General features: G+C 72.2%; 50 protein-coding genes and 1 pseudogene. 23 read left to right on the top strand and 28 right to left on the bottom strand.

The features are described 5' to 3' along the window. Positions 1 to 84: 84 nt before the first annotated feature. The 4 genes from AB0J40_RS17645 to AB0J40_RS17630 all read right to left on the bottom strand — a co-directional run bounded on the left by AB0J40_RS17645 (position 85) and on the right by AB0J40_RS17630 (position 3,658). Entirely contained in the window at positions 85 to 369 is a 285-nt protein-coding gene (locus AB0J40_RS17645; RefSeq protein WP_364453838.1) for a hypothetical protein, read from the bottom strand. Between the two features lie 101 nt (positions 370 to 470). Next, positions 471 to 656: a hypothetical protein gene (locus AB0J40_RS17640; RefSeq protein WP_364453835.1), complete on the bottom strand. Its 186-nt coding sequence runs from the start codon at positions 654 to 656 to the stop codon at positions 471 to 473. After that, positions 653 to 2,785 carry a DUF6351 family protein gene (locus AB0J40_RS17635; protein ID WP_364453833.1) on the bottom strand — a complete coding sequence of 711 codons (2,133 nt, stop codon included), beginning with the start codon at positions 2,783 to 2,785 and terminating at the stop codon, positions 653 to 655. Before AB0J40_RS17635 ends, AB0J40_RS17640 begins: the two co-directional genes overlap by 4 nt. Positions 2,786 to 2,788: 3 nt before the next feature. Continuing rightward, positions 2,789 to 3,658, bottom strand: coding sequence for an aldo/keto reductase (locus tag AB0J40_RS17630; protein ID WP_364453831.1), 870 nt, complete (start codon positions 3,656 to 3,658; stop codon positions 2,789 to 2,791). A 67-nt stretch (positions 3,659 to 3,725) separates the two neighbouring features. Here AB0J40_RS17630 and AB0J40_RS17625 point away from each other — a divergent pair, with 67 nt between their 5' ends. Next, a complete protein-coding gene (locus AB0J40_RS17625; protein WP_364453828.1) occupies positions 3,726 to 4,307 on the top strand; it encodes a helix-turn-helix domain-containing protein in 582 nt (193 codons plus the stop codon). Positions 4,308 to 4,316: 9 nt separating this feature from the next. Here the strand turns inward: AB0J40_RS17625 and AB0J40_RS17620 are convergent, their stop codons facing one another. Next, positions 4,317 to 4,910: a TetR/AcrR family transcriptional regulator gene (locus AB0J40_RS17620; RefSeq protein ID WP_364453826.1), complete on the bottom strand. Its 594-nt coding sequence runs from the start codon at positions 4,908 to 4,910 to the stop codon at positions 4,317 to 4,319. A 100-nt stretch (positions 4,911 to 5,010) separates the two neighbouring features. On the opposite strand from AB0J40_RS17620, the gene AB0J40_RS17615 reads away from it, so the two are divergent. Beyond that, a complete protein-coding gene (locus tag AB0J40_RS17615) occupies positions 5,011 to 5,850 on the top strand; it encodes an alpha/beta hydrolase (RefSeq protein ID WP_364453823.1) in 840 nt (279 codons plus the stop codon). Positions 5,851 to 5,864: 14 nt separating this feature from the next. Here the strand turns inward: AB0J40_RS17615 and AB0J40_RS17610 are convergent, their stop codons facing one another. Continuing rightward, positions 5,865 to 6,215 carry a CocE/NonD family hydrolase gene (locus AB0J40_RS17610; RefSeq protein WP_364453820.1) on the bottom strand — a complete coding sequence of 117 codons (351 nt, stop codon included), beginning with the start codon at positions 6,213 to 6,215 and terminating at the stop codon, positions 5,865 to 5,867. A gap of 37 nt (positions 6,216 to 6,252) precedes the next feature. Between AB0J40_RS17610 and AB0J40_RS17605 the strand changes: the two genes are divergently transcribed. Beyond that, positions 6,253 to 6,915, top strand: coding sequence for an AraC family transcriptional regulator (locus AB0J40_RS17605; protein ID WP_364453817.1), 663 nt, complete (start codon positions 6,253 to 6,255; stop codon positions 6,913 to 6,915). Here AB0J40_RS17605 and AB0J40_RS17600 read toward each other — a convergent pair. The 8 genes from AB0J40_RS17600 to AB0J40_RS17565 all read right to left on the bottom strand — a co-directional run bounded on the left by AB0J40_RS17600 (position 6,892) and on the right by AB0J40_RS17565 (position 14,436). Then, the gene (locus AB0J40_RS17600; RefSeq protein WP_364453815.1) at positions 6,892 to 7,824 is read right to left on the bottom strand and encodes an alpha/beta fold hydrolase; all 933 of its coding nucleotides are present in this window, start codon (positions 7,822 to 7,824) and stop codon (positions 6,892 to 6,894) included. The genes AB0J40_RS17605 and AB0J40_RS17600 overlap by 24 nt on opposite strands. Beyond that, complete coding sequence (locus AB0J40_RS17595) at positions 7,824 to 8,468, bottom strand: dienelactone hydrolase family protein (RefSeq protein ID WP_364453813.1); 645 nt, start codon at positions 8,466 to 8,468, stop codon at positions 7,824 to 7,826. Before AB0J40_RS17595 ends, AB0J40_RS17600 begins: the two co-directional genes overlap by 1 nt. 14 nt (positions 8,469 to 8,482) lie before the next feature. Next, a complete protein-coding gene (locus tag AB0J40_RS17590; RefSeq protein WP_364453810.1) occupies positions 8,483 to 9,340 on the bottom strand; it encodes an NAD-dependent epimerase/dehydratase family protein in 858 nt (285 codons plus the stop codon). A 111-nt stretch (positions 9,341 to 9,451) separates the two neighbouring features. Beyond that, entirely contained in the window at positions 9,452 to 10,000 is a 549-nt protein-coding gene (locus AB0J40_RS17585) for a TetR/AcrR family transcriptional regulator (protein WP_364453808.1), read from the bottom strand. Further along, complete coding sequence (locus AB0J40_RS17580; protein ID WP_364453805.1) at positions 10,000 to 11,277, bottom strand: amidohydrolase family protein; 1,278 nt, start codon at positions 11,275 to 11,277, stop codon at positions 10,000 to 10,002. The genes AB0J40_RS17585 and AB0J40_RS17580 overlap by 1 nt, the downstream gene beginning before the upstream one ends. Further along, positions 11,274 to 12,758 (bottom strand): FAD-dependent oxidoreductase, encoded by a 1,485-nt coding sequence (locus tag AB0J40_RS17575; protein ID WP_364453803.1) that lies wholly within the window; start codon positions 12,756 to 12,758, stop codon positions 11,274 to 11,276. Before AB0J40_RS17575 ends, AB0J40_RS17580 begins: the two co-directional genes overlap by 4 nt. Then, on the bottom strand, positions 12,755 to 13,651 hold the full coding sequence (locus AB0J40_RS17570) for an alpha/beta fold hydrolase (RefSeq protein ID WP_364453800.1): 897 nt from the start codon (positions 13,649 to 13,651) through the stop codon (positions 12,755 to 12,757). Before AB0J40_RS17570 ends, AB0J40_RS17575 begins: the two co-directional genes overlap by 4 nt. Next, a complete protein-coding gene (locus tag AB0J40_RS17565; protein ID WP_364453798.1) occupies positions 13,648 to 14,436 on the bottom strand; it encodes an alpha/beta hydrolase in 789 nt (262 codons plus the stop codon). Before AB0J40_RS17565 ends, AB0J40_RS17570 begins: the two co-directional genes overlap by 4 nt. 57 nt (positions 14,437 to 14,493) lie before the next feature. Here AB0J40_RS17565 and AB0J40_RS17560 point away from each other — a divergent pair, with 57 nt between their 5' ends. Further along, positions 14,494 to 15,162, top strand: coding sequence for a TetR/AcrR family transcriptional regulator (locus AB0J40_RS17560; RefSeq protein WP_364453796.1), 669 nt, complete (start codon positions 14,494 to 14,496; stop codon positions 15,160 to 15,162). Here the strand turns inward: AB0J40_RS17560 and AB0J40_RS17555 are convergent. Both AB0J40_RS17555 and AB0J40_RS17550 read right to left on the bottom strand, forming a co-directional pair. Continuing rightward, entirely contained in the window at positions 15,128 to 16,702 is a 1,575-nt protein-coding gene (locus AB0J40_RS17555; RefSeq protein WP_364453793.1) for a glycoside hydrolase family 44 protein, read from the bottom strand. The genes AB0J40_RS17560 and AB0J40_RS17555 overlap by 35 nt on opposite strands. Before the next feature lie 209 nt (positions 16,703 to 16,911). Then, positions 16,912 to 17,568: a TetR/AcrR family transcriptional regulator gene (locus tag AB0J40_RS17550; RefSeq protein ID WP_364453791.1), complete on the bottom strand. Its 657-nt coding sequence runs from the start codon at positions 17,566 to 17,568 to the stop codon at positions 16,912 to 16,914. 132 nt (positions 17,569 to 17,700) lie between these two features. On the opposite strand from AB0J40_RS17550, the gene AB0J40_RS17545 reads away from it, so the two are divergent. The 8 genes from AB0J40_RS17545 to AB0J40_RS17510 are packed head-to-tail and all read left to right on the top strand — an operon-like array spanning position 17,701 to position 25,303. Then, on the top strand, positions 17,701 to 18,825 hold the full coding sequence (locus AB0J40_RS17545) for a VOC family protein (RefSeq protein WP_364453788.1): 1,125 nt from the start codon (positions 17,701 to 17,703) through the stop codon (positions 18,823 to 18,825). After that, the gene (locus tag AB0J40_RS17540) at positions 18,822 to 19,751 is read left to right on the top strand and encodes a fumarylacetoacetate hydrolase family protein (RefSeq protein WP_364453786.1); all 930 of its coding nucleotides are present in this window, start codon (positions 18,822 to 18,824) and stop codon (positions 19,749 to 19,751) included. Before AB0J40_RS17545 ends, AB0J40_RS17540 begins: the two co-directional genes overlap by 4 nt. After that, positions 19,748 to 21,625, top strand: a complete 1,878-nt coding sequence (locus AB0J40_RS17535; RefSeq protein ID WP_364453784.1) for an acyl-CoA synthetase — start codon at positions 19,748 to 19,750, stop codon at positions 21,623 to 21,625. The genes AB0J40_RS17540 and AB0J40_RS17535 overlap by 4 nt, the downstream gene beginning before the upstream one ends. After that, positions 21,622 to 21,963, top strand: a complete 342-nt coding sequence (locus AB0J40_RS17530) for a DoxX family protein (protein ID WP_364453781.1) — start codon at positions 21,622 to 21,624, stop codon at positions 21,961 to 21,963. The genes AB0J40_RS17535 and AB0J40_RS17530 overlap by 4 nt, the downstream gene beginning before the upstream one ends. Beyond that, on the top strand, positions 21,960 to 23,408 hold the full coding sequence (locus AB0J40_RS17525; RefSeq protein ID WP_364453779.1) for a bifunctional 3-(3-hydroxy-phenyl)propionate/3-hydroxycinnamic acid hydroxylase: 1,449 nt from the start codon (positions 21,960 to 21,962) through the stop codon (positions 23,406 to 23,408). Before AB0J40_RS17530 ends, AB0J40_RS17525 begins: the two co-directional genes overlap by 4 nt. Positions 23,409 to 23,420: 12 nt before the next feature. Then, complete coding sequence (locus AB0J40_RS17520; RefSeq protein WP_364453776.1) at positions 23,421 to 24,605, top strand: cytochrome P450; 1,185 nt, start codon at positions 23,421 to 23,423, stop codon at positions 24,603 to 24,605. Positions 24,606 to 24,618: 13 nt separating this feature from the next. After that, positions 24,619 to 24,816, top strand: coding sequence for a ferredoxin (locus tag AB0J40_RS17515; RefSeq protein ID WP_364453773.1), 198 nt, complete (start codon positions 24,619 to 24,621; stop codon positions 24,814 to 24,816). Between the two features lie 58 nt (positions 24,817 to 24,874). Beyond that, the gene (locus AB0J40_RS17510; RefSeq protein ID WP_364453770.1) at positions 24,875 to 25,303 is read left to right on the top strand and encodes an FAD-dependent oxidoreductase; all 429 of its coding nucleotides are present in this window, start codon (positions 24,875 to 24,877) and stop codon (positions 25,301 to 25,303) included. A gap of 97 nt (positions 25,304 to 25,400) precedes the next feature. On the opposite strand, the gene AB0J40_RS17505 is transcribed toward AB0J40_RS17510, so the two are convergent. Beyond that, on the bottom strand, positions 25,401 to 26,336 hold the full coding sequence (locus AB0J40_RS17505) for an RluA family pseudouridine synthase (protein ID WP_364453768.1): 936 nt from the start codon (positions 26,334 to 26,336) through the stop codon (positions 25,401 to 25,403). Positions 26,337 to 26,352: 16 nt separating this feature from the next. Further along, entirely contained in the window at positions 26,353 to 26,730 is a 378-nt protein-coding gene (locus AB0J40_RS17500; protein WP_364454733.1) for a DUF5313 domain-containing protein, read from the bottom strand. 79 nt (positions 26,731 to 26,809) lie between these two features. On the opposite strand from AB0J40_RS17500, the gene AB0J40_RS17495 reads away from it, so the two are divergent. Continuing rightward, a complete protein-coding gene (locus AB0J40_RS17495) occupies positions 26,810 to 27,247 on the top strand; it encodes a MarR family transcriptional regulator (RefSeq protein WP_364453765.1) in 438 nt (145 codons plus the stop codon). Positions 27,248 to 27,282: 35 nt separating this feature from the next. Next, positions 27,283 to 28,164: a TIGR03854 family LLM class F420-dependent oxidoreductase gene (locus tag AB0J40_RS17490; protein WP_364453762.1), complete on the top strand. Its 882-nt coding sequence runs from the start codon at positions 27,283 to 27,285 to the stop codon at positions 28,162 to 28,164. Positions 28,165 to 28,190: 26 nt separating this feature from the next. Here the strand turns inward: AB0J40_RS17490 and AB0J40_RS17485 are convergent, their stop codons facing one another. Further along, the gene (locus tag AB0J40_RS17485) at positions 28,191 to 29,705 is read right to left on the bottom strand and encodes an MDR family MFS transporter (RefSeq protein ID WP_364453759.1); all 1,515 of its coding nucleotides are present in this window, start codon (positions 29,703 to 29,705) and stop codon (positions 28,191 to 28,193) included. A 125-nt stretch (positions 29,706 to 29,830) separates the two neighbouring features. On the opposite strand from AB0J40_RS17485, the gene AB0J40_RS17480 reads away from it, so the two are divergent. Further along, positions 29,831 to 30,991 (top strand): DUF1015 family protein, encoded by a 1,161-nt coding sequence (locus AB0J40_RS17480; protein WP_364453756.1) that lies wholly within the window; start codon positions 29,831 to 29,833, stop codon positions 30,989 to 30,991. Here AB0J40_RS17480 and AB0J40_RS17475 read toward each other — a convergent pair. Then, positions 30,988 to 31,911: a squalene cyclase gene (locus tag AB0J40_RS17475; RefSeq protein WP_364453753.1), complete on the bottom strand. Its 924-nt coding sequence runs from the start codon at positions 31,909 to 31,911 to the stop codon at positions 30,988 to 30,990. The genes AB0J40_RS17480 and AB0J40_RS17475 overlap by 4 nt on opposite strands. Further along, a complete protein-coding gene (locus AB0J40_RS17470; RefSeq protein ID WP_364453751.1) occupies positions 31,911 to 32,417 on the bottom strand; it encodes a DinB family protein in 507 nt (168 codons plus the stop codon). Before AB0J40_RS17470 ends, AB0J40_RS17475 begins: the two co-directional genes overlap by 1 nt. A gap of 54 nt (positions 32,418 to 32,471) precedes the next feature. Here AB0J40_RS17470 and AB0J40_RS17465 point away from each other — a divergent pair, with 54 nt between their 5' ends. The 3 genes from AB0J40_RS17465 to AB0J40_RS17455 are packed head-to-tail and all read left to right on the top strand — an operon-like array spanning position 32,472 to position 35,000. Beyond that, a complete protein-coding gene (locus AB0J40_RS17465) occupies positions 32,472 to 33,551 on the top strand; it encodes an ATP-dependent DNA ligase (protein ID WP_364453748.1) in 1,080 nt (359 codons plus the stop codon). Then, on the top strand, positions 33,548 to 34,552 hold the full coding sequence (gene ligD / locus AB0J40_RS17460; protein ID WP_364453745.1) for a non-homologous end-joining DNA ligase: 1,005 nt from the start codon (positions 33,548 to 33,550) through the stop codon (positions 34,550 to 34,552). Before AB0J40_RS17465 ends, ligD begins: the two co-directional genes overlap by 4 nt. Position 34,553: 1 nt before the next feature. Further along, a complete protein-coding gene (locus AB0J40_RS17455) occupies positions 34,554 to 35,000 on the top strand; it encodes a GNAT family N-acetyltransferase (protein ID WP_364453743.1) in 447 nt (148 codons plus the stop codon). 21 nt (positions 35,001 to 35,021) lie between these two features. On the opposite strand, the gene AB0J40_RS17450 is transcribed toward AB0J40_RS17455, so the two are convergent. Together AB0J40_RS17450 and AB0J40_RS17445 are read right to left on the bottom strand one after the other, a co-directional pair. Continuing rightward, positions 35,022 to 35,915 (bottom strand): IS982 family transposase, encoded by an 894-nt coding sequence (locus tag AB0J40_RS17450; protein WP_364453740.1) that lies wholly within the window; start codon positions 35,913 to 35,915, stop codon positions 35,022 to 35,024. 274 nt (positions 35,916 to 36,189) lie between these two features. Then, positions 36,190 to 37,344 carry an MFS transporter gene (locus AB0J40_RS17445; protein WP_364453738.1) on the bottom strand — a complete coding sequence of 385 codons (1,155 nt, stop codon included), beginning with the start codon at positions 37,342 to 37,344 and terminating at the stop codon, positions 36,190 to 36,192. Between the two features lie 91 nt (positions 37,345 to 37,435). Here AB0J40_RS17445 and AB0J40_RS17440 point away from each other — a divergent pair, with 91 nt between their 5' ends. Then, positions 37,436 to 37,996: a TetR family transcriptional regulator gene (locus AB0J40_RS17440; protein WP_364453736.1), complete on the top strand. Its 561-nt coding sequence runs from the start codon at positions 37,436 to 37,438 to the stop codon at positions 37,994 to 37,996. Here the strand turns inward: AB0J40_RS17440 and AB0J40_RS17435 are convergent. Both AB0J40_RS17435 and AB0J40_RS17430 read right to left on the bottom strand, forming a co-directional pair. Then, positions 37,993 to 38,274: a hypothetical protein gene (locus AB0J40_RS17435; protein WP_364453734.1), complete on the bottom strand. Its 282-nt coding sequence runs from the start codon at positions 38,272 to 38,274 to the stop codon at positions 37,993 to 37,995. The two genes, AB0J40_RS17440 and AB0J40_RS17435, sit on opposite strands and share 4 nt — an antisense overlap. A 67-nt stretch (positions 38,275 to 38,341) precedes the next feature. Next, on the bottom strand, positions 38,342 to 39,346 hold the full coding sequence (locus tag AB0J40_RS17430; protein ID WP_364453731.1) for a GTP-binding protein: 1,005 nt from the start codon (positions 39,344 to 39,346) through the stop codon (positions 38,342 to 38,344). Between the two features lie 417 nt (positions 39,347 to 39,763). Here AB0J40_RS17430 and AB0J40_RS17425 point away from each other — a divergent pair, with 417 nt between their 5' ends. The 3 genes from AB0J40_RS17425 (at position 39,764) to AB0J40_RS17415 (ending at position 42,904) form a co-directional block, all read left to right on the top strand. Continuing rightward, a complete protein-coding gene (locus tag AB0J40_RS17425) occupies positions 39,764 to 40,915 on the top strand; it encodes a nitric oxide synthase oxygenase (RefSeq protein ID WP_364453728.1) in 1,152 nt (383 codons plus the stop codon). Positions 40,916 to 41,025: 110 nt separating this feature from the next. Next, positions 41,026 to 41,532 carry a flavodoxin domain-containing protein gene (locus AB0J40_RS17420; RefSeq protein WP_364453725.1) on the top strand — a complete coding sequence of 169 codons (507 nt, stop codon included), beginning with the start codon at positions 41,026 to 41,028 and terminating at the stop codon, positions 41,530 to 41,532. Between the two features lie 76 nt (positions 41,533 to 41,608). Further along, a complete protein-coding gene (locus tag AB0J40_RS17415; protein ID WP_364453722.1) occupies positions 41,609 to 42,904 on the top strand; it encodes an MFS transporter in 1,296 nt (431 codons plus the stop codon). Between the two features lie 49 nt (positions 42,905 to 42,953). Here the strand turns inward: AB0J40_RS17415 and AB0J40_RS17410 are convergent, their stop codons facing one another. Genes AB0J40_RS17410 through AB0J40_RS17400 form a run of 3 tightly spaced genes read right to left on the bottom strand, consistent with a single transcriptional unit; the run spans position 42,954 to position 45,382 of the window. Then, a complete protein-coding gene (locus tag AB0J40_RS17410) occupies positions 42,954 to 43,475 on the bottom strand; it encodes an STAS domain-containing protein (protein WP_364453719.1) in 522 nt (173 codons plus the stop codon). A gap of 38 nt (positions 43,476 to 43,513) precedes the next feature. After that, a complete protein-coding gene (locus AB0J40_RS17405; protein ID WP_364453716.1) occupies positions 43,514 to 44,173 on the bottom strand; it encodes a response regulator transcription factor in 660 nt (219 codons plus the stop codon). A gap of 9 nt (positions 44,174 to 44,182) precedes the next feature. Beyond that, positions 44,183 to 45,382, bottom strand: coding sequence for a histidine kinase (locus AB0J40_RS17400; RefSeq protein WP_364453714.1), 1,200 nt, complete (start codon positions 45,380 to 45,382; stop codon positions 44,183 to 44,185). A 157-nt stretch (positions 45,383 to 45,539) separates the two neighbouring features. On the opposite strand from AB0J40_RS17400, the pseudogene AB0J40_RS17395 reads away from it, so the two are divergent. Further along, positions 45,540 to 45,887, top strand: a pseudogene (locus AB0J40_RS17395) (DUF4190 domain-containing protein); the annotation flags it as partial.

The following is a 45,887-nucleotide window of genomic DNA, read 5'->3' as shown; positions in this document are numbered from 1 at the left end:
GGTGAGAAGGGTGTTCAGGTCTGTCGTCACAAACGGATCTTGAACACCCTTCGCCCATCTCTGATCACCACCCAGACTTACGCATCACTCGTCTAGGTGTCGAACGGCGTCCAGGCGGGGACGCTGTGCCCGGAACACAGCGTCGAGCCGGGTCGACACGATCGCTTCCACGATCGTGTCCGTGGTCGGGAACAACCGCTCGAGTTCGGCGCGGCTCACCCGGGCGCCGGCTTGGATGCGCGCCGGGCTGAGCGCGCTGACGCCGTGGCCCACCAGGAGGGCCGTCGCCGTGGCCACGACGCGGGCGCGGGAATCCGGCTCCGAGGTGTCGAGACGCGGGCCGGGCCCGTCGTTCCAGTCGGGCGTCATGGCTTGCACAGTAGTCGTTCCGGACCCGGCCGGGTGCATCCGCCCCCGGCCAAAAGTGGACTATATAGTCCTTAATTGAGAGGGCTCCGGCACCGACGGGGTCACCGCCTCGGTCGGGTGGATCCGGTCGCGCCCTCGATGAGCGCCTTCGCCAGCCCTTCGGCGTCTTCGAGCGGTCCCAGGTCGTTGAGCGAGGTGGCCGGCGCCCGGGCGCCCTCGAACAGCACGGCGAGCTGCCGGCCCAGGACTTCGGGCTGAGGCGCCCTGCGGCTTCTCCCTCCGCTCACCTCTCGCCGGGCGGGCTGTCGTACCGGAGCCAGGTGCCTGCCGTTGCGTGTTGTCCGATGCCCGGCTTGCGGTAGTCGCACACGCCGTCCGGGAAGGCAGCCCGCAGTCGGGCGCGTTCGGCGGGGGTGAACGACACCGGGTAGTCGCGGAAGTCGAGGGGTTTGCGGGCGCAGGCCAGGACGTCTTCGGTGAGCGGCCCGCCCGCTTGGAGCCGGGGGTCGGACCCGGTCGGGTAGGCGGTGCCGCACCGGCCGGTGGCCGGGTAGGTCAGGGGTTGCTCCAGGCGTTCGGTCGCGGAGAGGTAGCAGCCGTCGGTCAGGCCGGCCGGCTTGTTCGCGATCACCTTGGCCTGGCGGCTGCGCGGTGAGCGGTCCGCCTCGATGGCGGTCAGCCACCGGTCCATCGCCGCCAGTTCGTCGGCGCCGGCCGCCGCGAGCTGGTCGGGCGTGTACTGGTTCTCGACGATCACCTGGTTGGCCGCGGTGCCGTTGGCCTTCTGCAGCCGCGCGCGCAGGACGAACGACCACTCGCTCGTGTGGATGTCCAGCAGCGGCCCGGCCGTGTCGATGTGGACGCGCTGGTCGATGATCGGGGTCGTGCGCAGGCCGTTGCCGCCGCTGGGCAGGATGTCGTCGCGGTAGGCCGCGTGGACCGCCCGGGGGTCGGCTTCGCCGCGCTCGGCGACCGGGTTGCCGGCCGCGTCGTACCCGCCGATGCCCGCGTTGAGCGCGGTGAACTGCGCGGGGCTGATCCGGCCCTGCTCCAGGGCGGTCAGTCCGTATTGGACACCGGTGTTGTCGGCGAGGCCGGGGACGAAACCGGTTTCCGGGTCCCGGCCGAACTGGTTGGCGTACTGTTCGGCGACGCTGCACTTGACGCCGGTGGGGTTGGTGACGGGGTCGTAGATCGCCGATGCCGGGATCGCGGTGTTGTCGTCGGTGGCGATCCCGTGGTTGCAGCTGCCGGCCGCGGTGAGCCGGCTCGCGTAGCTGTCGTCCCAGGAGGTGCAGCTGTCGTAGTCGAGGAACCCGGCCACCGCCTGCCGTTCGGCGGCGGTGAACGTGATGCCGGGCTTCGCGAAGTACCGGTCGAGCAACCGGCAGTCCCCGGCGACGTCGAGCACCGTGAAGGGGTCGGGGAAGGAGAAGCCGGGGATGATGCCGTCCAGGATGCCGGGGTAGGCGTCGGCGATGTCGTACTGCTGGATCGATCCGCCGGATCCACCCCAGCCGATCGTGTGCGCCACCGGTCCGTAGGTGGTGACGAAGTGTTCCTTGACCATCATCGCCGCCTCGGCCGAGATGATCGTGGAGCAGTTGTTCTCCAGGACGTTGAGGCTGGACGAAGCGACCGCGTACCCCTGCGACAGGAACAGGTCGTCGAGGACGGTCCCGGTGCTGCTGCCCTGGTGGTGCCCGCCGTTGCAGCCGCCGCCGAAGGAGTAGACCAGCCTGCGGTTCCAGCTCGTGTCCGGCCGCAGCGGGGACGGCTCGTGCCCGTCGTGGAGCGCGGCCGTCTGGTAGACGGCGCGGTCGATCGTGCCGGTCTCGACCCGCACGACGTAGGGCACGGCGCGGCCGCCGACCGTGGCGGTCGCGAGGTCGGCGGGGCGGGCGTTCGGGTCGGTCAAGGGCCGGAAGGTGCCGCCGGTCGTCCGATACCGGTAGCTGACCACGGTCGGTGCGGAACACGCCGGGCCGTCGGCCGGGGCGAGGCCGAAGGCGGTGGTCTCGCAGTAGAAGGGTTGCTGCTGGGGGCCCGAGAACACCGGGCCCGAGGCGGCGTGGTCGACCACCGTCACCGCGGCCCGATGACGACCGGATTCCGCGACGAGGTCGTGCGTTCCGGGGCGGAGCCCGCGCACGAGCCCGAGGAAGCTCCCGTCCGCCTGGCGCGTCAGGTCCGCCACCGGGTGGCCGTCGGCCCGCAGGGCAACCGGGCCGGGGGCGGTCACCTGGACCAGCACCTCCGGGCCGCTGACCAGGTCGGGCCGCGGGTTGGACACGGTGGCGATGGTGACGCCTGGCTCGTCGTGCGCGGAAGCGGTCGCCGGTACCGAGGCGGCCAGCAGCGCAACGCCCGCCAGTCCGGCCGCGGCGGACCAGGCTCTCCGGTGTGCGAGTCGCATGGCTCACGCCTCCGTGGCGAGGCCGGTGATCGCCGCGACGTCCTCGCCGGACAGCTCGATTTCCGCTGCCGCCAGGTTTTCCTTCAGATGCGCGACGCTGGTCGTACCGGGGATCGGCAGCATCACCGGCGAACGGTGCAGCAACCACGCCAGCGCGATCTGCCGGGCCGTCACCCCGTGCCGGGCGGCGATCGGTCCGAGCACGGCCATGACCCGGTCCGGGTCCGGGGCTTCGGTGAGCGTGACCGGGTGCCATGGCGAGAAGACCACGCCGCTTTCCTCGGCTGCCCGAAGCAGGTCCGCGCCGGTGCGCGCACCGGCGTTGAAGTGCGCCGTGACCGCCGCGATCTCCACGATCTCCTGCGCGGCCCGGAATTGTTCGAGCGTCACATTGGACAGTCCGATGTGCCGGATCAGCCCTTCCTGGCGCAGCGCGGCCAGGGTGGCGACCTGGTCCTCGAACGGAGCGTCCGTGGCACGGCCGCTGTGCAGGTAGTACAGGTCGATCGTGGCCACCCCCAGCCGGCGCGCGCTCAGGTGGGCGCTTTGCCGCAGGTAACGGGGGTTGCCGACGGCGCCGAGCGTGGCGTAGTCGAATCCGCCGCGCACGAATCCGCCCTTGGTCGCGATGACCAGATCGTCGGGGTAGGGGTGCAGTGCGTCGCGGATGAGGACCTCGTTGGTGTGCGGGCCGTAGACGTCGGCGGTGTCGAGGAACGTGACACCGGCGTCGACGGCCGCGCGCAGGACGGCGATGCCGCCGTCGCGATCGGGGTACTCGCCCCAGACCTGCTTGCCCGTCAGCTGCATGGCACCGAAACCGATCCGGCCGACCCGCAGGTCACCGCCGATGGTGAGGACGCTCGAAGTCATCCGGACCTCCTGCTAGAGTGATAGACGGCTTCTCACTTTAACGGAGTCCGGTTATCACTTTCAAGAGGTGGAGGTATCCCGGTTGACGCTCGCCGAGCTGCTCGCCGAACGCCGCCCGCACCGCGCCGACGCCCGGCGCAACTTCGACGCCCTGGTCGCCGCCGCCACCGAGGCGTACACGGAACTCGGCGCGGACGTGGCCATGGAGGAGATCGCCCGGCGCGCCGGGGTCGGCATCGCCACGCTGTACCGCAACTTCCCGACGCGGACGGACCTGATGGAGTACGTCTACCTGACCTCGGTCGACGAGCTCGTCCGGTACGGGCGGCAACTCGACCGGGCGGACCCGTGGGCGGCGTTGTCGGGCTGGCTGAGCCGGTTCGTCACGCACCTGGCCACCAAGCACGTGCTCACGACGGTCCTCACCCGGGAATCCGCGGCGTACCTGCCGAGCCGGGAAGCGATCTACGGCGTCGCCGACCCGCTGTTCGAACTGGCCCGGCGGGCGGGGGCGGTGCGTGCCGACCTCACCGCCGACGACGTCATGCGCCTGGTGTTCGCGGTGACCGCCGGGATCTACGTCGACGACGCGCAGCGCGAGCGCGCCATCGGGATCGTGCTCGACGGGATCCGCTCCCCGGCGAGGTGACGCGGGCGGTCAGCCGGCGGTGGGGTCACCGTCGGCGAGGGCGGCCGTGACGTGGTGCAGCGTGGCCGCGCGGATCGCCCGGCTGTGCTCACCCGAGGGGAGTGCGCGGGCGATCGTCACGGCGCCCACGACCGAGGCCACCAGTGCCCACGCGCGCTCCGCCTGCTCCGTCGGCGAGCCGGGCAACGCCGGAACGAGCCGCTCGATCAGGGCCGTGATCCGGCGCTCGTAGGCTTCCCGGACCGCGTCGCTCGCGCGGGAGACGTCCGCGCTGAGCGCCGGCATCAGGCAGCCGTCCGCCACGGACGCGCAGTGCTCGTCGCTCAGGTAGACGTGCAGGAACTCGGCGAGCCGGCGACGCCGTTCGTCCGGGTCCAGGTGGTCGATCACGGCGAACTCGGCCCCGAGCTGCTCGTTCACGACCTGTTCGAGGAACGCCTCCTTGCTGCCGAAGTTCGAGTAGATGGCTCCGGACGTCACGTCCGCGGCCGACGCGAGACCGTCGACGCCGACGCCGCCGAAGCCCTTCTCCTTCAGCGGGCGAGCCGCCGCGGCCAGGATCGCGGCGCGTGCCGTCTCCTTGTGGTCCTTCGGGTACCGCACGCCGGTCCTCGCCTTCCGCCCTTGCCTTCACGCTGCCGCCACCATACGATAGCGATCGTTATATAGCGATCGTTATTCTATGAGAGAAACGAGAACCGCCATGTCCACGAGCCACAACGAAGCCCCCACTCGCACGGTGGACGTCGGCGGCACCGCCTTCGCCTACCGGGAAATCGGCACCGGCTCCGGTGTTCCGCTCGTCCTGCTGCACCACTTCACGGCCGTTCTCGACGACTGGGACCCCGCCGTGGTCGACGGCTTGGCCGCGCAGCGCCGGGTGATCCTGGTCGACCTGCGCGGCGTCGGCGCCACCGGCGGCAGCACGCCCGACAGCGTCGAAGCGATGGCCGCCGACGCCGTCGCCTTCGTCCGCGCCCTCGGCCTGGAGACCGTCGACCTGCTGGGCTTCTCCCTCGGGGGCATGGTCGCGCAGGCGGTCGTCCAGCAGGAGCCCGACCTCGTCCGCCGCCTGATCCTGGCCGGTACCGCACCCGCGGGCGACGCCGGACCCGCCAACGTCCTCGCCGTGCTGCAGGACGCGATCGAGAAGGCGACCGCCGCGGGCAAGCACCCCAAGCACTTCCTGTTCTTCTCCCCGACGGAAACCAGCCAGGTGGCCGCCGACGCGTTCCTCGCCCGCCTGGAGGAGCGCACCACCGACCGCGATCCCGCGGCCACCGACGAAACCATCGGAGCCCAGGTCACCGCGCTGGCCAAGTGGGAGCGCAGCAGCACACCGGCCGGCCTAGCGAACGTTTCGCAGCCCGTCCTGGTGGTCAACGGCGACAACGACGTCATGGTCCCGACGATCAGTTCGTTCACCCTCGCCCGGGCGCTGCCGAACGCCCGCCTGAGCATCTACCCGGACTCCGGCCACGGCGGGCTCTTCCAGCACCACGAGCTGTTCGTCCGGCAAGCGCTGGACTTCCTCCGCGACTGACCCCCCCCCGCCCGCTACCGCGGCACGGGCAGCGCGATGTTCGACGGGTGAGCCGCGTTGTGGTGCACGGTGTGCGTCACCGGGTTGAGCGTCGTCCCGGCGGCATCGCCGGTGCCGGGGTTGCGGGCGAATCGCGGGAACGCGCCGCCCGAGATCTGCAGCCGGATGCGGTGCCCGGCGTCGAACCGGTGTGCCGTGGGGTCGAGCGTGATCTCGACCCTGCGGACGTCGCCGGGCGTCGCGTCCGGCCCGGCGAACCGGATGATCCGGTCGGTGACGTTGCTCGAGCGGCCGGCCGGGTCGACGTCGCAGAGGCGGGCGAAGAGGTCGGCGTGGGCGTTGTCGGACGCCAGGTGCAGCTCCACGACCGCTGTTCACCGCCGCCCACGTCACCGAACCGATGTGCTCGGTGAACGGTCGGCGCTCGGCGACCGCGTCTTCGAGCACCATCCCGGCCAGGCCGCCGTCTTCACCGTCGACCTGCCGCTGATCTCCCAGATCATCGATGCCAGTCCGCGCAAGCCGTTCCTCACGCTCGGTCTGCGCCTGCGGCCCGCGACGATCGCGCAGCTGCTGGTCGACGGCGGACCGGTCCCGGCGGGCCCGTACGACGGATCGGGCATGGCGATCAGCGACGCCGACGACGAGCTGCTGGACTCGCTGGTCCGGCTGCTGAACGGTCCGCACGCCGCCCTGATGCGGCAGGCGGGTATGGCCGACAGCCGGCTCACGCTCGTCGCACGCGCGATCGAATGGGTTCGGGCGCGCTACGACCGCGTGATCCACATCGAGGAGCTCGCCTCCGACATCGGTACCAGCACCTCGTCCCTCAACCGGCACTTCCGCGCCGTCACCGCGATGAGCCCCCTCCAGTACCAGAAACAGATCCGGCTGCAGAAGGCCCGGATGGAACTCATCGCGGCACCGCACGACGTCGCGGCGATCGGCCACGCGGTCGGCTACGACAGCTCGTCGCAGTTCAGCCGCGAGTACCGGCGGATGTTCGGCGCCCCACCCGGTCAGGACGCGCTCCGCCTCCAGTCAGCCGTCATCGTCCGCGAATAGCGGAGTCAGCAGGTGCCGCACGAACCAGTCGCGCGCCGCCCGCGAAGCCACGGCGAAGCCCTGGCCGGTGTAGGCGTCGAAATGACCACCCGGCAGGAAGACGATGTCCTTCGGTTCCGCCGCACTGGAATAGGCCACGGCCGCGAGGTTGCCGCCGGTCAGGCCGTCTTCGCTGCCGACGATCATCAACAGCGGTGTCGGCGTCACTTCCGGCAGGTACTTCGCCGGCTCGTAGCAGTAGTAGTTGTCCAAGCTCCGCAGCGTGACTTCGTTGGGCCAGCTGGGATCGAGCTCTTCCCGCGCCCGGCTGAACCACTCGTGGGAGTCGCGTGTCGGCAGCCCGACCAGCCGGCCGGGGTCGGTGCCGACAACGGGGATGGTCTCGGCGGCCGCACCCCGTGCCCGGGCCCGGCGGTCCGCCGTGAAGACGTCCGGGCCGACGACCTGGTTGTCGACCCGGGCCAGGTTCGCGTAGGTCGCGCGGCCGCTGATGAACGGCGCCTGCGTGACCACGGCCTTCACCCGCCGGTCCATCGCCGCGACGACGTAGGCGTGCGCGCCCGAGAAACTGGTTCCCCACACGCCGATGCGGCCGGGGTCCACTTCGGACCGGTTCTGGGCGCAGGTGATGGCGTGCCGGTAGTCGCCGACCTGGACCCACGGGTCGATCTCGTGCCGCGGCTGCCCCGGCGCCGGCTCGGAATCGCCCCAGCCGCGGTTGTCGTACACCAGCACGGCCAGCCCGGCCGCGGCGAACACCTCCGCGAACCGGTCGAGGTACATCCGCCGCGTCGAGCTCCAGCCGTGGGCCATCACGACACACGGCGCCGGCCCGCCGGCCCCTTCGGCCTCGTAGAACCAGCCTCGCAGCAACGCTCCTTCGGCATCGAATTCGATGTCGTGACGCATCATTCCTCCTCGGAAACCCGCCGGCGGACCTGCTTGCCGACGAAGCCGGCGACGTCGTCGATCTCCCGGCCGCGGACGTCGTGACCCAGCCCGGGATGGACGCGCACCTCGGCGGTGGCGTGGCGAGCCAGCCACCGCTCGGTCCGCACGAGCGCGCCGGCCGGGATGACCCGATCCTCCCGCCCCCGTCCCCAGTGGACGGGCGGCCGCGTGACGCTCAGCGTCTCGTCGCCGGGCTGCTCGTCCCGCACGACGAACCCCGCCAGGTTCACGCAGTAGGCGAACCGGTGCGGCGCCAGCCGCATGAGCTGGTGCGCCATCGCCGCGCCCTGCGAAAAGCCGAGCAGCCCGATCGACGGTGCCTCGACGGTCTCCAGCCACGAAAGCACGTCCAGCGCCGCGGCGTTCGCCACCGCCGGCCGAGGATCACCGATCGGGTTGCCCGCGCTGGGGAACCACGCATACCCGCCGGCTTCGGGAATCCGCGCCCGCACCGAGGCGACCACGACCTCCTCCGGCAGGCGCGGCGTGATCAGCCGGTACAGGTGCGTCTCGTCGTAGCTCCAGCCGTGCAGCAGCACCAGCAGCGGCCGCGACTGGCGGGCACGCTCCTCTTCGGACCACAGCACCGCGTCGCGGTCCATTCCCGGTTCCCGGTTCATCCCGCGGCGAACTCGTTCAGCGGGTCGGTGTGCCCGGGCGTCCACCCCAGCTCGCGCTGCGCCTTGGCCGAGGTCAGCCGCTGGTCGAGGGCGAACGCGTCGGCGATCGGGCCCATCTGCTCGCGGGCCTGCTCGAGGCTGAGGGAGACGGTCTTCCCGTCGAGCCCGGCGGCGTGGGCACAGGCCTCCGCGACCTCCTTAGCCGTCGGGTTGACCCCGCCCACGCCGAGGTACACCGAGCCCGCCGGAGCCGACAGCGCCGCCGCGTACAGCCGGGCGAGGTCGTCGAGGTGGATCAGGGCCCAGTGGTTGGCCCCGTCGGCGATGTACGGGATCGCGCCGCTTTCCTTGCCCGGCTGGACGAAAAAGACGTCGATCAGGCGGTTGTCGCCGCCGTAGAGCAGGCCGGGCTGGACGACGACCGGCCGCCCGCCGTCGGCGGCCCGGGCCAGCACCGCGTCTTCGACGGTTTTGCGCCAGGCCACGATCGCCGGCGGGTTCCACGGCGCGCTCTCGTCCTGGACGCCGTCGGTGTCGCCGTAGACCCAGCTGCCGCCGGTGTGCACGTAGGTGCCGCCGCCGATGCCGTCCTGCATCGCGGTGGCGGCCGCCAGGTCCTCTTCGCCGCTGGTGGCCTGGGCGAGGTGGATCACGGCTTCCGCCCGCGCCGCCGCCTGGTTGAGCACGTCGAGGTCGGTCAGGCCACCACGGACCGCGCTCGCCCCGGCGGCGGCCACGGCCGCCTCGGCCCGCTCGCTGCGCGCGAGCGCCTCGACGGTGTGCCCTTGCCGGACCAGCTCGCCGATCGTCGCGCGGCCGATGTAGCCGGAGCCGCCCGTGAGGAAGATCTTCATCACTGTCCCATCACTCGTGTTTCGTTCCTCCTCCACGGTGACCGGGGCAGCCCGGCCGCGTCCAAGACCCGTTCCGCGCGCTGTGATGCCTTGACGGCATCACGCGGACGCTCACTGTTCAGGACCGGCCAGGCCGTGGAGGACGAGGTTCGTGACCACGTCGGGGACCCGGTCGTCGCCGGTGGGCAGCGCGTGGTTGAGGCCGGCGAGCATGAGGCCCACCGCGGCGGCCACCAGCTCGGGGTCGCCGGACAGGGGCTCACCGCGGTCACGCCGGTTCTCCAGGTGCCGGCGCAGGGGGGCCGTCCAGGTGGTCAGCTCGTCCCGCAGCCGTCCGGACGCCGGGGCGGCCGCGGTCGCCGACTGCAGCAGGGCGATGGCGGTGGGGCGGTGGGTGCGCAGGGTGGTCCAGCAGGCCGTGATGTGCGTGCGGAGGGTGTCGTCGCCGGGGGCCGGCGGCTCGGTGAGTTCGCCGCGCAGCACGGTGAGGAGCTGCTCCTTGTCCCGGAAGTGGCTGTAGAACGACCCGACGGCCCGCCCGGCCGCGGCCGCGATGTCGGTGACCTTGGTCTCGAGGTAACCGCGTTCGCCGAACAACCGCTTCGCCGCGGCCAGCAGGTCCGCCCGGGTGCGGCCCGCGAGTTCGTCCCGCGTGCTCATCAGCCTGTGACGTGGGGGAGGAGGTGCGCCGCGGAGTGCCGGAGCTGGTCCCGGACGGCGCCGAGGTCGACGTCGAGGAGGGCGTGGTCGCGTTTGCGCCAGCGTCCGGCGATCATGACCGCTTCGATGTCGCGGGCGGTGGCGTGCAGGGCGGTGGCGACCGGGTTCGGTGCCGGGGCGTCGATGACGACGAGGTCGGCCTGCAGGTCCGGTTCGAGCCGGCCGACGCGGTCGGCGAGGCCGAGTGCGCGGGCGCCTTCGACGGTGGCCCAGGACAGTGCCTGCTTGGCGGTGATCGTCGCGGTGAGGGAGGACGAGCCGGTGTCCCGCCGGTGGCGGTCGTGGTCCTGGCCGCGCTGGTGCGCCAGTGCGATGCGGGCGGCGGAGAGCACGTCGGCGGGGGTCACGACGTCGGTGTCGGTACCCAGCGACGGCGCGGCGCCGAGCCGGAGCAGGTGCCCGGTGACGGGGAAGCCGTGACCTTGGCCGAGTTCATTCTCGGGGGTGCTGGTGAGAGTCGCGCCCGCGTCGACCAGGATCTTGAGCCACTCTTCGGTGAGCCCGGCACCGTGCACGACGTTCGTGCCCGGACCCAGGAGCCCGGCCGCTCGCACCGCCGCCCACGCGGGCCCGGGGGCGCCGCCGCTCTGGTGCATCGACACGACGAGCCCGCGTTCGGCGGCGGCCCGGAAATCGGCGACCGCGGTGTCCGGAGTGGACAGTTGCGGGCCGCGGACGGCCACGCCGATGGTGATCAGTGGTCCGCCGGCCAGGCGGTCGACCTCGCGGAACGGGTGGGTCGCGTCGGGTGCGGAGTACGGCGTGCCGTGCAGGAACACGCCACGGAGGCCGGCGGCGCGGAGGCCGTCGAGTGCGGCGTCGGTGTGGTCCGGGGTCCGGGTGTTGTGGCACCAGTCGCCCAGGGTGGTGGTGCCGCGGTCGAGCTGGCTCAGTGCGCCGGCGAGGGTGCCGATCCGCATGTCCTCCGGGCGGTAGTGCCCGGCCGCGGCGCCGTGCATGCGGCCGAGGTAGTCCGCGAGCGTCCAGTCGGTGCCGACCCCGCGCAGGGCGGTCTGCCAGGTGTGCAGGTGGGCGTTGACCAGGCCGGGCAGGACGGTCCGGCCGGTGAGGTCGACGATCTCGGCCCCGGCCGCGTCGAGGTTTTCGCCGAAGGCCACGATCGTGTCGCCGTCGATGAGGATGTCGGCGCGTTCGGCGTCGGGCCGGTTCGGGGCCATGGTGATCACCTGGGCGCCGCGCAGCAGGGTGCGGCTCATCGGGGCACCTCCGGGGTCAGCGCCCGGGCGGCGGCGCGGGTCGAGGAGAGAAAGTCCCGGGTGGCGATATGCCCGAGGTAGCCGTCGGGCCGGACGAGCAGCAGCGTGTCACTCTCGACGCCGTAGCTGCGACGGAATCCCGGTCCGTCGACGGTGATCCGCCGGAGCGGCGCTCCCGCGGCGGGCCAGTCGAGTTCGTCGCTCGCCGTCGCGGCCTGCGGGCCATACGCGACCAGGGTGAAGTGCGGCCCCCGGAACGTGTCGAACAGGCGCGAGCCGGGCAGCTCGGCGTCCGGTGCGCGATCGCCGACCTGCAGCGTCTTCGTGCGGTCCGCTTCGCTAGGTGCGAGCGGACCGCCGTGGTAGGTCAGCGACAGCTGCTGTTCGTCCTTGCCGCGGCGCAGGCTCGACGGGGCGAGCTTGGCGAGGCCTTCGTACTTCTTCGTGGACAAGCCGAGCACGCCCGCGGCGATCGGGAGGCGTTCGGCTTCGTAGCTGTCCAGTAGCCGCGGGTCGGCCCCGGCGAGGACCTGGCCGAGTTTCCAGCCGAGGTTGTAGGCGTCCTGGATGCCGGTGTTGAGGCCCTGCGCGCCGGCCGGGGTGTGCACGTGCGCGGCGTCGCCGGCGAGGAAGACCCGGCCGCGGCGGTAGGCCTCGGCCAGGCGGATGTTGGGCCGGAACACCGACCGCCACCGGATGTCGCGCACGGCGGTGCGCCGGTTGCGGGTGTGCGCCCGGATCCGCCGGGTGATCGCTTCTTCGCCGTCGGGTGGTTCTTCGTCGGGGGAGAGGCGGATCATCCACTGGAACAGGTCGGTGTGGGGCAACGGGCAGGCGCCGACGAACCGGCCCCGCACCCCCGGCCAGACGTGCCAGCGAGCACGGGACAGGCCGGCGGTGACGGCGTCGACGATGAGCATCCGGTCTCCCTCGCGGGTTTCGCCGAGGAAGCCCAGCCCGAGGTGCTTGCGGACGGCACTGGAACCGCCGTCGGCGCCCACGAGGTAGCGGGCGGTGATCCGTTCCGGGCCGTCGTCGCCGAGCACGGTCGCGGTGACCGTCCCGGCGTCCTGGGCGAACGCCGTGAGTTCACGGCCGTGTTCGACCTTGCCGCCGAGCTGTTCGAGCCGGTCGTGCAGCACGGCGTCGGTGCGGTACTGCGGGATCAGCCGGGTGTTCGGGTAGGGGACTTCGGCGGTGCGGTCGCGGTCGCGGAACATCCGCCAGGGGACGGTGACCGGTCCCAGGTGGAGGCCGAGGCGGGGATAGTCGTTGCTGCCGGCGAGAACGTCGTCGAGCACGCCGAGGTCGTCGAACACCTCCAGCGTGCGCGGCTGGACGCCCTTGGCGCGGGAGCCTTCGAAGGAGTGCGGGGCCTTGTCGACGATCCGGACGGCCAGGCCGCGGCGGAGGAGGTCGATGGCGAGGGTGGTGCCGGCCGGGCCGGCGCCGGCGATCAGGACGTCGAGGGGTTCGTTCACGGTTCGAGCCGATCCGGGTGGGGAACGGCGAACGACGCGAGCAGGTCGCCGACGTCGTCCGGCCGTTCGTAGGGAGCCATGTGGCCGCATTCGGTGATGACGTGGGTCCGCCGCGGACGCAGCAGTTCCCGCACGGTGCCGAGGTGGGTGATCGGGGTGACCCGGTCGTCGTCGCCCCACACCAGCAGGACCGGGAGCCCCAGCTCGCCGGTGCTGCGGAACAGGTCCTGCCGCTCGTACAGCGGAAAGCGCTGCAGAGTCTGGAAGAACGCGTAGAGGGAGCCTTCGTACCGGTAGGCGTCCCGGACCATCGCGACCAGCCGGGCGGAGAGCCCGGGGTCGCGGACGTTGTGCCCGAGGTGCCCTTCCAGGAGCTTGCGGCCGAAGCGGCGGGCGACGAATCCGGCGACGAAGTCGTTGCGCAGCAACCGCTGCTGCCGAGGGCGTTCGCCGAGCCCGGCCGGTCCGACGACGGTGAGCGTGGTGACCGATTCGGGGTGCAGGTTCGCATAAGCCATCGCGACCAGGGCGCCCATCGAGGTGCCGACGACGTGTCGTGGCGGCCTGAGGTCCACAGTCGTGGTCAGCTCGGCGAGCTGCCGCACGAACAGCGCTTCGTCGTAGCGACCCCGGACGCGGTCGGAGCAGCCGCGGCCGTAGGCGCTGTAGGCGAGCGTTCGCAGGCCGCGGGCGTGCAGGCGGGCCGCGAGACCGTCCCAATAGGACAGCGGAATCGTGAGGCCGCCGACGAGGACGACGAGTTCGCCGCCGTCGGGACCGGTCAGCTCGTAGTGTGTCACGCCGTCGGACAGGGTGACGAAGCTGCCGCGCAGGGTCCGGCGCGTGGCCGCGTCGAGCCGGCGGTCCTCGTCGGCGGCGACGAAGTACTTCATCGCAGGAACTCCGCGATCGCCGCGGCCACCCAGTCCGGGTCCTCCTCCGGCAGCAGGTGGCCACCGCCGGCGTGGACGCGCTCGGCGGCGCCGGGGATGTCGCGGGCGAAGTGCTGCCCGTCGACGCCGGCGCTGCGCAGGACCAGCGTCGGGACCGCGATCTTCGGGATCTCGGCGCTGCGGTCGGACTGGTCGGTGTTCGCGAAGTCGACGAACGCCGACCGGTTCCCGGGACGGCTCGTCAGCGCGTGCACGCGGTCGACCATGGCGTCGTCCACGATCGCGGAGTTCGCGCCGACGGCGTCCCGCAGCCCGCGTTCGGTCGCGCCGCGGGGCAGCCAGCGCCGCAGCAGCGGACGCAGCAGCGGGTTCCGGGCCAGCCGCAACCCGGCGGGCAGCGTCTTTTCCGGGTAGCCGGTGGCGTTGACCAGCACCAGTGCGTCCACCCGTTCGGGGGCGTCCAGGGCCAGGTTCCACGCGATGTTGCCACCGAGCGAGTTCCCGGCCACCGCGAAGTGCGGCAGGTCCAGCGCCGTCATGAAGCGGGCGATCGTGCGCGCGTAGGTCCGGACGCGGTAGTCGCGGTCGGGCCGGGGTCCCGTCCGGCCGAATCCGGGCAGGTCCGGGCGGATCACGTCGTGGGACCCCGACATCAACGCCGCCACCCGCTCGAAGCCCTCCAGCGACGACCCGCTGCCGTGCAGCAGGACGAGCGCGGGCCCATGACCTGCGCGGACGTAGTGGATGCGCTGACCGTCGACGGTCAGTGACTGGGTGCTCTCCATAATGGCAACAGTGTTGCCGTTATTGCGGGAGGTGTCAACCACGGCCATACTGGGCGCGTGATCAGTCCGTCCCCGGCCGCTCGGCGGTCACGTGGCCGTCCCGCCGTCCCGCTGGACCGGATCCTCGCCACGGCGTTGCAGCTCGTCGACGAGGAAGGCGCCGAGGCGCTGTCGATGCGGACCCTCGCCCAACGGCTCGAATCCGGCACGGCCACGCTCTACCGCCACTTCGGCAACCGGGCGGCCTTGATCGCCCAGGTGATCGACCGCGTCTTCGGCGAGGTCGACCTCGACGCCGAGGCGCTGGCCGAGCTGAGCTGGGACCAGGCCTGCCAAGCCGTCGCCCGGGCGATGTTCGACACGCTGGGCAAGCACCGGAAGGTCGCGCCCCTGCTGGTGGAGCAGACCCCGACCGGACCGAACGCCATGGCGCTGCGGGAACGCGGCCTGGCCGTCCTCCTCGACGGCGGGCTGCCGCCGAGCCTCGCCGCGCGCGCCTACGCAACCCTCTCGCGCTATGTCCTCGGGTTCGCCATCCAGCTCACCGGATCCGGGAACGACGCCGAACGCGAGCGGGTGTCGACGCACTTCCACGACCTGCCGGCCGGGGACTTCCCGGCCACGCTCGCGGTCGCGGACTCCCTGCCGGTACCGCTGGAGGACGAGTTCGCCTTCGGCCTGGAACTGATCGTCAACGGCCTGCGCGCGGCAGCACCAGCAGGGTGATCGAGTTGGCCGGGTACGTCGTGGTGACCTTGCCGCGGTTCACCGGCAGATCGGCACCCCGCACGATCGAGGAGAGATCGCCCGGGCCGTAGGTGAACCGCTGCGCCTTGCCGGTGCCGAACCCGGCGATCGACAGGGGAGAGCCGAGCTCGGCGCCCGTCTTGTTGACCACCATAAGGGTCAGGGCGCCGTCGCAGCGGCGTTGCGCGCCGTAGATCGCGAGCTGTCCCTGGTCGGTGCTGGCCGCGGAGACGCTGACGTCGCCGAACTTGCTTCCGGCGCCGTCGTAGTCGCGGTACATCCGGAACGCGTACGCGGCCGGGTCCGTCGGCTTGGGTTCGCCCCAGATGGTCGCGAGGTCGAGCCCTTCGCGGCCGAAGATGCCGAGGACGTCGGCCTCGGCCAGCGCGCCGTTGATGTCGTCCAGGGCGCCCCAGTTGTATTCGGTGATGGCGGTCTTGGTGCCGGGGTTGTACTGGGCGATCCACTGCTTCATCGTGCGGATGAACTGCAGGGGTGGCGCATTGACGCCGCTCGGGCCGATCCAGGATTCCTCGACGTAGGACGGGTCCCACAGCGACCGGGTCGACCGCAGCCGCCACGCGTTCGCCTCGGGCGTCCTGTCGCCACTGATCTGCGGGTAGTAGTGCTGATCGAAGTAGTCGAGCAGCCGCTTGCCCGCGGTGGTGCTCGCGTCCTTCATGTTCTTGAGGAACCACTGGGACAGGTTGAGCCCGCCGTGGGCGGCGGCGTCGGCGCCGGGAGCACAACCGTCCACACCGGACGCGACCCATTCGCAGTAGCCCCAGCCCGACGGGCCGAGCACGGCCGCCCGCGGATCGGCGGATTTGACGGCCGCCGCGGTCGCGGTGCTCTTGCCGCCCAGTTCGTCGTCGGACACGGGCTGGGGGTGCACGTCGCGGTGCGTGGAGCTCCACAGCACCGGTTCGTTGTCCAGTTCGTAGATCGGGACGCCGCCACGGGCCGCCGTACCGAACCGGCCGACCAGGTGCGACACCTCCGCGCCCGCGAAGGACGCGTCGGCCGGGATCGAGGTGTCGGTGGGCTCGGCCCCGGTCAGGTCGGTGTTGTTCAGCCTGCCGTTGCCGCAGTTGGCGTCCCACTGGTCGAACGAGTCCTGGCTGGGGAAGCGGGTGGCGGGGAAGCCGCAGGCGTGCGGCGACGACGGCGAGTCCTTCGCCACCCAGCCGGACATCGGCAGGGTGACCACCTGCTTGATCCCGCGGTCCCGGTTGCGCTGGACGTAGGCCTCGAGGGTGTTGTCCGGCCCGGCCACGATGTTTTCGAAGTACCAGTCGCTGCCGGTGTTGTAGGTGTGGTTGGTGAAGTTGTAGCGGCTGCTGGCGTTGCCGCCCCAGCGCGACACCGGGGTGCCGAGCTCGGCGACGAGCGCGGGATCGCCGCCGTTCATCCCGTAGATGTCGGGACTGATCGCGTGCCGCGCAGCGAACAGGTCCACCGACAGGCTGACCCCGCCCGCGGAAGCCGGTGGTGCCCCGGTGGTCAAGAGCGCCGCCACCAGGCACCCGCCCGCGGTGACGGATGTGCCGGACCGTAAGCGATTCCGCCGCCGAGCAGCCACCGTGGAACTCCTGACGTCGATGTGTGGGAGCGCTCCCACACGATACCGGCCGGTCGCCGGTCGTCAATCGGCCGAGTGGCAGCCGGTGTCGTTCCCCGGTGGCGGACCAGCACATTCGCCACGGTCGAGGAGGTAACTTTCCTCGTTCAGGCGGCGGTGTCCGGCCCGATCGCGATCGCGTCGAGATCGGGCAGTGGGCGACCGCAGATCTCGTGGGCTTCGGCCGAGGTGAGGCCGAGCATGCGCAGCAGGTCCTCGGTCACCTGGTCGGTCGTCGCGGCGTCGTCGCGCTCGGGCTGCCGGTGCAGCAGGTGGCCGAGGCCGAGCGCGGTCCCGGCGACGGTGACCATCGCGAGTTCGGGGTCGGTGACGGTGAAGCGGCCGGCTCGCACGGCGGCCTCGATGTCGCGGCGGGCCCGGGGCGCCAGTCCGCGGTCCGATGCGGCGAGTTCGAGGCCGTGGTGCAGGAGGACCTTGCTGAGTTCGGGGTGGATCCGGTGCAGGCGCCCGGTCAGCCGGAAGCTCTGCGCGAAGACCTGTGCCGGGTCGTCGAGGCCGGTGGTCAGCTCGTCCAGCAGGGCGCCGTGGATGTCGAGGGCGTCCTCGACCGCTGCCTGGTAGAGCTGCTCCTTCGTCTCGAAGTGGTTGTAGAACGACCCCATCCCGACGTCGGCGGCCTGGGTGATCTCCAGGATCGGCACCGCGGTCTTCCCCTCGGCGATGAGCGCCTGGGCCGCCTTGACCAGGGCCGCGCGGGTACGCGCCTTGCGCCGTTCCAGTCGGCTCGGAGCGTGCTCCGGCATCCGTGCTCCCGTCTTCGCTGGTCGTCGCCGCATCTTAGCTCATTGCGTCATTGGTGAGGAAATCGTCAGAAACTCTTGACTGAGGACATGCTCGTAACTGACGATGTCGTCATCAACGTGGAGGGAGCAGCCGTGGGAGATCCGCACAGCGGGCTGCACAGCGAGCGCGGCGCGGTCGCGGGCGAGCATCCCGGCCGGGCGGCGAACCCGGTGATCAAGGTGCACGACCTGGCGTGGCTGGAGTTCGAGAAGCCGGACCTGGCGCGGGCGGAGGTGTTCGCCCGGGCCTTCGGGTTCACGCCGACGCTCAGCACCCGGCACGAGCTGCACCTGCGGGGCACCGATGCCGGCGCGCCGTGCGTGATCGTCCGCAAGGGCGCCCGGTCGAAGTTCCTGGGGCCGGCGTTCCTGGCCGCCGGCCCGGGCGACGTCCTGCGGCTGGCCGAAGCCGCCGGCCGGCAGGCGAACAGGCTGCCGGAGACGCTGGGCGGGGTCGTCGTGGACCTGCCCGACCCGAGCGGCCTGCGGGTCCGGGTGGTCTCGGACACGCACGAGCTGCCCGCGCTGCCGTCGCAGGACCCGCACGTGCTCAACTTCGGGCACGAGGTCCGGCGGGTCAACGCCACGCAACGCCCGCCCCGCGCCCCGGCACGGGTGCAGCGGCTCGGACACGTGGTGCTGCAGACGACCCGCTACCGCGAGGCACTCGACTGGTACCTCGACCACCTGGGCCTGATCGTCAGCGACTTCCTGTACTACCCCGGGCAGCGCGGGCGCGGGCCGGTGATGAGCTTCATCCGGTGTGACCGGGGTGCCACCCCGGCCGATCACCATACGCTGGCCATGGTGCTCGGCCCGACCGACCGCTACGTGCATTCCGCCTACCAGGTCGCCGACCTCGACGCGCTGGCCGCCGGTGGCGAGTACCTGCGCGATCACGGCTACCACCACTCGTGGGGCATCGGCCGGCACGTCGAAGGCAGCCAGCTGTTCGACTACTGGCGGGACCCGGACGGGTTCATGGTCGAGCACTTCAGCGACGGCGATTTGTTCGACAACACCCTCGAGCCCGGCTGGGCCCCGCTGACCGCCTCCGGGCTGGCCCAGTGGGGGCCGCCCGCCACCGCCGACTTCCTCGGCCTCAAGCCCGGCAAGGAATCCCTGCGCGAACTGCGCGCCCTGTTCTCCGCACTGCGGGAAGACAACGAATTCGACGCCCGGCGATTGCTGGGCCTGCTGAAAGTGGCCCGTTCATGAGCCTGACCGTCCTGCGCACGGCCGATGCCTGGTACCTCGCCACTCGGTCGGGGGCAGCGAAGATCCCGACGGCCGCGAAGACCACCGCCGAACTGCTCGCCGACCGCCCGGCGATCACGGCCGCGGCCGCGGACACCGTGCCCGTGGCCTCGCTCGACCTGGTCTCCCCGGTCACCGCGCCCTGCCGCGTGGTCGCCCAGATGACCAACTTCGCTTCGCACGTCACGGACGCCGGGATGGATCCGCGGACGGTGCCGTTGACGTTCTTCCGCAAGGCGTCCGGGTCGCTCAGCGGCCCGTTCGACGACGTCGTCAAGCCACCGCACGTGCGCCTGCTCGACTACGAGGTGGAGATCGGGCTGGTCATCGGCCGGGAGATCCCGGTCGGCAGCGAGATCACCGACCCGGCGGAGTGCGTCGCGGGCCTGGTCGTGACCAACGACGTGTCCGCCCGCGACGTCCAGCTGCCGCAAACCCAGTTCTACGAGGCCAAGTCGTACCCGACGTTCACCCCGGCCGGGCCCGCCCTCGTGCTGCTGGAGGGCCACGAGCTGAAGCGGTTCGCCGACCTGCGGCTGCGGTTGTCGGTCAACGGCACGGTCCGCCAGAACGCGGTCGTCGGCGAGGACATGATCTACCGTCCACTGGAGGCCCTGCAGGCGTTGGCCCGGTTCCAGCGGCTGGATCCCGGCGATCTGGTGCTGACCGGCACTCCGGCAGGCACCGCACTGTCGGCGCCGCCGAAGGTCGTGGAGAAGATCGCCGCTTTGCTGCCGCCGGCACTCAAGTGGCGGCTGTTCTTCAAGGGCCAGGCGAAGAACCCGAAGTACCTGGCCGACGGCGACGTCGTCGAGGCGGCGATCGCGACCGACGACGGTGCCCTCGACCTCGGCACCCAGCGCACGATCGTGCGGTACCGGCGATGACCGGCGCTTCCCTGTGGCCGCGCTACGCCGAGCCCGCCGACCTGGCCGCGATCGAAGCCGTGCCGCTCGCCGAACGCGGCCTGCCGGAGTCGACGTACGCCCTGCTGCAGCGGGCCGCCGCGTGGTGGCCGGAGCACCCGGCGACCACCGTGTTGCCCGAGGCCGCGCGGTGGCGCGAGCCCGTCCGGCGCACGTTCGCCGAGCTGCTCGCCGATGTCCACCGCTACGCGAACCTGCTGCGCCGCCTCGGAGTCCGGCGGGGCGACGCGGTCGGGTTGATGGCACCGAACTGCGCCGACCTGGTGCCGGCGACCCTGGCCGCGCAGCTCGCCGGGATCGCGGCTCCGCTGAACGGCGGCCTGTCCCGCGACCACCTCGGCGAACTCCTTCGCCGGTCCGGCGCCCGGGTGCTGATCACCGCCGGGCCGGAACTCGCGCCGGAGGTCTGGGACACCGCCCGGGCGCTGGCCGCCGAGCTGGACGTCGTCCTGGTGCTGCGCCCGACCGGCGCGACCGGCGAACCGGCCGCATTGCCTGCCATCGAAGGGGTGCGCGTCGGCTACCTCGCCGAGTCTTCCTCCACAATGGACACTTCCGGTTTCGATGGTGAACCACCGGTGGCGTCGGATCTGGCCGCGTTGTTCCACACCGGCGGCACCACCGGGGCACCGAAGCCGGCCGCGCACACGCACGCCAACGAAGTCGCCGACGCGTGGATGATCGCGGCCAACTCGCTGCTCGACCCCGGCTCGGTCGTCTTCGCCGCACTGCCGCTGTTCCACGTCAACGCGCTGGTCGTCACGCTGCTCGGGCCGCTGTTCAAGGGCCAGCACGCGGTGTGGGCCGGGCCGCTCGGCTACCGGGAACCCGCGCTGTACGGGGAGTTCTGGAAGATCGTCGAGCACCACCGGATCGCGGCGATGAGCGCGGTGCCGACGGTTTACGCGGTCCTCGCTCAGTGCCCTGTGAACGCGGACATCTCGAGCCTGCGTTACGCCATGGTCGGCGCTTCGCCGCTGCCGACCGCCGTGCGCGAAGGCTTCCAGGCGCACACCGGCGTCACGCTGGTCGAGGGCTACGGACTGACCGAAGCCACCTGCGCCAGCGCGCGCAGCTTCCCCGACGTCCTGCGCCCCGGCACCGTCGGCCAGCGCCTGCCCTACCAGCGGATGAAGGTCGTCCACCCGGAAACGGGGGAGGAGCTGCCCAGCGGTGAGACCGGTGTACTGGCCATCAGCGGCCCCACTGTGTTCCCTGGCTACGTCGTCGGGCGTGAGGAAAACGGGTACGTCCTGGACGGCCTCGGCAAACTCCGCGACGGCTGGCTGGACACCGGCGACCTGGCGCGGTTGGACGCCGACGGATTCGTGCACCTGGCCGGCCGCGCCAAGGACCTGATCATCCGCGGCGGGCACAACATCGACCCCGCGCTGATCGAGGACGCCCTGCTGGCCCACCCGCAGGTGGCCGCGGCCGGCGCGGTCGGCCGTCCCGACGAGCACGCCGGCGAGGTACCCGTCGCCTACGTGACCCTCACGCCCGGCGCCACGGCGACCGAGGCCGACCTGCTCGCGTGGGCCGCCGAGCGGGTGCCCGAGCGCGCTGCCGTGCCGAAGGCCGTCACCGTGCTCGACGCGCTGCCGGTGACCGACGTCGGCAAGCCCTACAAGCTCGCGTTGCGCGCCGATGCGACCCGCCGCGCGATCGCCGAGGCCCTCGCCCCGTTCGACGGGGTGACCGTCGACGCGGTGATCGAGGACGGCACCGTGGTCGCCGCCGTCACCCTTCCGTCCGATGTGGACGAATCGAAGGTGACGGCAACCCTCGCCCGCTACACCGTCGTCACCCGCCTGACCTTCGGAGAAACCTCGTGATCGCGTTGTCCGTCCTCGTGGCGGCCATCTTCCTCCTCTTCGGCGCGGCCAAGCTGTTCGCGCTCGCGCCCATGCGGGAACGCGCCGCGCACGCCGGCTTCTCCGTCACGGCCTACCGCGGCATCGGCGCGCTGGAGATCGCCGGAGCCGCCGGTCTCCTGCTCGGCTTGACCGTGCCGGTGCTCGGCGCCCTGGCCGGTGCGGGCCTGCTTCTCCTGCTCGCCGGCGCCCTCGTCACGCACGTGCGCAACCGGGACCGGGGTCGTGACCTCGTCCCGGCGGTGGTCTGCGCGGTGCTCGTCGCCGGCTATCTCGTCGCACTGGGGGTGTCGCCGTGAGGGTGCCCGTCGTGATCGTCGGGGCGGGCCCGACCGGACTGACCGCCGCGGCGCTGCTCGGCCGCCACGGCGTCGAGTGCCTGGTGCTGGAGCGGTGGGAGTCGGTCTACCCGCAGCCCCGCGCGGTGCACCTGGACGACGAGGTGCACCGCATCCTCGGCCGGCTCGGGCTGGCCGGGGAGTTCGCGGCCATCTCCTGGCCCTGTCACGGGCTGCGGCTGCTCGATCCGGACCTGCGGGTGCTGGCGGAGTTCCGCCGTTCGCCCGGCGGCGGCCGCCACGGCTACCCCGAGGCGAACATGTTCGACCAACCCGACCTGGAGCACCTGCTCCGCACCCACCTGGCGACGATCGGCACGGTCACCCTGCGCGGCAACACCGAAGTCACCGGTGTCCGGCAGGACGGGACCGGCGTGCGGGTCGAGGTGACCGACCGCGGCACCGGCGCGCGCGAGACGATCCACGCGGACTACGTCCTGGGCTGCGACGGCGCCAACAGCCTCACCCGGACGGCGATCGGCGCGACGATGGCGGACCTGAAGTTCGACCAGCGCTGGCTCGTGGTCGACATCGCCACCACCGCCGACCTCGGCCAGTGGGAAGGCGTGCACCAGGTCTGCGACCCGGGCCGCGCCGCGACCTACATGCGCATCGGGAAAACCCGCTACCGCTGGGAATTCCGGCTGCTGCCGGGGGAGTCTGCTGACGACTTCGGTCACCTCGACCGGCTGCACCCGCTGCTCGCGCCGTGGACCGGGGAGATCGACCTGGAGATCGTCCGCGTCGCCGAGTACACCTTCCGCGCGCAGCTCGCGAACCGGTGGCGCGACCGCAGGGTGTTCCTGCTCGGCGACGCCGCCCACCTGACTCCGCCGTTCATCGGCCAGGGGATGGGCGCCGGGCTGCGCGACGCGGCCAACCTCGCCTGGAAACTCGCCGGCGTCCTCGACGGAACCCTGCCCGCGAGCGCACTCGACACCTACGAGGCGGAACGCAAGCCGCACGCCCGCGCGATGATCCGGCGGGCCGTGCTGGTCGGCAAGGCCATGACCGAAGGCGGCCGGTTCGGCGACCTGGTCCGGCGAGTGGTCGCTCCGCGCCTGAACGGCCACGTCCTCGACAGCGCGACGCCGGCCCTGCACCGCTCGGACCTGGTCGTGCGGCCCCGGTTCGGGCGGTCCCTGGCGGGACGGTTGTGCCCCAACGCCCTTCTCGACGACGGAACCCGGTTCGACGACGTGGCCGGCGGCCGCTTCGCCGTCGTCACCACGAGCAGGCCGTCGGAGACCGAGCGAGCCGCCATCCGGGCGTCCGGCGCGGTTCTCGTCCCGACCCGGCGTTCCGGCGAGCTGCACCGCTGGTTGCGTACCGGCGCGGCCGTCGTCCGTCCGGACGGCACGGTGCTGAGCGCCGGCAACAGCCTCTCCCGGTGCCGGTACCCCTGACAAGGAGCAACGATGCCCCAACGCCACGAAGTGCCGGTGTACCGGCCGGACATCTATTCGCCGCAGGCGATCCTGGACCCGTACCCGCATTACGCGAACCTGCGTGAACTCGGTCCGGTGGTCTGGCTGCCCAGACAGAACGTCTACGCGCTGCCCCGCTACGCCGAATGCAAGGCCGTGCTGCTGGACGACAAGACGTTCGTCTCCGGCGACGGTGTCGCCCTCAATGCCGTCGCCAACCGGCTCTCCCGCGGCACGACCCTCAACAGCGACGGCGAAGACCACGCCCGCCGCCGGGCCCTGGTCGCCCACCGGCTCACGCCCCGGGCGCTGCGCGCGATGAAGGATGTCGTGGAACGCCAGGCGGCCGAGATCGTCGACGCCGCACTGGCCCGGCGCACGGTCGACGGCGTCGAAGTCGCGGGCGCACTGCCCGCGGCGGTGGTTCCCGACCTCGTCGGGTGGCCGGCGGAGGGCCGGGAGCACCTGCTGCGGTGGGGCGCGGCGACCTTCGACATCCTGGGTCCGTTGAACGGCCAGGCGGTGCAGGCGGTCCCGGCCGGCCTGGGCATGGCGCGGTTCGCGCACACCGTCGCGAAGCAGCGGAAGGTCCTGCCCGGCAGCATGGGCGACGACCTGCTGCGGGCGGCCGACGCGGGCGAACTCGCCCACTCCGAGTGCCCGGCGCTGATGATCGACTACCTGGCGCCGTCCCTGGACACCACGCTCAGCGCGATCGCGAGTGCCCTGTACTTGTTCGCCACCCACCCCACCCAGTGGCAGCTTCTCAAGGACGACCCGGGCCTGATCCCCAACGCGGTCAACGAAATCGTCCGCTACGAATCCCCGTTGCGCGCCTTCAGCCGCAAAGCCGCGCGCGACGCCGAGGTGGCCGGCGCCGCGCTGCCCGCGGGTTCCCGGGTCCTCGTCCTCTACGCCTCCGCCAACCGCGACGCACTCGAGTGGGACGACCCCGACACGTTCGACATCCGCCGGGACGCCGCCCGCCAGCTCGGGTTCGGGCACGGCACGCACGGCTGTGCCGGGCAGGGCCTCGCCCGCCTGGAAACCCAGGCGATGCTGCGCGCGCTCGTGGCCCGCGTCGACCGGATCGAGCCGGCCGGGCCGCCCGAGTGGGCGCGCAACAACATCATCCGTCGCCTCGGGCGGCTCCCGCTCGAACTCATCCCGGCCTGAAAGGGGACACCCGGTGCGGATCTCCGCCGACTACGACCGCTGCGAAGGCCACGGCCTGTGCGCCGAACAAGCTCCCGCGATCTTCGAGCTCGACGACGACGCCGAACTCGTCCACCACTTCGAAGGCACCGACATCCCGCCGGAGCAGCTCGCCGCCGCGCGGGCGGCCGTCACGTCGTGCCCGGTCGCCGCGCTGCGGGAGATCCCGTGACGCCACCATGCTCGATCGTCGTCGTCGGCGAGTCCATCGCCGGCATCTCTCCAAGGCCGTGCTCAAGGACGACCGTTCCGACAGCACGCTCGGCTACCGGCTCGACACTGCTCGTTCGGCGGTCGTCGTCACCGGCGGACCGGCGACGGTGACCGGCGATCCGGTCGACGGCGTGCGGCTGACCGACGGCACGGTCATCCCCGCCGACCTGGGCGTCACCTGCTGTGGCGAGGTGCCGAACACGGACTGGCTGGCGGGGACCGGACTGGCCGGTTCCCACGGCGTCGCCATCGATCCAGCCTGCGCCACCGCGGTGCCGGGCGTGTTCGCCGCCGGGGACGTTTCGTGCCTTCAAGCCGGGACGCGCACCCCGTTCTGGTCCACCGCCGTCGCGCAGGGCAAGGCGGCCGCCGCGTCGGCCCTGACCCTCGATCCGGCGAGCCGGACCTCGTCGAGGGAAGCGTGCCCGGCGGATCGGCGCTGCTGACGTGGTTCGGCGAAAACGGGCGGCGGACCGTCGTTTCCTACGGCAAGCGCGTTCCGGTGCCGAAGCTGCGTGCGCTGGCCGGCTGACGCGCGCGGCGTCACGCCGGGGGCGCCGCCCACGCGTCGAGGTCGTCCCAGGCCGTCAGGCGCAGCCCGCTGGTGAACCGGCGGGGCGCCCCGGTCACCGGGTCGTCGAACGCCACCACCCGCGCCAGCAGCTGCAGCGGTTTCGTGAAGTCCCCCAGCGGCTTTTCGCGCAACGACGGGTAGAAGTCGTCGCCGAGGATCGGGATGCCCAAGCCGCTCAGGTGCACGCGCAGCTGGTGCGTCCGGCCGGTCGACGGCACCAGCCGGTAGCGGCCCAGGCCGTCGCGGTGCTCGGCCAGCTCCACGTACGTCTCGGCGTTCGGCTCGCCCGGCTCCTCACGCGCGGCCAGTACCCCGCGTTCCTTGACGATCCGGCTGCGCACGGTCCGCGGCAGCGCCAAAGCCGGATCGAAGGGCGCGATCGCCTCGTACTCCTTGTGGACCTTCCGGTCGCGGAAGAGCGTCTGGTACTTCCCGCGCAGCTCCGGCGTGATCACGAACATCACCAGCCCGGCGGTGACGCGGTCGAGGCGGTGGGCGGGGGAGAGGTGCGGGAGGTCGAGGTCGCGGCGCAGCCGTACGAGCGCCGTCTCCAGGATGTGCTGCCCGCGCGGGATCGTCGCCAGGAAGTGCGGTTTGTCGACGACCAGCAGGTGCTCGTCGCGGTGCACGACGCGGATCTCGAACGGCACCGGGACCTCGTCCGGCAGGTCGCGGTGGAACCAGATGAACGAGCCGGGCGCGTACGGGGTGTCGACGCCGAGCGGGCCGTCGGCGCCGTGGACGCGTTCTTCGCGCAGCATCTGCTCGATGCGGTCCGGCGTGACCCGCGGCAGCCGGTCGACGAGGTGCGCCAGCAGGGTCGGCCACTCGCCCTCGGGCAGTTTCAGCCGGGCGGGGTCCAGGCCGTGGCGGGGCGGGATCGGGGGCCGGAGCTTGCGTCTCATCGTTCCCCGACTGTAGCTAACCCTCCGACGGCGTCCGGTAGCGCGCGAGGTAGCGGGCGGTCGCCTCGGCGTTCTTCGCTTCGGCGGCCTCGGCGCGGATGCGGCGGCCGGTGTGGTGCGGGAAGCCCTGCCGGCCCAGCCGGTGCTCGACGCTCTCCTCCATGTACGCGCAGGAGTAGAAGTACGCCACGAGCGCGGCCATCAGGACCAGGGAGAGCCGCAGCCAGATCGAGCCGGGCAGCAGCAGCCACACCGCGCACAGCGGCACGATGCCGATCGACCGCTGGAGCACGTACCGGGCCCGCCAGTGCTTCGACGTCGCGTCGTGCAGCGCCCAGTCGTTGTAGCGGGCCGGCAACTTGACCCCGACCGCGTAGCCGAGCCGGCGGAGCACACCAGGTCGTTCCATGAGGGCTACAGTACACTAATAGTTAGTGTACTAATTGTCTCGTGGGCCACGTTAGGATCGCGCCATGATCGACCTGGGTGAAGACCCGCTGAAGCTGGACCGGCAAGTGTGCTTCGCGCTTTCGGTGGCTTCGCGCAGCGTGATCGCGATCTACCGGCCGCTGCTGGAGCCCTACGGCCTGACCCATCCGCAGTACCTGGTGATGCTGGCGCTGTGGGAGCGGTCGCCGAGGTCGGTCAAGGACCTCGGCACGACGCTGCGCCACGAGCCGGCGACGCTGTCCCCGCTGCTCAAGCGGCTCGAGGCGCTCGGGTACGTCACGCGCAGCCGCAGCCGCGAAGACGAGCGGCAGCTGACGGTCGAGCTGACGGAGAAGGGCCGCGCGCTGCGTGCCGAGGCCGAGAAGATCCCGTACAAGGTGGTCGAGACGCTCGGGATGGACGTCGCCGAACTGGAGGCCCTCCACGGCGTGCTGACCCGGGTCATCGACGCGACGGCCTGAGGAATGCCCCGCCGCCGGGTGGGGTTGAGCACGGTGTGCTGAAGATCAGGCTGGGCGTCGCGCCGGCGGCGGGGGCGGGGCCGGCGGAGTTCGCCGGGCTGGCGGAGCGGCTCGAGGACGCCGGCGTCGACTCGCTGTGGCTGTCCGAGCTGGTGTATTCGCCCGAGGTGGACCCGATGATCGGCATGGCGCACGCCCTGGCGCGGACGGCGAAGCTCAAGGTCGGCACCGGCGTCGCGATCCTGCCCGGACGGCACCCGGTGCTGGTGGCGAAGCAGCTGCTGACGCTGGCCGGGCTGGCGCCGAAGCGGGTGCTGCCGGTGTTCGGGCTGCGCCCGGCGCGCGCGGCCGAGCACGACCTGTTCCCGGTGCCACCGGGCCGTCGCGCGGCGGTGTTCGACGAGTCCCTGACGTTGTTGCGCCGTCTCCTCGAAGAGGACGAAGTGTCCTTCGACGGCGAGTTCTTCCAGGTTTCCGGAGTCCGCCTCGGGCCGCGTCCGGCGAAGCGCCTGGACGTCTGGCTGGGCGGCTCCGCCCCGGCGGCCCTCCGTCGCACGGGCCGCCTCGCGGACGGCTGGCTGGGCAGCTTCCTGACCCCGGCCCAGGCGCGCGACGCCCGGCTGGCGATCCAGGAGGCCGCGGCCGAGGCGGGGCGCGAAATCGAGGAAGACCACTTCGGGCTGAGCCTCGCGGTGGCTGATCACGGCCTGGCTGACGAACTGGCCGCCGCGGCGGCCCGGCGGAACCCGGGTGTGCCGGTGACCGACCTCGTGGCGACGAGCTGGGCCGAGGCGCGGAGGCTGGTGGAGGAGTACATCGAGGCCGGGCTGTCGAAGTTCGTGATCCGGCCGGGACACGGCGATTTCGATGACTTCCTCAAGAAGTTCCAGGCCGAGCTGGTGCCGCTTCAGAACTGAACCGAAGCGAAAGCGGCACCACGGAATCAGAACTCCAGTTGCTCGGCCTTGCGCGGCATGAGCAGCAGCGCCACCACCGAAACGACGGCCACCACCAGCAGCCCGATGAACACGTAGTGCGTCGCCTCCGCCAAAGCGCCTCGCACGAACCTCCCCACGGGGGAGTCGGTGTGGCTGCCCAAAACCAGGCTCGTCGCGTCCACCGACGGCGGCAGTTTGCCCGCCACCTCAGGTGGCGGCGAAGCGAACCGCGACGCCAAAGTCGCGTTGGCGATCGCGCCGAAGACCGCCGCTCCCACCGCACTGCCCAGGGACCGGCTGAACAGGTTCGTCGCCGTCACCACGCCGCGGCGGTCCCAGCCGACCACCGACTGGACCGCCACCAACGTCGGGCTCGACGTCAGACCCAGGCCCAGCCCCAGGACGAACGCCGCCAGCGCCGCCGCCCAGATCGACGACGACGCGTCCAGCAGCGCCACCAGGACGCCGCCGCCGACGACGAACACCGTGCCGATCAACGCCGTGTCGCGGAAGCCGATGCGCAGGTAGATCTTGCCGGCCAGGGACGCCGAGATCGGCCACCCGACCGTCAGCGCGGCCACCGCGAACCCGGCGACCAGCGCGCCCGCGCCGAGGACACCCTGTGCGTACGTCGGCAGGTACGACGTCAGCCCCATCAGGACCGCGCCGACCACCACGGCCAGGAGGTTGCCGCCCACCAGGATCCGGCGGGTGAACACCCACAGCGGCAGCACCGGCTCGGCCGCACGCTTCTCCGCCAGCACGAACGCCACCAGCAGCGCCGCGCCCGCGGCGAAGATCGCCACGCTCGGCACCGACCCCCACGCCCACGCGACGCCGCCTTCGAGCAGGCCCAGGATCACCAGCGAGCAGCCGATCGTCAGCAGCGCCGCGCCCGTGTAGTCGACCTTGTGGGCCTTTCGCGTCACCTTTTCGGCGAAGTTGCGGTACAGCATCAGCGCGGCGATCGCGCCGAGCGGCAGGTTGATGAAGAAGATCCACCGCCAGTCGAGGTACTCCGCGAACACCCCGCCGAGCGTCGGGCCGACGACCGACGCGATGCCCCAGACACTCGCGACGTAGCCCTGCACCCTGGCGCGCTCCTCCACCGTGTAGAGGTCGCCGATGATCGTCATCGACATCGGCTGGATCGCGCCGGCGCCGATGCCCTGCACCGCGCGCGCCGCGATCAGCACCGGCATGCTCCACGCGGCGCCGCACAGCACCGAGCCGACGAGGAACGCGGCGATGCCGAAGAACATCACCGGGCGGCGGCCGAGGACGTCGGCGAACTTGCCGTAGAGCGGGACGGTGACCGCCTGGGTCAGCAGGTAGATCGAGAACAGCCACGGGAACTGCGAAAACCCGCCGAGGTCGCGCACCACCGACGGGACGGCGGTCGCGATGATCGTGCTGTCCAGCGCGACGAGTGCCGTGCTGAGCATGACCGCGACCAGCACCGGGCCGCGGTCGGACCGGAAGCCGACCCCTTTCACGCTGGTGGCGGCATCGGTCGTCATCGGCGGGCTGCTCCTCGGGGTGGTCATGACCGGGGTCAACTACTTTGCTGTCCTAAGCATTCCATCCGGGGACGGCGGACCCCAGTGAATTTCCGTCACAGTGCGCATCACGGAAGATGGGTGGGATGAGCGACTGGATCCGCCCGATCGGACAGGGGTGGGTGGTGCGCGACGCGGTGCCCGGCCCCGACGTCGACGAGTTCGCCGAGCCCGACCGCGTGGTCGCCGCGCTGGCCGCGCGCGGCGCCGCCGACAGCCTGCTGGCCGTGCAGCACCCGGCCCGGACGCCGGCGGCGCTGGCGCGCGGGCTCGACCTGGCCGACGCGGTCCCGATCGCCCGGGCCGTGCTCGAACGGCTGCGCAAGCGGTTCTACCGGCCGGTGCGCGAGGTCGTCGCGCCCTACCGGATCGAAGGGCCGGACGGCGTGGCGCTCGGCCTGCTCTGCCTGGTCGACCCGGCGGCCGTCACCGACGACGGTGCCGCGCGGGTCCGGCACACCGAGGACGTCTACGCCGACGTCGTGGCCGAGCGCGCCGCGGTGCTGGCCGGGCTCGGCTGCGCGACCAGCGCGGCGATGCTCGTCCCGGCCTCGGGTGGCGACCTGCTGACCGAGCAGGTCGAACGCGCCTGCGCCGGCCTCGGCCTGCCCGATCTGTCCACGACGGATGCGGCCGGGCGGCGCCACGAGCTGTGGGTGGTGCCGCCGGGCCCGCTGCAGAACCGGCTGCTGGCCGCGGTCGCCGCGGCCGACCTCCTGGTGGCCGACGGCAACCACCGGGTGGCGGCGGCCGCGGCGGCCGGCCACGGCGCGCTGCTGGCCCTGGTCACGGCGGGCCCGCAGCTGCGGATCGGCGCGATCCACCGGGTGCTGACGGGCACCGGGCTCGGCTCCGAGAACCTGGTGACGCGCTGGTCGGCGGCCGGCCTCGACGTCCGCTACGACGAGCACGCGGTGCCGGTGCCGGGCGAAGCGGTGGTGCGCGCGGGGCAGGCGGTGCTGCGGATCCCGCTCCCGGCCCTGCCCGGGCCGCAGCCGGTGATCGACCACGAGGTCGTCGAACGGGTGCTGTTCGCCGACGCGCTCGGGGTGGACCCGGACGGGCCGTGCGTCCGCCCGCTGCCCGCGGGACGCCCGGTGCCCGCCGGCGCGGACGCGGTGGTCCTGCTCGCGCCGGTGCGGTACGCGGACGTCCTCGCCGTGCACGCGGCGGGACGGCGGATGCCGCGGAAGGCCACGTACTTCACGCCGAAGCCGCGCAGCGGGCTGGTGCTGGCGGAGCTCTAGCGGGCGTCCCACCAGTTTAGGACCCGGGTCGCGAACAGCGTCAGCCACTTCGACGGCTCGCCCGGCGGGACGTCCACCTCGAACCAGACCCGGCCGGTGTGCCGCTCGGCCTGCAGCCACGTCCCGTCCGGCTGCCGGGCCGCGCGGATCAGCTCGATCGCCTCGGCCAGGCGCGGGTCGGGCCGGTTCGCGTCGCGGAAGTACGAGGCCGCGTTCAGCACGTCGTAGTGCCAGCGGATCGGGTAGGAGAACTCGCCGAGCCACGGCGCGATCGGCTCGCCCGTCGACAACCGCCGGGTCAGCCGGCGCGCCAGCAGGTACTCCTCGCCGGCGAGCCGGGCTTCGCGCACGGCGCCGTCGTCTCCGGTGGCCCGCTCGAACGCCAGCAATCCCTTCAGCGCGTTCAGTGTCGAGTGGACGGACGAGCGCGTCGAGCCCTCGACCCACTCGCAGTTCCAGCCGCCGTCGGGCAGCCGGTGCGTCACGAACCACTCCGCGATCCCCGCGACGTCCGCGCCGAGCCACACCCCGTTGGCCAGCGTCCAGGCGTTGATGCAGCAATCGACCTCGCCGTCCCAATAGGGCAGGTTCTCGTACTCCCACCGGCTGTTTTCGGCCAGCAGCTCGGCGGTCCCCCGCAACGCCGACGCGTCAAGTCCCCATTCGCGCAGGGAGTTCAGCGTCCACGTCGTCGCCGTCCACGGCTGGGCCTCGCCGCCGCGGAAGCCCGCCGGGAAGAACGCGCCGCCCGCCCACTGGCCGTCCGCGTCCTGCAGCGCCAGCAGCCGGGCGCCGAAGCCCTCCGTGGCGACCCGGGCCCGCGTCGCCTCCCAGACCTCGGGCGGTTCGCCCGCCAAGTCGCGCTCGACCTGCCAGCGCAGGGCCGGATCGGAGTCGCGCAACCAGGCGAGCAGGTCCACTACGCCCCCGTGACGCCGTCGATGGCTTCGCGCAGGAAGTCCGCGTGGCCGTTGTGCCGTGCGTACTCGTGGATCATGTGCAGCATGACGAGCCGCAACGAGACGTCTTCACCCCAGCGCGGCTGGTGCCCGGTGACGTCCAGGGACTCGGCCGCCTCTTCGATCTTGCGGGACTGCTCCACTTCGGCCTGCCACGCCTCGAACGCTTCCGCGCGAGTCGAGGTGCTCGCGTCGTAGGCGGCCTGGTAGTCCCCTTCGGGCGACCACCGCAGCGGGATGTCCTCGGCGTTGATCACCCGCCGGAACCAGGTGCGCTCGACCTCGGCCATGTGCCGGACGAGGCCCAGCAGGGACAGCGTCGACGGCGGGCTCGACGCCCGGCGGAGGTCCTCGTCGGACAGCCCGTCGCACTTCATGGCGAGGGTGGCGCGGTGGAAGTCGAGGAACGTGCGCAGCATTTCGCGCTCGCCCCCGGTCAGTGGCGGTTCGGGTCGTTCGGTGGTCACGCGGGAGTGTCTATCACGCCCTGGAATGTCGTACCCGTGTTTTAAGCTCGCGCGGTGGACTTGCCCGTGATGCCGCCCGTGCGGCCGATGCTCGCGAAAGCCGTGCACGAGGTGCCTCGTGACCCGGGGCTGCTGTACGAGCCCAAGTGGGACGGCTTCCGCTGCGTCGTGTTCCGCGACGGCGACGAGATCGAGCTCGGCTCCCGCAACGACCGCCCGCTGACCCGCTACTTCCCGGAACTGGTCGAGCTGCTGGCCGCCGCGCTGCCGCCGCGGTGCGTCGTCGACGGCGAGATCGTGCTGGTCACGCCGGCCGGGCTCGACTTCGAGGCGCTGCAGCTGCGGCTGCACCCGGCGGCGTCGCGCGTGCGCAAGCTGGCGGAGGAGACGCCGGCCAGTTTCATCGCCTTCGACCTGCTCGCCCTCGGCGACACCGACCTCACCGAGGCGCCCTTCCGCGAGCGGCGCGAGCGGCTGGAAGGCATCCTGCGCACCGACGCCGAGGGCCTCCAGCGCGTCCACCTGACCCCGTTGAGCGAAGATCCCGCCCAGGCCGAGGACTGGTTCACCCGGTTCGAGGGCGCGGGCTTCGACGGCGTCATGGCCAAACCCGGCGACCTGCCGTACGAGCAGGACAAGCGCGTCATGCTGAAGGTCAAGCACGAGCGCACGGCCGACTGCGTCGTGACGGGCTTCCGCTGGCACAAGGACGGCGTCGGCGTCGGCTCGCTGCTGCTGGGCCTGTTCGACGACGAAGGGGTGCTCCACCACGTCGGCGTGGCCAGCAGCTTCACCAAGACGCGGCGGGCGGAGCTGGTCGAAGAGCTGGCGCCACTGCGGGAGAACGCCCTGGAAGGGCACCCGTGGCGGTCCTGGGCCGAGTACGAGCCGCCGGCCGGCAGGCAGCCGGGCGCGAACAGCCGGTGGGCGCCGCAGAAGGACCTGTCCTGGGAGCCGCTGCGGCCCGAGTGGGTGGCGGAGGTCCGCTACGAGCACCTGCAGGGCGGCCGGTTCCGCCACGGCGGGCGGCTGGTCCGGTTCCGGCCCGACCGCACGCCGGAGTCGTGCACCTACGCCCAGCTCGACGAGGCACCGCCCGCCGAGCTCGCCAAGCTGTTCGGGGAGGCGCGATGAGCGAGGCGCTGGTGCTCGACGTCGACGGCGTCGAGGTCAAGATCAGCAGCCCGGACAAGGTCTACTTCCCGGAGCGGGGGCAGACGAAGCTCGACCTCGTCGAGTACTACCGGGCGATTTCGGGGCCGCTGCTGGCCCGGCTCGGCGGGCGCCCGCTGCTGCTGGAGCGCTACCCGGACGGCGCGGGCGGCAAGAACTGGTTCCAGAAACGCGTGCCGAAGGGCGCGCCGCCGTGGCTGAGCACCACGGTCGTCTCGACGCCGAACGGCACGACGAGCGATGCGCTGGTGGCCAAGGACCTGGCCCACATCCTCTGGGCGGTGAACCTGGGGTGCCTCGGCTTCCACGTCTGGCCCTACCTCGCCGACACGCCCGAGGTGACCGACGAGCTGCGCGTCGACCTCGACCCGTCGCCGGGGATCGGGTTCGACGAGCTGCGCGAGGCCGCGCTGCTGACCCGGGAGTTCCTGGCCGAGCACGGCATCGAAGGGCACCTGAAGACGTCCGGGTCGCGGGGGCTGCACCTGTACGTGATGCTCGAACCGCGGTGGGACAGCTTCCAGGTGCGGGCCGCGGCGGTCGCGCTCGCGCGGGCCCTGGAGCGGCGGCATCCGGAGAAGATCACCGCGCAGTGGTGGAAGGAAGAACGCGGCTCGCGCGTGTTCGTCGACTTCAACCAGAACGCCCCGCACAAGACCGTGTTCGGTACCTGGTGCGTGCGGCCGCGGGTGGGCGGGCAGGTGTCGACGCCGATCGGGTGGGACGAGCTGGACACCGTCGAGCCGGACGCGTTCACGTTGAGCACGGTGCCGGCGCGGGTGGCCGAGCGCGGCGACCCGTGGGCCGGGGCGGGGGAGCGGCCGCAGTCGATCGAGCCGCTGCTGGAGCTGTCCGAAGCGGACATGGCGAACGGGCTGATGGACGCGCCGTGGCCGCCGGTGTACCCGAAGATGCCGAACGAGCCGCCGCGGGTGGCACCGAGCCGGGCGAAGAAGGCGTGAGGTGGCCACGGTCGCGGAATGCCCGGCCGACGACGGGTTCCTGCTGGCGCTGCTGACGGCGATGACGGCCGAGCTGGTGGTCGTGTACGATCTGCCCCCGGACGCGCGCCCGCGGCCGCTGGCCCCGGCGAGCCGCTTCCTGCTGGCCCGCGACGGTTCCCGGGCGATCGGCTGCTGCGCGGTGGAGCCGGTTTCCCCGGGGGTGTACGAGCTGAAGCGGATGTTCGTGGCCCCGGACGCGCGCGGAACGGGGGTGTCGACGGCGCTGGTGGCGGAGTCCGAGCGCCTGGCCCGCAGCGGCGGCGGGGTGAGGATGAGGCTGGAGACGGGGGTACGCCAGCCGGCGGCGATGAGGTTGTACGAGCGGGCGGGCTACCGCCGGGTGCCGAACTTCCCGCCGCACGAAGGTGATCCGGAGTCGGTCTGCTACGAGAAGGAATTGGCCTAGACGAGTGATGCGTAACTCGGGTTAGTGGTCGTAGGCGGTTAGGGATCGGGTGACGGGCTGGCCGGTGGCGCGGTTGTGCCAGATGGCGGCGGTGAGGGCCAGGAGGCGTTGTGCGACGCGGACTCCGACACCTTCAATGGTGCGTCCGCCGTGCTCTTCGAGGTTCAGTTGGCCTTTGAGGGTGTCGTTGACCGATTCGATGAGCTGGCGGATGGACTTGAGCAGCGGCTCGCCCGGGTGAGGCGTGCGGTTGCGGTAGGACGGCCGGATCAGCCGGACCCCGCGTTCGGTGAGGTAGTGGTCGAGTTCGCGGGAGACGTAGCCCTTGTCAGCGATGATCAGCAGGCCGGGGCGGTCGGCGAGCAGGTGGGGTTCGTGGTCGCAGATGGCCATGAGCACCTGCCGCTCGTCGACCTTCGGGTCGGCCAGGGCCCAGGCGATAGGCAGTCCGGCCGGGGTGCAGACCAGATGCAGGCGCAGGCCCCAGAACCAACGTGAGTGCGAGCGGCAGAAGCCGTACTTGGCCCAGCCGGCCAACTGTGAGCGCTTGACCGTCGGCCGGGACCGGCCGCACTCCACCGGGGTCGAGTCGACGATCCAGGTCGCGTCGGTCCACAGGTCCGTGTCCGCCGCGAGCCAGCGCATCACCTGCTTGACCAGCGGCAACGCGGCGCGCAGGCGACGGTTGTAGCCGGACTGGCCCGGCAGGTACCGGAACGCGCCGGGCATCCGGGCCGGCAGGAACCGCAGCCAGCGGGCCTCGGAGGTGAACCCCAGCAACGCCTGGGCCACGGCCAGGGTCACCAGTTCCGCGTCGGTCAGCTTCGGCGGTCTGCCCATCCGTCGCCTGCCGGCGAGGTGGTCGTCGATCTTGACGTAGAGTGCGGTGAGAAGGGTGTTCAGGTCTGTCGTCACAAACGGATCTTGAACACCCTTCGCCCATCTCTGATCACCACCCAGACTTACGCATCACTCGTCTAGCCGGTGGGCGGCGGCGGTCCGGCCGGAGGGGTCTGGCCGCGGGAGTGGTTAGCCGGTGGGGCGGCGGCGGTCTGGCCGGGGGAGGGCCTGGCCGCGGGAGTGGCCTGGCGAGTGGATAGCCGGCGGCGCGACGGCGGGCCGGCCGCGGAGTGGCCCGGCCGCGGTGCGTGGGCCCGGCGGCGGTCCGCCCCGCAGACCGGCAACCGGCTCATTCCTCCCGTGCCGCCGCCGGTGGTGCGAGCCGCGGCGAGAGCTGGCTCCAGGCGACCAAAGCCACCAATGCCGTCACGCCGAACACCGCCGCCTGCCCGATCCCCGAAGCCGCGGCACCGGCCAACGGAGCCGCCGCGGTCTGGCCGGCGCCCAGTCCCGCGAACGACCACGTCACCCCGCGGGCCGGCCGCTCGGGGAACAGCCGTGCTGCCCACAGGATGCACAACCCCGTCAGCGCCATGTACGTCAAGCCGAACAGCGCGCTCGACACCAACGCCCCCGGCAACCCCGGCCGGGGCAAGGCCAGCAAGCCGATCCCGGCCGCGGCCAGTGTCCACACCGTCACGTTGGCCACCCGCAGCCCCGTGCGCGCCGCCAGCCGCCCCGCCAAGCCGCCGAACAACCCCGCCACACCGATCGCGCACCAGCAGCACGTGACCGCGACCGGGCTCAGGCCCGCCTCCACCAGCCGTGCACTCGAGAACGTCCAGTACGGCGCGCTCGTCACCCCGATGAGCACCGAATTGACCACCAGCGGAGCGATCCCGCGAGCGGACCCGGAATCCGGCGCGACCGCCGGCGCCCGGGGCAGCACGCGCCAAGCCACGAGCGTCACCGCCAGGCCGAGAACGGCGAACGCGGCCCAGATCGCGGGCCAGCCGAACGCCAGCAGCGGCGTGAACGCCGACGCCGCCAGCCCGAGCCCGGTCCCTGTGTTGGCCCACGTCTGCGCCCGGTCACGGACCCTCGACCCGACCGTCCGGCCGATCAGCTGGGCGACACCGGGGGAGACGAGGCCGGCACCGGCGCCCGCGACGACGATCCCCGCCCCGAACGCCACCACACCCGGGGCCGCCGCCATCAGCGCCAGGCCGAGCGTCGCCGACGCGCCGGCCAGGACGACCGTCCCGTGCGCCGACCGGCGGGACGTCGCCGGCGAGAGCAGCAGCCCGAGACCGTACCCGGCGGTGGACAACCCGCCGAGGACGCCGATGCCCACGGTCGTCAGCCCGAACGTCGCGCTGAACCGCGGCACGAACAGCCCGTAGGCGTACCGCGCGAAGCCGTAGCAGAGCGCGATCACGCTCGCTCCGGCCGCGGCGGTCGACCACCACGGGACCGTCGGCTTCCGTTCCGTTTCGAGGGCCATGCCCCCACCAAACAGACAGGTCTGTCTGGTGTCAATCGATGGTAGTGTCGATGCAGGCCAGAGCCATACCGATCGGTCAGGAGATGCGACTGTGGGACGGACCCCGCCCGGCGCCGCGCGAGCCAAGGTCCTGGCGGCCGCGTCGACGCTCTTCTACCGCGACGGCATCCACGCCGTAGGCGTCGACACGGTGGCGGCCGAAGCGGGTGTGACGAAAGCGGCCCTCTACGGCAACTTCGGCTCCAAGACCCGGCTCGTCGTCGCCTACCTGCGGGAACGCGACCGGCGGTGGCAGGAGGAGATCGACCGGATCACCGGAGGGCACGCCGACCCGCGGGCCCGGGTGCTGGCGGTGTTCGACGCCTACGAGGCCTGGCTGGCCCGCGACGGCTACCGCGGCTGCGCCTTCCTCAACGCGACCTCGGAGTTCCCCGACCCCGACGACCCGGTCCGCGAGGTCGTCCGCCACCACAAGACCGCGCTGCACGGCTTCCTGCGCGCCCAGCTCGAACGCGGCGGCCGGACCGACGCCGAGAGGCTCGCGGACGAGCTGATGCTGCTGCTCGAGGGCGCCGCCGTCACCGCGGTGGTCGCCCGGAGCGCGCGGCCGTTCCGCACGGCGAAGCGGCTCGCGGAGACGTTGACCGCCTAGACCCCCAGGTCCAGCGAGAGCTGGCCGAGGTCGTCGCCGGCCGCGGCCGCGCGAACGCCGGCCGGGGGCGCGGGCAGCGTCGCCACGCACGCCGGGCAGGGCGCCACCTCCGACGCCGTCAGGTCCACCGGCTTCCAGCTGCGGGACTCGCGTTCACCGCACGCCGAACGCCGGTAGCGCAGGTCGCCGGAGCGGGTCATCAAGTGCGCCAACGGCACTTCTTCGGGCAGCACGCCGACCAGGTACCAGCGTGGTGCGCTCACCGCGGTGGTCGTCATGGCCGCCAGTCTCCGTCGCCGCCGCGGCGACTCCGGCGCATTTGCCGATCTTCGGCGTGGCGGGACGTCAGGCCTGGTCGGGCAGGTACCGGAGGATGTGCAGCAGCCCGCGTTCGTCGACCGCCGACGGGTCCGGCGCGACGCACGCGCCCAAGCCGGCGAGCACCGCGTCGGCGTCGATGCCCGCGCCGATCAGCACCAGCTCCGTGCGCCGGGGCTCGCCCGGCGGCCACGCCGACCGCTCCAGCTGGACGAACCCGCCCACCGTGTGCAGCTGGAAGCGCGCGTCGGCGCCGAAGTCGGCTTGGCCCTTCATCCGGTACAGCCCGGCCGGGCGCCGCTCCAGCCACTCGACGAACGCCTTCGGCGCCAGCGGCGTCTCCGCGGTGAACGTCACCGTCTGGTACGCGGCGTGCAGGTGCTCGGCGTGGTCGTGCTCGCGCAGGTCGTCGAACGACAGCTGGCCGACGCGCTCGCCGCGGGGTTCGGGGTCGAAGAACAGCCGCGGGTCGACGCGTCCGTGCGAGGTGACCAGCAGGGGACGGCCCGGTGCGAGTTCTTCGACCGTCGCGGTGACCTTGGCCAGCTCCTCCGCCGGCACCCGGTCGGCCTTGTTCAGCACCACCAGGTCGGCCAGCCGCACGTGGTCGGCCAGCTCGGGGTGCCGCTCGCGGGCGGACTCGAACTCGGCCGCGTCGACGACCTCCGCCAGCCCGCCGTAGCGGATGTCCGGGTTCTCGCTGGCGATCATCAGCCGGATCAGGTCGCGCGGCTCGGCGATACCGCTCGCCTCGACGACGATGACGTCGATCCCCGCCTCGGCCGACGAGAGCCGCCCCAGCATGGCGTCCAAGCCGCTCGCGTCGACCGCGCAGCACAGGCACCCGTTGCCGAGCGAGACCATGGTGTCGACCTGGCCGGCCACCGCGAGCGCGTCGACGTTGACGCTGCCGAAGTCGTTGACCACGACGCCGACCCGGGCGCCCTCGCGGTTGGCGAGCAGGTGGTTGAGCAGCGTCGTCTTGCCCGCGCCGAGGAACCCGGCGACGAGAACCACGGGGATCTTGCGCACAAAACGACTCTAGCGTCGCGCGCGGGCGCGCTGATACACGGGGGAGGTGCGCCCGAGAAGCCCGCTCGGCGAATACCCTCGAAAAGACGAAAGCCGTCCGCGGGGAAGGATCACAATGGCCGCACCGTCCACAGTGATCTATTGACGGAAAATGCGCAGTGACATGTCCGGATAACGCTTGGTAGCAGTTATTTTTCCGGCGTTTTCGCTGGCCGGGACGGAATACCGCGACCAGGCCGGACGGCGTTCCCGTCCGGTGGATTGCGTCCGGGAGAACGTCGGGTACTCTCCCCGGCCTGGCCGGAGACGCTGCGGTGGCAGCGACTTCCGGCCTGCCTCGTTACCGGCGACCATCGGAGGAACGGTGAACCTTTCCGTCGGGATGCAGAACACGATTCCGGAGAGTGGGGGAGCGCGATGACGGTTACACCCGAGCGGGTGACGCCCTCGCTGCCGATCTACCAGCGTGTCTCGGGGGAGCAGAACGTCAATTCCGCGGAGGCGGAGGAATTCCTGGACCGGATGTTCGCCGAAGGCGCCGCCGACGAGGGCGACCGCTTCGAGACCCGGCTCGCGGAGGTCCGTGCGGAAATCGCCGAAACGGGTACCTACCGGCACACCGCGGCGGAGCTGGCGTACGGCGCGCGCGTCGCGTGGCGCAACTCCGCGCGCTGCATCGGCCGGCTGTACTGGCGCAGCCTCCGCATCCGCGACCGGCGCCGGGTCACCGACGCCGCCGCGATCGCCGGCGAGTGCGTCACCCACCTCCGCCAGGCCACCCGGGGCGGCCGGATCCGGCCGACGATCACCGTCTTCGCCCCGGACACGCCCGCCGGGCCGGGACCGCGCATCCACAACGAGCAGCTGATTCGGTACGCCGGGTACCGCCTGGACGACGGTTCGGTCCTCGGCGACCCGCGCTACGCCGAGTTCACCGAGCGGGTGCGAAGACTCGGCTGGCGGCCACCCGAGCGCAGGGGCTCGTTCGACGTCCTGCCCCTGCTCGTCGAGGCCGTCGCCGGCGAGCCGCGGCTGTTCACGCTCCCCGCGGACGCCGTCCTGGAGGTGCCGCTGACCCACCCCGACCACCGCTGGTTCGCCGGGCTCGGCCTGCGCTGGCACGCCGTGCCGGCGATCAGCAACATGCCACTGGAGATCGGCGGCGTCACCTACCCCGCCGCGCCGTTCAACGGCTGGTACGTCGGCAGCGAGATCGGGGCGCGGAACCTGGCCGACGAGCAGCGCTACGACCTGCTGCCGGTCGTCGCCGAGCTGATGGGGCTGGACACCGCCTCCGAGCGGACGCTGTGGCGGGACCGGGCGCTGGTCGAGCTGACGCTCGCCGTGCAGCACTCGTTCGACGCGGCCGGCGTGACGATGGCCGACCACCACACCGAATCGCGGCGGTTCCTGGCCCACCTGGACCGCGAAGAGCGGTCCGGCCGGCGGTGCCCGGCCGACTGGAGCTGGATCGTCCCGCCGCTGTCGGGCGGCCAGACCCCGGTCTTCCACCGGTACTACGACCCGCCCGATCCCGCGGAGCGACCCGCGTTCCTCTCACCGGACTGAGTCCCCCGCGGCGGGCCGGGCGCCACGGAGAGCAACACGGGAGCGCCCGTATGGCGGATCGTGCGCGGCCCACGGCGCAGGACCGCGCGGCAGGGCCGACAATGGGACGCATGACCGCAGTCCTCGTCGCCTACGCCGGGCGCCACGGCGGAACCCGGCAGATCGCCGAGGTCATCGCTGCCGAGCTCGGCGAAGCCGGCCTGAGCGTGGACGTGCGCGACGCCGCCGACGTCGCGACCGTCGGCCACTACGCCGCGGTCGTCGTCGGCAGCGCCCTGTACTACCACCGTTGGCGGCCCGAGGCCGTCCGGCTGCTGGAGCGCAACGCCCGGGCGCTCGCCGAACGCCCGGTGTGGCTGTTCCACAGCGGACCCTGCGGCCCGGGGGCCGCCACCCACCAGGTCAGCCTGCCGGCGAACGTGGCGCTGCTCGCCGCGCGCATCGACGCGGAGCGCACCGCGACCTTCGGCGGCCGGCTGGACCCGGCGACCGTGCGCGGGCTGATCCCGCGGCTGATGGCGTCGGGGCAGCGCGCGGGCGACTTCCGCGACTGGGACCGGATCAAGGCGTGGGCCCGCGACGTCGGCCGGCGCGTCCGGACGCGCGTGCCGCTGTAGCCCTTGCCCGCGCGGCCTGGTGGGTGCTAGACCAGCTCTGAGGTCTTGCGGTGGGAAACCGACGGACGGGGCGAACGTGACGGAACGGGAAGCGGCACCGGCACCCGGCAAGAAAGCGCTTACATCCGATCAGCGCAACGCGTTCCTCGCGGCGCTGCTCGGCTGGAGCATGGACTCGTTCGACTACTTCCTCGTCGTGTTCGTCCTGGCGGACATCGCGAAGGACAAGTCGTTCGGCGCGACGGCGACCCAGCTGGCGTTCATCACGACGGCGACCCTGGTGATGCGGCCGGTCGGCGCCCTGCTCTTCGGCCTGTGGGCCGACCGGGCCGGCCGGCGGATCCCGCTGATCGCCGACGTCCTGCTGTACTCGGTGGCCGGCCTGCTCTGCGCGTTCGCGCCGAACTTCACCGTGCTGCTGCTCCTCCGGTTCGTCTACGGCATCGGCATGGGCGGCGAGTGGGGCCTCGGCGCGGCGCTGGCGATGGAGAAGATCCCCGTCGAGCGGCGCGGGTTCTTCTCCGGCCTGCTGCAGGTCGGCTATTCGATCGGGTACCTGCTGGCCGCGCTCGCGTACCTGCTGTTCCACTCGGCACTCGGCCTCGAGTGGCGCTGGATCTTCGTGCTGAGCATCTTCCCGGCGCTGATCACGCTGCTGATCCGCGCCCGGGTGCGCGAGTCCGAGGTCTGGGAGGCGACCCGGGAGAAGCTCGCGGTGACGCGGACGTCGGTCAGGGACGTGCTGCTGAACGGGAAGGTGATCCGCCGCTTCGGGTACCTGATCCTGCTGATGACGGCGTTCAACTGGATGAGCCACGGCACCCAGGACGTCTACCCGAGCTTCCTCAAGGCCCACGACAACGGCGGCGCCGGGCTGAGCGCGTCGACGAGCACGTGGATCGCGGTCCTCTACAACGTCGGCGCGATCATCGGCGGCCTGACCTTCGGCACGTTGTCGGAGCGGCTCGGCCGCCGCCGAACGATCGTGACGGCCGCGGTGCTCGGCCTGCCGGTGATCCCGATCTTCGCGTTCGACCACGGCGCCGGGATGCTGGCGCTGGGCTCGTTCCTGATGCAGATCATGGTCCAAGGGGCGTGGGGTGTGATCCCCGCGCACCTGACCGAGATGTCGCCGGACGCGATCCGCGGGTTCTACCCGGGCGTGACCTACCAGCTGGGCAACCTGCTCGCGGCGCTCAACCTGCCGATCCAGCAGGCGATCGCGGAGTCCCACGGGTACTCCTCGGCTCTCTTGTGGACGGTCGTGCCGGGGTTGGTGGCGGTCGCCGTCCTGACCGCGATCGGCAAGGAGGCCAAGGGAATCCGGTTCGGCGAATCGGCGGTGACGACGGCGCCGGCCGGAACCCGGTAGACCCGGGCGGCGACGGTGTTCGCGGGTCATCGGCCGGCGCCGACCCGGATCACCGAAACGTGTTGAGCCGTTCCAGCAGCCGGAGCCACTCGGTCGCCTCCGCCGCCGTGAGGTGCAGCGGGAGTGTCTCGCCCAGGCCCAGCGCCTCGATCGCCCGGCGGACGACCGGGACGCAGCCGGCGATCGCGAAGGGGACGCCGGCCTCGCGGGCGTCCGCGGTCGCGTCGACGAGCACGGCGACGCCCCGGGCGGAGCAGTGGGTGGCGCCGGCCAGGTCCAGGACGAGGGCCGGCGGCGCCAGGCCGAGCTCTTCGCCGATCCGCGACCGCAGCCGCAGGCTGCCCGCCAGGTCGAGGTCGCCGTGGACGGCGAGCACGGTGACCTCGGCGGTGGTGGTCACCACGAGCTCCGTGCCGGGTGCCGGGTCACCGCGCAGGCTGTCGTAGTAGCGGGCCATCAGGGCGTCGATGTCGAGGCCGGCGGGGTAGGGGACCGCGTCGATCTCCCGCGCCCAGGCACGCAGCGCCGCCAGCACCTCGCGGTGCCGGGCGTCGTCCTCGGGCCAGACCATACCCGTTACATCGCTCGCGGAGCCCGTTCCGCAACAGGTCAGGGTGTGACCAGGCCCGCTTCGTAGGCGAAGATGGTCAATTGCACGCGGTTGCTCACGTCGAGCTTCGCGAACGTGCGCGTGATGTGCGTCTTCACCGTCGCCTCGCTGAGGAACAGCTCGGCCGCGATGTCCGCGTTCGGCTTGCCCTGCGCGACCGCCGTGACGACCTCGCGTTCGCGGTCGCTGAGCAGCTCCAGCCTCGCCTGGGCCCGGGCGCGGCGGGGGTTGGCGCGGGTCGCCACGAACTGGCCGATGAGCTGCTTCGTCGTGCGAGGCGACAGCATCGCGTCGCCGTTCGCGACCACCCGGACCGCCCCGATGATCTCCTGCGGCGAGCCCTCCTTGAGCAGGAAGCCGCTCGCGCCGGCCGCGAGGGCCTCGAAGACGTACTCGTCGAGGTCGAACGTCGTCAGGATCAGCACCTTCGGCGCCCGCGGCTGGGCGAGCACCGCCGCCGTCGCGGTGAGGCCGTTCATCCGGCGCATCCGGATGTCCATGATCACGACGTCCGGCGCGTGCCGCGCGACCTGCTGGACGGCTTCGTCGCCGTCGCCCGCCTCCGCGACGACCTCCAGGTCGGGGGTGCTGCCGAGGATCATGGACAGCCCGGTGCGGACCAGCGGGTCGTCGTCGACGAGCAGTACGCGCACGCTCACCCGCCCATGCTAGGGCGCGGCCGCCACCCACGGGAGCGAGGCCCGCAGCACGAACGTCCGCTCGTCGGCCGGGCCCGCGGCGAGCGTCCCGCCCAGGAGCGCGATCCGCTCGTTGACGCCGGTGAGGCCGGTGCCCGAACCGGGTGAGGGGACCGGGTGCGACGGCAGCGGGTTGGCGACCTCGATGAGCAGCCCGGCGCCCGGACCGCCGCGCACCGACACCTCCGCGGGTGCGCCCGGCGCGTGCCGCAGGACGTTGGTGAGCGCCTCCTGGAGGATCCGGTAGGCGGCGGTCCCGAGCTGCGCCGGGGCGGTGGCGGCCTGGTCGAGCAGGACGGTCAGGTTGACCGCGAGCCCCGCCTGCCGCGCGCCGGTGACCAGGTCGGGGATGTCGGCGAGCGTCGGCTGGGGCGGCTGCGCGGGGCCGCCGGCCGGGCGGTCGGCGAACCCGGAGCCGCGCAGCACGCCGATCACCTGGCGCAGGTCGTCGAGCGACTGCCGGGCGGTCGTCCGCACGGTCTTGGCCGCCTCCGCGGCGTCCGGGGTGCTGCCGCTGGTGACCTCGAGCGCGCCCGCCTGCAGCGAAAGCAGCGAAAGGCGGTGCCCGAGGACGTCGTGCATCTCCCGGGCGATCCGCGCCTGCTCCTCGCGGCGCGCCACCTGGTCGCGCAGGGCCGCCTGCTCGGCGGTCCGGCGCCGCGTCTCGGCGATGCTGTGCCGGACGACCCCGACGGTGAGCGGGATCGCCGTGTAGAACGCGGCGGTCAGGACGACCCCGGCCACCATGGCGCCGGTCGTCCCGGTCGAGATCCAGGCCTCGGACAGGGACAGCTCCGCGTCCCGGCCCACGTCGCGCCACACCGCCAGCCCGGTCGCGGCGAACACGAGGGCCGTCGCGCTCCAGCGCCACCAGCCGGTGAAGTAGGTCGTGAGCGCGGCGAGGGCGATGAGGGCGGCCAGCGAGTCCGCGCGCAGCAGCAGCGGCGGCACGATCGCGATACCGGTGACGACGAGGGGCCAGCGGTGCCGCCAGACGAGCATGACCGCCGCGCCGACCCCGAGGAACCAGCCCAGCACCGCGCCGGCCGTCGGGTGGAGCTCGTCGCTGCCCGCCACGCTGATCTCCAGCGCCACGTTGGCGATCCCGCTCACCAGGCTCGCGGCGACGGCGAGCACGGTGCACACCACGCCCAGCACGGACCGTCCCATGGGAGAAGCGTACGGGCGCCGCCATCCGCCCTTTCGCTGGTTCCCGGGCGCCGCGGTGACGACTTTCGTCGTAGCGCGCCCGAGTCCCGCGGACGACGCGGGCGGGGCCGCGCAGCTGGTTACCTGCTCGCCGTCAGCAGCGGCGAAAGGAACCCCGATGACCGACTACACCCCGCTCCAGCAGCCCGTGGCCCGGCCGGCGCCGCCGCGCAACGGCCTCGGCACGGCCGGCTTCGTCCTCGGCCTCGTCGGGCTGGTGTTCTCGCCGATCCCGTTCGTCGGGGTCGTCGCCTGGCCGCTCGTCGTGCTCGGCCTGATCCTGTCCGCGGTCGGCGTCGCCAGGGTCCGGGCCGGGAAGGCCACCAACAAGGGGCTCTCGATCGCCGGGATCGTCGTCTCGGTGCTCGGGCTGGTGGTGAGCGTCCTGTGGGTGGTGGTGATCGGCAAGGCCATCAGCGACGTGCACGACCAGGCCACCCAGCACCACACCGTGACCTACGAGGTG

It is taken from the genome of Amycolatopsis sp. NPDC049691 (assembly GCF_040675005.1).
GTDB lineage: Bacteria > Actinomycetota > Actinomycetes > Mycobacteriales > Pseudonocardiaceae > Amycolatopsis.
The sequence above is the reverse complement of the archived record's forward strand: the minus strand, read 5'-3'. Positions and strand labels throughout refer to the sequence as shown.

Bases quoted from the DNA above. Each gene is read 5' to 3' on its own strand.
- AB0J40_RS17615 (WP_364453823.1), top strand. From the start codon at position 5,011: ATGTCCACGAGCCACAACGAAGCCCCCACTCGCACGGTGGACGTCGGC.
- AB0J40_RS17480 (WP_364453756.1), top strand. From the start codon at position 29,831: ATGAGCGACTGGATCCGCCCGATCGGACAGGGGTGGGTGGTGCGCGAC.
- AB0J40_RS17410 (WP_364453719.1), bottom strand. From the start codon at position 43,475: ATGGTCTGGCCCGAGGACGACGCCCGGCACCGCGAGGTGCTGGCGGCG.
- AB0J40_RS17565 (WP_364453798.1), bottom strand. From the start codon at position 14,436: ATGGAGAGCACCCAGTCACTGACCGTCGACGGTCAGCGCATCCACTAC.
- AB0J40_RS17435 (WP_364453734.1), bottom strand. From the start codon at position 38,274: ATGACGACCACCGCGGTGAGCGCACCACGCTGGTACCTGGTCGGCGTG.
- AB0J40_RS17400 (WP_364453714.1), bottom strand. From the start codon at position 45,382: ATGGGACGGTCCGTGCTGGGCGTGGTGTGCACCGTGCTCGCCGTCGCC.
- AB0J40_RS17635 (WP_364453833.1), bottom strand. From the start codon at position 2,785: ATGCGACTCGCACACCGGAGAGCCTGGTCCGCCGCGGCCGGACTGGCG.
- AB0J40_RS17600 (WP_364453815.1), bottom strand. From the start codon at position 7,824: ATGCGTCACGACATCGAATTCGATGCCGAAGGAGCGTTGCTGCGAGGC.
- AB0J40_RS17485 (WP_364453759.1), bottom strand. From the start codon at position 29,705: ATGACGACCGATGCCGCCACCAGCGTGAAAGGGGTCGGCTTCCGGTCC.
- AB0J40_RS17550 (WP_364453791.1), bottom strand. From the start codon at position 17,568: ATGCCGGAGCACGCTCCGAGCCGACTGGAACGGCGCAAGGCGCGTACC.
- AB0J40_RS17595 (WP_364453813.1), bottom strand. From the start codon at position 8,468: ATGGACCGCGACGCGGTGCTGTGGTCCGAAGAGGAGCGTGCCCGCCAG.
- AB0J40_RS17505 (WP_364453768.1), bottom strand. From the start codon at position 26,336: ATGAGACGCAAGCTCCGGCCCCCGATCCCGCCCCGCCACGGCCTGGAC.
- AB0J40_RS17425 (WP_364453728.1), top strand. From the start codon at position 39,764: ATGACGGTTACACCCGAGCGGGTGACGCCCTCGCTGCCGATCTACCAG.
- AB0J40_RS17420 (WP_364453725.1), top strand. From the start codon at position 41,026: ATGACCGCAGTCCTCGTCGCCTACGCCGGGCGCCACGGCGGAACCCGG.
- ligD (WP_364453745.1), top strand. From the start codon at position 33,548: ATGAGCGAGGCGCTGGTGCTCGACGTCGACGGCGTCGAGGTCAAGATC.
- AB0J40_RS17590 (WP_364453810.1), bottom strand. From the start codon at position 9,340: ATGAAGATCTTCCTCACGGGCGGCTCCGGCTACATCGGCCGCGCGACG.
- AB0J40_RS17495 (WP_364453765.1), top strand. From the start codon at position 26,810: ATGATCGACCTGGGTGAAGACCCGCTGAAGCTGGACCGGCAAGTGTGC.
- AB0J40_RS17445 (WP_364453738.1), bottom strand. From the start codon at position 37,344: ATGGCCCTCGAAACGGAACGGAAGCCGACGGTCCCGTGGTGGTCGACC.
- AB0J40_RS17540 (WP_364453786.1), top strand. From the start codon at position 18,822: ATGAGCCTGACCGTCCTGCGCACGGCCGATGCCTGGTACCTCGCCACT.
- AB0J40_RS17520 (WP_364453776.1), top strand. From the start codon at position 23,421: ATGCCCCAACGCCACGAAGTGCCGGTGTACCGGCCGGACATCTATTCG.
- AB0J40_RS17630 (WP_364453831.1), bottom strand. From the start codon at position 3,658: ATGACTTCGAGCGTCCTCACCATCGGCGGTGACCTGCGGGTCGGCCGG.
- AB0J40_RS17580 (WP_364453805.1), bottom strand. From the start codon at position 11,277: ATGAGCCGCACCCTGCTGCGCGGCGCCCAGGTGATCACCATGGCCCCG.
- AB0J40_RS17535 (WP_364453784.1), top strand. From the start codon at position 19,748: ATGACCGGCGCTTCCCTGTGGCCGCGCTACGCCGAGCCCGCCGACCTG.
- AB0J40_RS17645 (WP_364453838.1), bottom strand. From the start codon at position 369: ATGACGCCCGACTGGAACGACGGGCCCGGCCCGCGTCTCGACACCTCG.
- AB0J40_RS17570 (WP_364453800.1), bottom strand. From the start codon at position 13,651: ATGAAGTACTTCGTCGCCGCCGACGAGGACCGCCGGCTCGACGCGGCC.
- AB0J40_RS17585 (WP_364453808.1), bottom strand. From the start codon at position 10,000: ATGAGCACGCGGGACGAACTCGCGGGCCGCACCCGGGCGGACCTGCTG.